Origin of the sequence: Leucobacter triazinivorans (assembly GCF_004208635.1) — a bacterium.
Taxonomy (GTDB): Bacteria; Actinomycetota; Actinomycetes; order Actinomycetales; family Microbacteriaceae; genus Leucobacter; species Leucobacter triazinivorans.
Map to the genome: position 1 here is coordinate 2,404,521 of NZ_CP035806.1, position 57,671 is coordinate 2,462,191.

A 57,671-nucleotide genomic window follows, 5' to 3' on the forward strand; every position below is an offset into this window, starting at 1 on the left:
TCGTCGCGCTGCAGCACGAGCCCCTGCCCGAGGGCACCGCGCTCGTGGTGCGCACCTCGGGATCCAGCGGCGTGCCCAAGGCGGTGGCGCTCGGCGCCGACGCGCTGCGTGCGAGCGCCGAGGCCACGCACGAGGCGTTCGGCGGGCCGGGGCAATGGCTCGTCGCGCTGCCGGCGCACCTCATTTCGGGGCTGCAGATGCTGGTGCGCAGCGAGGTCTCCGGCATCGCGCCGGTGTTCTTCGATGGGGGGAGCGGCGGGGGGAACGGCGGATTCGATCCCGAGCAGTTGCTCACCGCGTCCGAGGCGCTCGAGCACGAGCGCCGCTACGTCTCGCTGGTGCCCGTGCAGTTCGCGCGCCTGCTCGATCTTGCCGAGCGGGATCGCGATGCCGCCGACGCGCTGCGGCGCTTCGACGCCGTGCTGGTGGGCGGCCAGGGCGTGCCCCTGGCGATGCGCCGCCGCGCCCACGATCTGGGCGCGGCGCTCACGCGCAGCTACGGCATGACCGAGACCGCCGGGGGCTGCGTGTACGACGGCGTGGAGATCGGCGACACGCGAGTACGCATCCGCGAGGGCGAGGTGCAGCTGGCCGGGTCGGCCCTCGCGCTCGGCTACGTGGGTGAACCCGCGCTCACCGCGGCGCGCTTCGTCGAGGATCGCGGCCGCGACGGCGTGCCGGTGCGCTGGTATCGCACGGGGGATGCCGGTGAGCTGCTGGGCGGCATGCTCACGGTCACCGGGCGTCTCGACCGGGTGCTCATCTCGGGCGGCGTCAACGTCTCGCTCGACGAGGTGGAGCGCGTGGCGCGCGACTTCGCGGGCTGGGGCAGCGCGGTGGCGCTCGCGGTACCCCATCCGGAATGGGGGGAGCGCGTCGGCCTGGTTGTGGAGTCGGCGGCGCAGGGCGACGCGCGCGCGGCGGGTTTCGACGAGGTGCGCGCGGCGATCCGGGATCGCCTCGGCGCGGCCGCGGCACCCGAGTGGGTCACCGAGACCGAGGAGATCCCGCGTCTCGCGGGAGGCAAGCCCGACCTCGCCGCTCTCGACGCGTGGCTGACGCGTCTGCGCGCGAGCTTCCGAGAGGTGCGTGGATCGGCATCCCCGTCATCCTGCGCGACGGAGGAGTCGCAGGATCTGTCCTACGCGGATTCTGCGATTCGCGGGCTCCCGCAGAATGACGGGGACCAGCAGGATCGTGAGTGCAGCACGGAGGAGGGGCAGTGAGCGGCAGGGATCGGCGCAGGTCGGGCAACCCGGCGGTGCGGGCCGCAGCCGAGCGGCAGGTCGCGGCCGGGGAGCAACCCCGGATCACGTGGCGCACCTGGGTCGGCGGGGCGCGGCTGCGCACGCTGCCGCTCGCGATCGCGCCCGTCGCGGCGGGTGCGGGCGTGGCCTACATGCTGCAGGGCTTCTCGCTGACGCTCACGCTGCTCGCCCTCGCCGTCGCGGTGCTGCTGCAGATCGGCGTGAACTACGCGAACGACTACTCCGACGGCGTGCGAGGCACCGACGCCTACCGGGTGGGGCCGGCGCGGCTCACCGGATCCGGCCTCGTCGACCCGCGAAAGGTGCTGGTCACCGCCCTTGTGTTCTTCGGGCTCGCCGCGGCGGCCGGTGCGGCGGCGGTGATGCTGAGCGGGCGTTGGTGGTTCCTCGTGCTGGGGGTGCTCGCGATCCTCGCCGCATGGTTCTACACCGGCGGCAAGCGCCCCTACGGGTACGCGGGACTCGGAGAGGTGATGGTGTTCATCTTCTTCGGGCTGGTCGCGACCGTGGGCACCGTGTACCTGCAGACCGAGGTGCAGACGCAGGAGGCCTGGATCGCGGGCGCCGGGGTGGGCTTCTTCGCCGTCGCCGTGCTCGTCGTCAACAATCTGCGCGATATCCCGACCGATCGGCTCGCCGGCAAGCGCACACTGTCCGTGCGTATCGGCGACCGCGCTTCGCGGGTGCTCTACATCCTCTGCGTGCTGCTCCCCTTCGCCGTGCCGGCCGTCTTCGGCCTCGTGTACCCGGGCATGGTGCTGGTGTGGTTCGTGCTGCTGATCGTTGCGCCCTGCGTGCTGATCGTGCTCACGGCGAAGACCCCGCGCGAGCTGATCCTCGTGCTGCAGCTCACCAGCCTCGCCGCGCTCGCCTACGGCGTGCTGCTCGGCGTGGCGTTCGCGTTCTGAGCCCCCGCCCCCGCCCCCGCCCGCCCGCCCCCGCCCCCGCGCCCGTCCGCGCCGAGACCGAGCCGATTGTTCGAACCCGAGCGGTTTCTCAGCGCTGCACGGCTCAGTCTCGAGCATTCGGCTCGGTCTCGCGAGAGCCCCGGGGACAGCCCTTGCCCCCGCTCGCTCTGAGTCGGTAGGCTGACTCAGGAAACCCGATCGACCCGGAGGAGAGGAGCGGACCATGCGGCCCAACACCACCGTCACCGCGTCTGCTCGTCCGGGCAGCCCGCTGACCGGACACTAGTCCCCGGCCGCGATCGAGCGGCCCCTCCGATTCAGCCGTAGAGCTCCGGCCCGCCCGCCGTGAGCTCCCTTCCGATCAGGGATCATGACCACCCAGCACCCCGCTTCCACGCCCGCCGGCGCCGAGACGGCCGCCGCGCCGCCGCGCCCTCCCATGCTGCGCTCACTCGCGCGGCTCGTCCCCTACGCCCGTCCCGCGCTGCCCCGCCTCATCGGGGGTGCGCTGGTCGCGCTCGCCGCCACCGTGGTGAGCCTCATGGTGCCCCTGGTGATCCAGTGGGTGATCGACGGCCCCATCAGCGCGGGTTCGCGCGAGGCGGTGCTCTGGGGCGTGGGAGCCGTCTTCGCGCTCGGCCTGCTCGAGGCCCTGTTCATCTTCCTGCGGCGCGCGCTGGTGCTCGCTCCCGCGACCGAGGTGGACCGCCTCGTGCGGCAGGCGTTCTTCGAGCGGCTGCTGCGGCTGCCCGTCGCCTTCCACGATCGGTGGCCGGGCGGTCAGCTGCTCAGTCGCATGATGCAGGACATCGGCCGGGTGCGGCGATTCCTCTCGTTCGGGCTGATCATGCTGCTCGTGAACCTGCTGACCATTGTCATCGGGATCGGTCTGCTGTTCCGCTGGCACTGGGTGCTCGGCACGCTCTTTCTGGTCTGCACGGTGCCCCTGTGGCTCGCGAGCGTGCGCTTCAACTCGCGCTTCGACACGCTCTCCCGCTTGAGCCAGGACCAGGCGGGAGACCTCGCCACCTCGGTCGAGGAGAGCGTGCACGGGATCCGGGTGCTCAAGGCGTTCGGGCGCGGCGGGCACGCGCTCGATGCCTTCGCGCGGCGCGCGGAGTCGCTGCGCGGCACCGAGCTGCGCAAGGCGCGCGCGCTCGGCGAGATCTGGTTCTGGCACGAGATCGTTCCAGTCGCGGCGCAGGCCGTCTGCCTGCTCGCCGGCGTCTGGCTCGTCGTGCGCGGCGAGCTCTCCGTGGGCGAGCTCTTCGCCTTCTTCACCTTGGCGGCGGCGCTGAGCTGGCCGATCGGCTCACTGGGGTTCCTCTTCTCGATGCTGATCGACACCCGCACGTCGGTCGACCGCATCTTCGAGGTGTTCGGCGCCCCGATCACGGTGCGGGATCCCGAGCACGCCGTCGACCCCGGGCGCATCACCGGCCGGCTGCGCTTCGATCGCGTGACGTTCCGATATCCCGATATGCGCCCCGAGGAGCCGAACGTGATCGACGGCCTCGAGCTGGAGCTCGAGCCGGGCGAGACCCTGGCGCTCGTCGGCGCGACCGGGTGCGGCAAGACCACGCTCACCACGCTGCCCTTGCGCCTGTTCGACGTGACCGGAGGAGCCGTGCGGCTCGACGGCCACGACGTACGCGAGATGTCGCTCGAGACGCTGCGCTCGCACATCGGCATCGCGTTCGAGGATCCGGTGCTGTTCTCCGCCTCCGTGCGCGAGAACGTGCTGCTCGGGCGCGAGGATCTCGAGCCCGGTAGCGACAAGGCCGAGCGGGTGCTGCGCGAGGCCCTCGACGTGGCTCATGCCGGTTTCGCCTACGACCTGCCGCGCGGACTCGACACCGAAGTCGGCGAGGAGGGGCTCAGCCTCTCCGGCGGGCAGCGGCAGCGGCTCGCCCTCGCCCGAGTGGTGGCGGCGCAGCCCGCCGTGCTCGTGCTCGACGACCCCCTGTCGGCGCTCGATGTGGACACCGAGACGCGGGTGACCGCCGAACTGCGGCGCGTGCTCGCCGACACCACGGTGCTGGTGGTGGCCCACCGTCCCTCGACGGTCGCGCTCGCCGATCGTGTCGCGGTCATGTCGCGGGGCCGCATCGTCGCGGTGGGTCGGCACGCGGATCTGCTGCGCACGAGCGCGGAGTACCGCGCGCTGCTGTCCACCCTCGGAGATGAGGATCGGGGTGCCAGAAGCTCCCGGGGCCGGGATCCCGGTTCCGAGGGGGCGTCCGAGGATCGGCCGTCCGAGGGGGCGTCCGAGGATCGGCCGTCCGAGGGGGCGTCCGAGGATCGGCCGTCCGAGGGGCAGACGGGAGCGGGGGCCGTGGCATGAGCATCACCACCGTGCACGGCACCAGCGGCGAGGATCGCGGCGACTACACCCGCGCCGAGAGCCGGTCGATCCGGCGGCGCTCGCTGCGGCTCCTCGCCGATATCCTCCGCCCCCGCAGGCGGCTGCTCGTGCTCACCGTCGTGGTCGTCGTCGTGTCGACGATCCTGCGCGCCGTCGTGCCGAGCCTCATCGCCTACGGCATCGACGCCGCGCTGCCCGCGGCGCTCGACGGCGACTGGGCGCCGATCCTGTGGACCGCGTCCGCGATCCTCGTCGCCGGCGGCGTCGGCGGCCTGCTCGTCGGCTGGTACGTGGTGCTGATCGCTCGGCTCATGCAGGCGATCATGATCGAGCTGCGCACCCGCATCTTCCGGCACACGCAGCGGCTCAGCCTCGAGTTCCACGAGGGCTACACGTCGGGACGCATCATCTCGCGGCAGACGAGCGACCTGGAGTCGATCCAGGAACTGCTCGACGGCAGCCTGAACGAGCTCGTCGACGCCGTGCTGATCGGCGCGTTCACGCTGTGCGCCCTGCTGCTGCTCGACTGGCAGAGCGCGTTGATCCTGTGCGCCGCGATGATCCCGCTCGTGCTGCTCATGCGCTGGTTCGTGCGGGAGTCGCAGCGGGGTTTCCGCGCCACGAGCGTGGCCAGTGCGAAGCTCATCGTGCGCTTCGTCGAGACGATGACCGGCATCCGAGCGGTGCAGGCGTTCCGCAAGGAGCGGCGGCGCTCGCGGGAGTTCGCGGGTGCCGCGAAAGAGTACCTCGACGCCAATCTGCGCGTGGTGCGGCTGTACGGCGTGTTCGATCCGGCACTCATGCTGCTCGGCAGCACCACGATCGCGGTCGTGCTGCTCTGGGGCTCCCTGCGCGTCGTCGACGGGACGCTGGCCATCGGCGTGCTCCTGGCCGCGATCATGTACGTGCGCAACTTCTTCGGGCCGCTCGAGGAGGTCGCCACGTTCCTCAACTCGTATCAGTCTGCGGCCGCCGCGCTGGAGAAGGTCTCGGGTGTGCTCGAGGAGGAGCCGACGGTGGCGGATCCCGATCAGCCCGAGCGGCTGCCCGACCACGGGGGCACGATCCGCTTCGACGAGGTCGAGTTCGGCTACGGGGCGGGGCGGAGCGTGCTGCGGATCCCGGATCTCGCGATCCCGAGCGGCCAGACCGTCGCGCTCGTGGGGACGACGGGTGCGGGCAAGTCGACGCTGGCGAAGCTCGTGGCGCGGTTCTACGACCCGCGCCGCGGCGCGGTGCGGCTCGACGGCGTCGATCTGCGCTCCGTGACCTCTGCCGATCTGCGGCGGGCAGTCGTGATGGTGACGCAGGAGGCCTATCTGTTCAGCGGGTCGGTGGCCGACAACATCGCGCTCGGCAACCCCGATGCCTCGCTCGCCGAGATCCAGGCGGCCGCCCGCGCGGTCGGCGCCCACGAGTTCATCGAGGCGCTGCCCGACGGCTACGACACCGACGTGAACAAGCGCGGAGGGCGGGTCTCGGCCGGCCAGCGCCAGCTGATCTCATTCGCGCGCGCGTTCCTCGCCGATCCGGCCGTGCTGATCCTCGACGAGGCGACGGCCTCGCTCGATCTGCCGAGCGAGCGCCAGGTGCAGGCGGCGCTGCAGCGTCTGCTCGCGGATCGCACTGCGATCATCATCGCGCATCGCCTGTCGACGATCGAGATCGCCGATCGCGTGCTCGTCATGGAGCACGGCGGAGTGGTGGAGGACGGCAGCCCGGCGCAGCTGATCGCGCGCGACGGGCGCTACGCCCGGCTGCATCGGGAGTGGGCCGCCACTCAGGAGTGATGCGCCGGGCAGTGCGGCCGGTCTGCGCCGGTCGTGCGGTGCGGCCGGTCTGCGCCGATCGTGCGGTGCGTCGTGCGGCGTGCGTCCTGGCTCGTGCTTCCAGCGTCGTGCACTGCCTCGTGCGTCGCGCCTCGTACCTCGTGCGTCGTGCGTCGCGCCTCGTACCTCGTGCGTCGTGCGGCGTGCCTCCTGCCTCGTGCCTCGTGCGCTGTTCCGTCGGGGCCTTCCCCTCGCGCCGTTCCACACGTTACCCTCGCGCACCGATTCACCCTCGCGCCCCGAGAAGCCCGGAAACGAGGTGCTCGCAGGGAAAACAGTGCTGTTGGGTCAGGGGCGCCGGGGGATCCGCGCCGGGGGATCCGCGCCGGGCGATCCGCGCCGGGGGATCCGCGCCGGGGGATCCGCGCCAGAATGCGCCCGCGGCGCCGCGCAGTAGTGTGGTGACGACATGTCGAACTCCACGCGGGCGCTGCTGCGGCGCATGGCCCCGAGCATCTACGGGCCCACGATCCTCTTCACCCTGGGCGAGTTCGCCATGATGCCGCTGATCCCGGTGATCGCGGTCGACATGGGCGCCGGTCTCGGCCTGTCGGGCGTCATCGCGTCCGCCGTGGTCGTCGGGCAGCTCGTGGGCAACCTGCCGGCGAGCTGGGTGGTGGCCCGGGCGGGAGAGCGCGTGGCGATGCTCATCGCGTCCGCAGTCGCTCTGCTCGGCGTGATCGGGGTGGCGTTCGCTCCGAACGTCGCGGTGCTGGGCGCCGCGGTCTTCGTCGTCGGGTTCGCGGCGGCCACGTTCGGGCTCGCACGGCACTCCTTCATGACCACGCGCGTGCCGTTCGCGATCCGCGCCCGAGCGCTGTCGTTGATCGGGGGCTCTCATCGCCTCGGGCGTTTCGCCGGCCCGTTCCTGGCGGCCGGGCTCCTCACCGCGACCGGGAGCTCCGCCGCGCCCGTGTGGGCGTTCGCCGTCTGCCTGGTGCTCGCGGCGCTGCTGGTCGCGTTCGCCCCGGATCCGGAGCGCGTCATCGCGCCTCCGGCCGGTGGTGCCGATGCCGGAGGCGCCCGAGGCGGGGATTCGGCGGGGCCCGCATCGGCGCGGGCCGGCGGAATCGCCGCGGCGATCCGGGAGGGGCGCGGTCCGCTGCTCAGGATCGGCGGCTCGGCGGCAGTGCTGTCGGGGCTGCGTTCCGTGAAGGACGTGCTGCTCCCGCTGTGGGGAGTCTCGATCGGCATGGACGCGGCGGCGATCGCGCTCGTGGTGGGGGTGTCGGGGACCATCGACTTCGCACTGTTCTACACCAGCGGTCAGGTGATGGACCGCTTCGGGCGGCTCTGGGCGGCGCTGCCGGCGACGAGTGCGATGGCACTGAGCTTCCTCGTGCTCGCGTGCACGCACGATCTCCCGGGTGCCGAGGCGTGGCTGCTGGGCTGCGCGGTGGTGATCGGCATCGGCAACGGGCTCTCGAGCGGGATCCTGCTGACGCTCGGCGCCGACCTCGCCCCCGGGGACGACCCGGCCCCGTATCTCGCGGCATGGCGCACGCTCACCGATCTCGGCGGAGCCGTCGCACCGCTCGCCGTGTCGGCGATCGCGGCGGTCTCGCTGCCCCTCGCCGCCGCCGCCACCGGGGTGCTCGCGGTGCTCGGCAGCGCCGGATTCGCGCGCTGGATCCCGCGCTACATCCCGCGCGCGCGGGGCGGGCGGCGGGATCCCTGACCTCGGCGGCGCACCAGCCGTCGATGCTTCGCTCACAGATCGCGCTCCCACGCCGGGTCCACGCAACTTATCCACATTCTTCTTTTGCGCTTCCGATCAGCCGTTTCTTCCTGGAAAACTGGCTCCGAATCAGCCAGAATAGGAGTGTGATCACGATGAACGAACCGCAGATCTGGGCGGTCATCGGCGTGCTCGCCGCGACGCTCGTCGGGTTCGTCACGCTGGTCACCCAGTTGCTCACCCGCACGATCTCGGCTCAGTTCGACGGAGTCGCGGCCCGGTTCGAGAAGTTCGACGCCAAGTTCGAGGCCAAATTCGAAGCGGTCGACCGCCGGTTCGAAGCCGTAGACGCCCGCGTCGACGCCCTGCACGCCGAGATGGTGCTGCGCTTCGAGCACCAGGAGCGCGTGTTCGACGAGCGGTTCTCGCGCCTCGAGGCGAAGCTGGAGGGCCTCGACCGTGACGTGCAGGCCATCTCGAAGCGGGTGTTCCCGGAGTAGGTCCCGCGTGCCGAGAGCGACGCCTGGGCGAGGGGCGACACTGCGCCGACCTCGGGGTGCGAGCTCTTGCCGGTCTCGCGATGCGGGCTCCACCGGGGTGTCGGTGGCGATGCGGTCGCACGGGGCGAGGGTGCTGCGACCTGCGGGCACCCCGAAGACCCTCCGCGGCTTCCGGGTCGTCGTTGCCTAAACTAGACCCCGTCCGCCCACCGGCGCACATCTCCCGACCGAAGGACTCCCGCACACCGTGAGCACCACCGATCGCCAGAATCCTCTCCGCATCCTCATCGGCTGCGACACCTTCCTCCCCGATGTCAATGGGGCCGCCCGCTTCGCGGAGCGGCTGGCCGCGGGGCTCGTGCAGCGCGGTGAGGACGTGCACGTGGTCGCCCCGTCGGTGCGGCACAATCGCACCGGCAGCTTCGTGGAGACCATCGAGGGCGAGCGCATGACGGTGCACCGCTGGGCGAGCTGGCGCTGGTACCCGCACGACTGGCTGCGCTTCGTGCTGCCGTGGCGGGCTCGCGGATACGCCCGCAAGCTGCTCGACCGGGTGCGTCCCGATGTGATCCACATCCAGTCGCACATCGTGATCGGGCGCGCTCTCGCGATCGAGGGATCGAAGCGAGGGATCCGCATCGTCGCCACGAACCACGTCATGCCCGAGAACGTGCTCGACTTCACCCTGCTGCCCGAGAGGGCCAAGCGGATCTTCGTGCGCTGGGGGTGGAACGCGGCCGACCGCGTGCTGAAGCTGGCCGAGGCCATCACCACGCCCACTCGTCGAGCGGCCGACTTCCTCGAGCGCAGCACGCACCGCCGAGGGGTGCTCCCCGTGAGCTGCGGGCTCCGCGCATCCAACTACACGGCCGACCTCGAGCCGCGCTCCGAGAACACGCTGGTGTTCGTGGGCCGGGTGACGCTCGAGAAGGAGATCGACGTGATCCTCCGCGCGATCCCGCGCGTCGATCCCGCGCTCGACGTCAGCTTCACCGTCGTGGGCGACGGCGATCAGCGCAAGAATCTCGAGAAGCTCGCCGCGGAACTCGGCATCGCGGATCGCGTAGCCTTCACCGGGCGGGTCACCGACGAGCAGTTGCGCGCCCATCTCACCGGGGCGAGTGCGTTCGTGATCGCATCGATCGCCGAGCTGCAGTCGATCGCCACGATGGAGGCCATGGCCTCCGGCCTCCCCATCGTCGCCGCAGATGCGATGGCGCTGCCCCACCTGGTGCACCACGGAGAGAACGGATACCTCTTCCAGCCGGGCAACGACCGGGAGCTCGCCGAGCAGATCGAGAAGGTGCTGAAGAGCAGCCCCGAGCAGTTCGCGCACATGCAGCGAGCCTCGCTCGAGGCGGTGCAAGTGCACGACATCGACCGCACCCTCGACACCTTCGAGGCGCTCTACCGCGGCGAAGCGGTCGCCGGCTGATGCACATCCTGGTGGTCGCAGACCAGCACCCCGAGTCGCTCGGCGGGGTGCAGGTGGCGATCCGCCTGCAGCGCCGCTATCTCGAGCGCGCGGGGCACCGCGTGACGGTCGCGGCCCCCGCGCTGCACCGTCCCGGCTACGCCCCGGATCCCGCTTCCCGCGACGCCTACGTCGACCTGCCCTCGATGCCCATCACCCGGGATCGCGAGTACGGGCTGAGCTGGCCGGGGCGGCGCACCGATCGAGTGCTCGCCGCCGCGCTCGCCGAGCGCCCCCCGGTGGATCTCGTCCATGTGCAGGGCGACTTCTGGGGGGCGATGATCGGAGTGCGCGCGGCGCGAGGACTGCGCGTGCCGCTCGTGCTCACGATGCACAACCACGTCGACGAGGGCACGCGAGCCGTCACGCCGCTCGCCCCGCTCGCGTTCGGCGCGCTGCGGCTCTGGCGGGGACTGGCGCTGGGGCGGTGCCGGGGCGCGGTGTCTCCGAAGGCTCGCGGGGCCTGGAGGTACCTGGCCGAGCTGGCGGCGGAGGCGAGCGCGGTGACCGCGCCGTCTCAGCACTTCGCCGACGAGCTGCAACGGCACGGAGTCGCGGCCCGGGTACTCGTGACCCGCGGCGGGGTCGATGACGAGGCGGTCGAAGCGGTGCGGGCGCTGCCGCGCTCGCCGAGGCGCCGGCCGCGGCTCGTGTGGCTCGGCCGCATGAGTCACGAGAAGCGCGTGCTGGAGTTCGTGGATGCCGTGGGGGAGTCGGGAATCGATGCCGATGTCGTGCTGCACGGCGGCGGTCTGCTCCTGCCGCGGGTGCGCGACCGGATCGCGAAGCTGGGTCTCGGCGATCGGGTGACGCTGGCGGGTGCGGTGCCGTACCGCGACGCGCTCGCCGCGATGCGCGATGCCGACGCGCTCGTGCAGACGTCGATGGGCTTCGAGACGCAGGGGCTCACGCCGTTCGAAGCGGCCGTGCTCGGCACGCCGACCATCTTCTGCGACCCGGAGATCGCCGACGACGTCGCGGTGTCGGCCGGGTGGCGGGTGCCCGACGGTAGCGTGGCCGCGCTGGCCCGCACGCTGGGCGAGGCGGTCGCGGAACTCGCGGTGGATCCCGCTAAGAGTTCCGCGGTGGATCCCGGCGCGGAACCCGCTGCGGAACTCCCGGTGGATCCCGCCGCGGAACTCGCGGTGGATCCCGGCATCCACCGCGTGCCCGAGGCGGAGTCCAGGCGATTCCTGCAGTCGGCGCAGACCGAGGTGCTGCTCGGCGTCTACGGGGGCGTGCTCGCGGATCACCATCGCTGATTCGGTCGGACTTCCCGTCGACCCCGCCGGCCTGCGGCCTGCGGCCTGTGGCCTGTGGCTTGCGGCTTGCGGCGCGCCGAGATCCCGATTTCTGTCGCTCCGTCACGGGAGAGACGGCAGAAATCGGGATCTCGGCGCATAGGTCGGGCTGGGGGCGCGCTCGGCGCACAGGTCGGGCTGGGGCACTCCCGGTGCACAGTCGAGGCCCGGGCCCAGAGCCCAGGACCCGGGCCAAGACCCCGCGCCCAGAGCCCAGAGCCCAGAGCCCAGAGCCCAGAGCCCAAGCCCGGGCCCAGAGCTTCCGGCTCAGAGCACTTTCGACAGGAACTGCCGCGTGCGCTCGTTCTCGGGGCTGGTGAACACGAGCTCGGGATCCCCCTGCTCGATGATGGCTCCGGCATCCATCACGATCACTCGGTCGGCCACCTCCCGGGTGAAGCCCATCTCGTGGCTCACGACAATCATCGTCATGCCCGCTGCGGCGAGGTCCTTCATCACCTGCAGCACCTCGCCGACCATCTCGGGATCGAGGGCCGAGGTCGGCTCGTCAAACAGCATGAGAGCAGGCCGCATGGCCAGAGCCCGCGCGATCGCGACCCGCTGCTGCTGCCCGCCCGAGAGCGATCGCGGCCGCGCATCCGCCTTGTCGGAGAGGCCGACCCGCGCGAGGAGCTCCTCGGCGTAGGCGATCGCGTCAGACTTCCGTTCCCCCTTGACACGCACCGGGGAGTGCCAGATGTTCTCGAGCACCGTCATGTGAGGGAAGAGATTGAAGTGCTGGAAGACAAAGCCGATGTCCGCCCGTTGCTTCGCGAGAGCCTTCGCGGAGATCTCGACCGACCTGCCATTCATCAGCGATCGCTCACCGATTCGTTGCCCGTTGACATGGATCTCTCCGCTGTCGATCGGTTCGAGGCGGTTCAGCGTCCGCAGGAAGGTCGTCTTGCCCGCGCCCGAAGGGCCGACGAGCACCACGACCTCACCTCGCTCGATCTCGAGCGAGACATCGGTGAGGATATGCCGGTCGCCGAACCACTTGTTGATGTCGATCGTGCGCACGATCGGTCCCTCCGACGTCGAGACCGGTGCTGTGTACTCCGTAGCACTCATGCTGCGGCTCCTTCCATTGCCGCGAGCGGGGTCTTGGGGGCGACCCGGTCGCGCTTGCTGCGCATACCGAAGAGCCGCTTCCAGACCGATTCGGCCTTGGGGAGGCCGGCCTTTGCATTCAGCCAGTTCTCGATCTGCGTCTGGATGACCGTCCAGATCGTGGTGAGTGCGAGGTAGTAGAGCGCAATCACGATGAAGATCTCGAACGCCTTGAACGTCGACGCAGCCATCGTGCTGCCGACCTGGTACATCTCGGATACCCCGATGATCGAGAGGATCGAGGTGCTCTTCATGAGCCCATTGAAGGAGTTGCCGAGCGGGGGGACCATGACGCGGATCGCCTGGGGGACGACGATCCAGCGCATTGATCCGAGTGGCGTCATGCCGAGCGAGAGCGCTGCTTCTGTCTGCCCCTTCTCGATCGACTCGAGCCCCCCGCGAACGATTTCCGAGATGTAGGCGCTCTCGTTCAGCATGAGGCCGATGATCGCCGCTTGGACCGCGCCCTTGATGAGGATCCCCAGCGTGACGTCTTCGAACCGGAAGATGTTGGCAGCTGCGAATCCGGTGTAGAGGATCACGAGCTGCACCAGCAGAGGCGTGCCTCGGATGATCCAGATGTACAGACTCGCGACGATGCGGAGCGGGAGGAAGCGGCTGCGCCCCATCAGTGCGATGAGGAGGCCGAGAATCAGGGCCAGGAACATCGCGACCACCGAGATGCCGATGGTCACCCAGAGCCCGTCGAGGAATTTCTGATTCGGTTGGAGGAGTGAACTCCAGAAGTAGGTCCAGTCGAAGGTCATCGTGCGGGGTCCTTCCGGGGTCGGGGCGGGGCGGATCCTTCACCGCTGCCCATCGAGCTAGTCGGCCTGGGTGATGTCGTTGCCTGCCACATCCCACTCCTCGAGGATCGCGTGGTAGGTGCCGTCGTCCACCATCGTTTCGAAGGCCGTTGCGAGCGCCTCGTTCAGCTCGGTGTTCTCCTTGAGCGTCGCGGCCCCGATCCGGACCTTGTCGGAGACATCGCCGACGAGCACGATCGCTCCGTCGCTCTGCTGTCCGTAGAAGCCCATGATCTCCGAGGTGTCGATGAAGGCGTCCTGCTGGCCGGTGAGCACCTGTTGGACCGCGGTCGCGCCCTCATCGATCAGCGTGATGTTGAGCGGATCCTTGCCGGCCTCTTCGCAGGCTTCCGAGCGGGCCTCGGCTGCCGACGCCCCGGTGGCGCCGGTGATCGCGACGATCTTGAGCCCGCAGAGGCTGTCGTCATTGCCGGTGATGTTCCTGGGGTTCTCCTTCGCGACGCCGACACCGGTTCCCGAGTAGAGATACGGCACGAAGTTCGCGATCTCTTCGCGTTCGGGTTTGATGTAGAGCGAGCCCATGATCACGTCGCACTGCTTCGCCTGAAGCGCAGGGATGAGGCCTGAGAAGGCGTACTCGGCGAGCGTCGTGTCCAGGCCGAGGTTGTCGGCGAGCGCGTTCGCCAAGTCGATCTCGACTCCGATGAGTTCGTTGTTCTCGTCGTAATAGATGTTCGGCGGCGAATCTCCGGTGCAGACCGTCAGTGCGCCCTCCTTGATGATGGTCGGCGGCGCGATCGATGCGGAGCCGTTGCTGTCGTTGGCCGCCGGCTCGGGAGCCGCCTGGCTGCAGCCGGCGAGTGTCAGCGCTGCGCTCGCGACGAGCGTGGTGAACGCTCCGGTGAGAAGTCTGGATGTGTTGCGAGAGGAAGCCACGGCGGTCTCTCCATTCGATAGTGGTTTCGGGTTGCCCTTCTTCGGTGAAGGAGTATGCTGTCGTCTGTGGCTGATGGTCTGACCAACCGACTAAGCTGTGATGGACGATACCCGGCCTCGCCGGTATCGTCAACTGCGTAACTGAACTGAAACACAGGGGATCGAGCCGCGAAATGGCGGGGCTGCTGCTGTTCCGATCGGGACAGGCAGAATGGGATTGCGGTGTGCGAGCCGGTCGAAAGGAGCCGATATGGACTGGGAAGCAGTGGGGCGTGCGACGACTCTCTCGGTGCCCGACCGCCTGTCCGTCGATCTCGAGCGATTGATCCTTGAGGGGAAGCTCGCTCCAGGCGAAAAGGTGCCGCCCGAGCGCGAGCTTGCGGAGTACTTCGGGGTGTCGCGACCGTCCATCCGGGACGCGTTGCGCGAACTCGAGAACCGCGGCCTGGTCGATCGGAAGCCGGGGCGAGGGACGATCGTGCTCGCCCCGGGCGAGCGCGCGAAGGTGCCGGAGAACACCCTGGGGATCGTTGACGCGCTGCGCCCCGAGCTGCACGACATCATGGAGCTGCGCGCGATCATCGAGCCTCCGATCGCGAGGATCACGGCGTCCCGGGCGACCTCGCGCGATCTCGCTCAGCTGCGCGAGCTGGTGGAGGCGATGGAGAAGGACGTCACGAAGGATCGGTACGCCGAACTCGATCGCGCCTTCCACCAGGCCATCGCGCAGTATGCGCACAACCCGCTGCTCGCGCTCATCAACGAGCAGATCGCGCAGCAGATCGCGCCGAGTCGTGCCAGCAGATACCAGACGAAAGCACGTCGCAACGCCTCGAGCGCCGCCCACCGGCGCATCTTCGAGGCGATCGCGGCCGGCGACGGAGAACTGGCCGAGCAGGAGGCTCGCGCGCACGTGCTCGACATCGGCAAGCAGATCGCCCTCGCAGCCACCGGCGCCGTGCCGCAGGACCCCGGCGCGGCGCCTCACGAATCCGGCGCCGCGCGTCACGACGAAGGAGCGAAGTGACCTCCACCTCCACCTCCACCCATCGCGGTGCGATCTCGACGTCGCACCACCTCGCCACCGAGGCCGGCGCGGCCGCGCTCGAGGCGGGCGGCACCGCCGTCGACGCCGCGCTCGCCGCCGCGGCCGCGCTGTGCGTCGTCTACCCGAACAACGTGGCGCTCGGCGGCGATCTCGTCGCGCTCGTGCGCAGCCCGCACGGCGAGGTGCGCTTCCTCAACGCCACGGGCCCAGCTCCGGCGGCGCAGACACTCGAGGCCCTGCGCGAGAAGCACGGCGAGCAGCTGCCCCTGCGCGGCATCGACACCGTAACCGTGCCGGGCGGTGTGTGCGGCTGGAATGCGCTGCACGAGTACGGAGCGAAGCTGAGCTGGGCCGAGCACTTCGAGGCCGCGATCCGGCACGCCGAGCAGGGGTTCCCCAACTCGCGCTCCGTGGCCGCTGCGCTCGTCGAGGATCGGGACTCCCTCTCGCGGGATCCCGGCGCGAGCGCCGTCTTCTATCCGGGCGGCGAGCCGCTCGCCGAGGGCGCTCCGCTCGTGCAGCCCGCGCTCGCGGCCACACTGCGCCGGATCGCCGCGGGCGGCTCGGCCGAGTTCTACGAGGGCGAGACGGCCGCCCGCTGGATCGCGGGGCTGCAGCGCCTCGGGTCGAAGATCGGGCCGCGCGACGCCGTCGACTACTCGGCGTTCTGGGGTGAGCCGCTCGAGGGCTCCTTCGCGGGCCTGCGCGTGCTCACCGGGCCGCCCAACACCTCCGGGTTCATGCTGCTGCGCGCGCTGAACGCGGTGGCCGGGGGAATCGAGGATCCGCTCGGCGTCGGGGCCGGCGAGCTCGCCCGCGCCTTCCACGAGAGCAACGAGGTGCGCGCGGCCGCGCTCGCAGATCCCGGCTTCGGCGGCGCCTCGGGCGCGGATCTCGTGGCGATGGCCGCCCCCGATCGCCCGATCGGCGGTGCCGCAACGGCGAGCGGCGACACCGTCGGGCTCAGCGCCATCAGCGCCGACGGCTGGGCCGTCTCGCTCATCAACTCCGTGTACTGGGGCTTCGGCGCGCACATCCTCGAGCCCGAGACGGGCATCGTGTTCCAGAACCGCGGCACCTCCTTCTCGCTCGATCCGGCGTCGCCCAACGCCTTCGCGCCGGGCAAGCGCCCGCGCCACACGCTCATGCCCGTGCTCATCCTGCGTGGCGACGAGCTCGCGTGGGTGCCGGCGACGATGGGCGGTGCGGCGCAGCCGCAGATCCACGCCCAGCTGCTGCTGCGCTCCCTGGCGGGAGCGTCGCCGCACGAGGCCACGCACGCGCCGCGCTGGATCGTCGACGAGGCGCGAGGCGACGGGGCCGTCTCGGTCACGATCGAGGAGGACGTTCCGGCGTCGGTGCGCGCCGCGCTCGGGGAGGCCGGTTTCGAACTCTCCACGGTGCCCGCGTACACTGAGGATCTCGGCCACTCGAACCTGATCCGGGTCACTCCCGAGGGGTACGAAGCCGCGAGCGATCCCCGTTCCGACGGCTCGGCGATCGTGGTCGCCGGCCCGGGCTGAACGCCGCTCGCGCCGCGCCCCGATCACCCACGACCTGCAGAATCGATCGCCTGATGACCAGCACCCCCCGTCCCAGTATTCTCGTCCTCTCCCTGCTCGGCGCCACCACGGGCATGCTCTCCGGGCTCTTCGGCATCGGCGGCGGCGTGGTGCTCGTCCCGATGCTCGTCATGATCCTCGGATTCCAGCAGCGGCTCGCCGCAGGCACCTCCGTGGCGGCGATCCTGCCCGCCGCGGTGGTCGGCGGCATCGGATACGCGGTGCAGGGCAACGTCGACTGGATCGCTGCCGCGCTGCTCGCCGCGGGCATCATCGTGGGAGCCCAGATCGGCAGCTTCCTGCTCTCCCGAGTGCCCACCGGCTTCCTGCGCTGGATGTTCATGGCGTTCCTGCTGGGAGTCGTGATCAGTCTGTGGTTCGTCGTTCCGCAGCGCGATGCCTCGATCGAGATCACGGTGCTCTCGGGCGCGCTGCTCGTGGTCACCGGCCTCATCACCGGCGTGCTCTCGGGGCTGCTCGGAGTGGGCGGCGGGGTCGTGGTCGTGCCGATCCTCATGTTCTTCTTCGGCGCGAGCGATCTCGTGGCGAAGGGCACCTCGCTGATCATGCTCATCCCGGGTTCGCTCTCGGGCACCATCGGCAACGCGCGCCGGCGAAACGTGGATCTCCGTGCCGCCGTGGCGCTCGGGATCTCCGCCGCGGTGCTCTCGCCCCTCGGCTCGGTCATCGCGACGCACATCCCGCCGTTCTGGTCGAACGTCGCGTTCTCGCTGCTGCTGGCGTTCATCCTGGGGCAGATGTTCTTCAAGGAGCTACGCAAGAAGCGCTAGGCGCTCGCTCGCCCGATCAGCGGGACGGAGGATGCGCTCGGATATGCCTTAAGCATCGTCCATGCGCACCCCGCTGCGTTTGATCGCTTGGATCACGATTGACGTGTCGACCTCCACGGCGTCCTCGGTCCAGTCGGCCCGGGTCAGGAAATCAGCTAGTGCGGAGTGGTCGACACAGGCGATGTCGACGAAGAGTTGATGTCGGCCGGTGGTGAACGCGAGGTACCGCACTTCTGGGACCCCGGCGAGCTGCATGGCGACCGACTCTGTGCGGCCTGGAAATGTGCGGATACGCAGAATGGCCTCCACCGGGAAGCCGAGGGCCGCCGGCTCCACGACAGCACGATCAAATACGCGGCCGCTCGCCTGGAGATGTGCGAGCCTGCGGCGGGCAGATGCGGGGGAGAGCGCTGTGGCTCGGGCGAGTTCTTCGATCGTCGCACGTCCGTCGGCCGCGAGCACCCGCGCGATCGCCTGCTCCTCGCGGCTGAGTGGCGCCAGCTCGACTGCGCCGGTCGGCTCCCATCTCTGCTCCAGATCCGTGAGGGCGGCGACTTGGGCTTCCTCGAGGATGCCAGGAAGCCACTGGTGGGTGCCTTTGTAGAGCTTGAGGATCGTGGCGGTGTCGATAGCTGCCGCACCCGGCATGCCCGGGATCTCATCGAGCAGCATGGCGAGCGACTGCGCGCGTTCGTTCATGAGTTCGAACACGCAGTCGGCCTCGCCGGTTGTGAGATAGGTGAACACCGAGTTGTTCCGGGAAGCGGCCGCGGTCGCGGTCACTCGGTTCATGCCCGAGATGCATCGCACGCTGGCGATTGCACCGTCGAGCACACCGCCCTGTGGCAGCACGGTGAAATACGTGGGTCGCACCCGCCGGCTCCGCACGAGCTCGGTACCATGCGCAGCCACTGTGCGTTCGGGTGCATCGAGCACGGCGGCGATTCGGCGCCAGCCTGCACGGGCATTTACCTGCAGCGCGGCAACGATCTTGCGATCGAGCGGCTCGAGTAGCGATCTGGTGATCATGGCAGGATTATCCGCTGATTTCTTCAGAATGGCAATACTCATGTACGACACCCGTCGCATCTGCGTAGAGTCAAGGCTAATTCGATCATCGCTGACGGCATACCAGATTTCTGGTGCGGGCGATGGGAAATCGAGTTGCCCCTCAACCCCGAAGTGAAAGTTGTGTCAATGAAGATTCGCAATTTGGGACTCTTGGGTCTCGCCGCCGCAGCGGTCGTCTCGCTCGTAGCCTGCTCGTCCGATGCCCCCTCGGGTGGCAGTAGCGCTGCCGGAGCTGATGGGCCCATCAAGATCCGGGTGCAGTCGCAGGCCTCCATCGCCGCTGAGCCTCTGTACCTGGGCGTCGAACAGGGCTTCTTCGAGGAGGAAGGGCTCGACGTCGAGATAGTCGACCTGCCCGATCTTTCCTCCGCCATCGCGGCACTGCAGGCCGGCAAGCTCGAGCTCGCCTTCACCCCTACCATCGGCGCGCTGCAGATGGCGCGTCAGAACGTGCCGGTCACGCTGATCGCGCCGTCCGACGGGATCAACCCTGTCGCTGCCGAAGCCCCGCTCGAGGAGCAGCGAAACTATACCTCGGTAGGCGTCTACACCAGCGCAGCGAGCGGTATCGACAACATCGAAGGACTGGCGGGTGCGAGCATTGCCGTCCCCGAGTTGAAAGCGCAGGCCGACGCGACCATCACATCCGTACTTCAGGAAGCCGACGTTGAGACTGATGAGATCGAGTGGCTCAACCTCGGTTTCGTGCCCGCCCTTGAGGCACTCAAGAACGACCAAGTCGATGCAGCGTTCTTGGTCAGTCCGTACTCGATCGAGGCAGATGCGGCCGGCCTCAAGCGCATCATGAACCCGAGCGCCGTTTTCTTCCCGCAGGGTTCCGCCACCAGCGCGTGGGCCGCATCCCAGTCGTGGGCGCAGGAGAACCCTGAGGCCGTTGCGCGATTCCAGCGCGCGATTGCGAAGTCAGCGGAGTGGGCGAACGAGAACCTCGAAGCGACACAGCAGCACGCGATCGACCGCTCGGGTCTCAAGCTCACCCCGGAGCAGATGCCGCAGTCGTACTGGCCTCATGCCATCGATCAGGCGCAGCTCGAGGAGGTCGACGACAAGCTCGTCGCCATCGGGTTCTTCGACGATGCCATCGACGTCAGCACGATCCTGACGCCGGTAGCGAAGTAGTCCAGAGGCGGAAGCGGAGGAGGACGAATATGCAGTCATCAATCCGCGCGAGTCGCGCTGCGATCGCGCCCATCCTCTACGGAATGCTCGGCATCGTCGTCCTCCTCGCCGTCTGGCAGTGGGGCTCGATCCAGGTCGCCTCGGAGACCGTGCTGCCGTCGGTACCCTCAGTGGTTGGCGCGCTCGGCAACCTGCTGCTCACCGTAGGGTTCTGGATCGAGGTGCTCGAGACGCTGGGGATCGCGCTCTTCGGCTGGGGGCTCGCCGCGGTGCTGGGCGTGGCCGTTGGCGTTGTGGTCGGCACATCGGACGTCGCGAACGCCGCCATCCGGTTCTCATTCGAATTCCTGCGCCCCATCCCTGCGATCGTGATCCTGCCGCTCGTCATGCTGATTCTCGGCCCGACCGCCGAGATGGGTGTGTTCCTCATCGTGTTCGGTGTCACCCTGCCGATCGCTGCGCAGACCGCAGCCGGTGTGGAATCGGTGGATCCGGTGATGCTCAACACCGCGAGGTCGTTCGGCATGACGCGCGGCGAAGTGCTCTGGCGGGTCATCTTGCCGGGGGCCTCCCCATTCGTCGGCACCGCGATGCGCGTCGCCGCCCCGATCACCCTGATCCTGACGGTGGTCGCGGGAATGCTCGGCGGCGCACCCGGTATCGGCAATTCCCTCGCAATCGCTCAGCTGGCAGGCCGCAACGAGGACATCTTCGCCTACGTGCTGGTGCTCGGCCTGATGGGTCTCCTGTTGCAGACCGTCGCAATTCGTACCGAGCGTCGCCTGCTCCACTGGCACGCCTCCTACCGGAAGGGGCACTGAGATGGCCATCGCGCCGAGTCCCACCACACGCACCACCGTCATCCGCGCGGCGGCGAAGGCGAAGCGCGTGCGCAGCCGTCGTCCATTCCTTCTGGGGCTCGAGATCGGTGTGCCGGTCCTGCTGATCCTCGCCTGGTGGTTCGGCTCCCTGAACTCCGCCAACCCCTTCTTCCCGCCGCTGCGCGACATCCTTCTCGAGTTCCAGAACCTCTGGCTCTTCGACAAGTTCGCGAGCGACGTGCTGCCGAGTGTCGGCAACTTCATCCTGGCGTATGTGATCGCCTGCGCGGTCGGCATCGCCTTCGGTATCCTGCTCGGTCTCGTCAAGCCGCTGTTCTGGATCCTCGACCCCATCGTGCAGCTCGTGCGCTCGATCCCGGCGGTCGCCCTGCTGCCCATCATCCTGGCGACAATGGGGTTCGGCAACGAGGCGCGCATCTTCGCGATCGTGCTCGCCGCCCTGTTCCCCGTGCTCATCTCGACGATCGACGGCGTGCGCTCCACCGAGCCGCTGCTCCTCGAAACGGCGCAGGTCTACCGGCTCACCAGATGGGAGCAGCTGCGCAGCATCTACATCCCCGCGGCCTCGCCGCAGATCTTCGCGGGAGCGCTCGTGAGCCTGCAGGTCGCCTTCATCGTGATGATCACCAGCGAGATGATGGGGGCCGCGCGAGGGATCGGTGCCCTGACGCTCCTCGCCCAGAAGAGCTTCGACGTGAAGGGGATGTGGGCCGGCATCGTGCTGCTCGGCATCCTCGGCTATCTCGCGAACCTCGTCTTCACCATGGTGCGCCGCCGCGCCCTCGCCTGGTACCTCGGTGCGCAGAAGGCCGCCTCGGCCGACTGACCCCTCACCGTCATTCTGCGCGAGGAACGAGTCGCAGAATCCACCGAACTTCCGCACAGATCCCGCGATTCACCCGCGCGGGACGACGCTTACACCGAACCACGGAGACCACACCATGACCAACACCCAGCTCGTCGTCGAGCACCTGTCCAAGTCCTACGCCGTCGGCGGCGCCGACGTACAGATCATCGCCGACCTCACCTTCGACGTGACGGCCGGCGAGATCGTCTCGATCGTTGGCCCGTCAGGGATCGGGAAGACCACGCTGCTGAAGTGCCTGACGGGTTTGCAATCGATCACGTCGGGTTCGGCGAGCATCGACGGGCAAGTCATCGACGGGCCGCCGGAGGAGATGGCGCTCGTGTTCCAGGAGTACACGCGGTCGTTGATGCCGTGGCTCACGGTCGAGAAGAACGTGCGCCTGCCTCTGAAACACCTCCGCCTGCCGAAGGCCGAGATTGACGGGCGCGTGCGCTCTGCGCTCACCTCGGTGGGACTCTCCCACGCTCTTGATCGCTTCCCGTGGCAGCTCTCCGGCGGCATGCAGCAGCGCGTCGCCATCGCCCGCGCTCTGGCCTACCGCCCCGAGGTGCTCGTGATGGACGAGCCCTTCGCCTCGGTCGACGCGCAGACCCGGTTCGAGCTCGAGGATCTCTGCCTCAAGATCCGCGACGAGTTCGGCATGACGATCCTGCTCGTGACCCACGACATCGATGAGTCGGTCTACCTCTCCGACCGGGTGGTCGTGCTCGGCCACCGGCCGGCGATCGTGACCCGCATCGTCGACATCGACCTGCCCGCGCCCCGTGACCAGATCTCGACTCGGGCACTGCACGACTTCGCAGAGCTGCGCACCGAGATCTTCGAGCTCATCCGGGCCGGCGCGATCCCCGCGCAGACCGGGCAAAGCGTGCAGACCGGGCAAAGCGTGCAGGCCGCGCAGAGCGTGCAGACCGCGCAGAGCGCCTGAGACCGGCATGGAGAACGACGAGCTGAAGTGGATGTCCGCGGCTGAACTGGCGAGCCGCATCCGCGCGGGAGAGCTCTCGGCGCGCGATGCGCTGCAGGCGCACTGGGACCGCATCGATGCGGTGAACCCGGCGATCAACGCCGTGATCTACGAGGATCGCGAGGGGGCATGGGCCGCGGCCGAGAGCGCCGATGCGCGCCAGGCAGCCGGTGAGCGACTGGGGCCGCTGCATGGTGTGCCTCTGACAAACAAGGACACGAATGAGACAGCCGGGATGCCCAACACCTGGGGCTCGCCTCTGTTGCAGCACGTGGTGGCGCCGCACGACAGCCTCATCGTGGGCCGTATGCGCGCCGCGGGTGCGATCATGACCGGCAAGAACAACGTGCCCGAGTTCGCGGCGGGCGCGCACACCTTCAATGAGGTGTTCGGCACCACGCGGAACCCGTACGACACCGGGCTCAGCGCCGGCGGCTCGAGCGGCGGTGCCGCCGCCGCGATCGCCGCGGGCATCCAGGCGATTGGCGACGGTTCGGACATGGGCGGTTCGCTGCGCATCCCGGCGGCCTTCTGCAACGTGTTCGGCCTGCGCCCCTCGCTCGGGCGCATCCCGCTCCCCGGCGCCAACTCCTGGATGTGGCTCGGTCGCACCGGCCCGATGGCGCGGGAGGCGACAGATCTGGCACTCATGATGACGGTGCTCTCCGGCCCGGATCCCGCCACGCCCACCTCGATCCAGGAGTCGGGGGTCGACTTCCAGGTGGGGCTCCGCTCCGGGATCGCCGGGCTGCGCATCGGCTGGTCGCCCGACATGGGGCTCGACATGCCGGTCGATCCCGAAGTCGTGGCGGTGGTGGAGCGCTCGCTCGCCGTGTTCGCAGAGGCCGGTGCCGTGGTGGAGGAGGCATCGCCCGACCTCGCCGACGCCGACTACGTCTTCCGCCAGACCCGTGCCTTCGACTACGAGTTCGGCTGGGGCGAGCTGGTGCGCGCCCACCCCGACCGGGTGAAACCGGAGGTCGTCGAGAACGTCGCCGCGGGCGCCCGCCAGAGCGCTGCCGATCTGCACGAGCTTGCCCGTGCCCGCACCCGCCTCGAACAGCGCACTCGCGAGTACTTCGCGCGCTACGACCTGTGGATCACCCCCACGGCACAGGTGCTGCCGTTTCCTGCTGAGCAGCGCTGGCCCGCCGAGGTCGCGGGCCGGCCGATGGGCGACTACCTCGACTGGATGCGCTCGGTCTGCGTGGTATCGGGCATGAGCGTGCCCGCGCTCTCCGCGCCCGCCGGCTTCTCGAAGTCGGGGTTGCCCGTCGGCATCCAGCTGGTCGCCCCGCAGGGGGCTGACGCGCTGCTGCTGCGCGCCGCCTACGCCTACGAGGAGCGCACGCGGTGGTCGCGGATGCACCCGCGGCTCGGGATCGCCGTCGGTGCCTAAGTCGGCCGTTCGCACATGCACGGAGATGGAAGGAGTTGACATGCCGAATCAGGGATCGCTCGAGGGTGTGCTGGTGGTGGACCTGTCGCGTGCGCTGGCGGGCCCGCATGCGGGGCAGATGCTGGGGGACCTCGGGGCTCGGGTCGTCAAGGTCGAGGCCCCCGTGATGGGGGACGACACCCGCTCGTGGGGGCCGCCGTTCGTGCAAGGCTCGGGCGGGGAGGCGTTCTCGACGTACTTCCTGTCGTGCAACCGCAATAAGGAGTCGATCGCGCTCGACCTGAAGAGCGACGACGGCCGCCGCGTGCTCACCGAGCTGCTGCGACGCGCCGACGTGCTCATCGAGAACTTCCGCACCGGGGTGATGGATCGCCTCGGCTTCGGCACCGCCGCGCTCGCCGAGCTCAATCCCCGGCTGGTGCAACTCTCGATCACGGGATTCGGACACGACGGTCCGGAGGGCGGGCGGGCCGGGTACGACCAGATCGTGCAGGGCGAGGCCGGGCTGATGTCGCTCACCGGATCCGGCCCCGACGACCCCCAGCGGGTCGGCACGCCGATCGCGGACCTGCTGGGCGGCATCCACGGCGTCGTCGGCGTGCTCGCGGCGCTCTACGAGCGGGAGCGCACGGGCCGGGGCCGCGTCGTGCGCACCTCGCTGCTCTCGTCGATCGTGGGGGTGCACGCGTTCCAGGGGACCCGCGTGACGGTGGCGGGCGAGGTGCCGGCCGCACAGGGGAACCACCACCCCTCGATCGCTCCCTACGGTTTGTTCCGGTGCCGGGATGGGGCGGTGCAGATCAGCGTGGGCAACGAACGCCTGTGGCGGGCGTTCTGCACAGAGTTCGATGTGGATCCCGAGACGCCGGGGCTCGCCGCGAACCCCGATCGGGTCGCGCATCGTGATGAGACGATCGCGTTCGTCGAGGCGGCGTTCGCGGATCACGATGCGGCGTCTCTGCTTCAGCGGCTCGCCGCGGCCGGGGTGCCGGCGGGCAAGGTGCGGGATCTCGCCGAGGTGTACGCGTGGGATCAGCTGCACTCGCAGGGGCTGGTGGTCGACGTGGATCACGCCGCGCTGGGCGGGATCTCGCTGCCGGGCCCGGCGATCCGCTTCTTCGACGTCGACGGCTCGGGGGAGTCGGAGCGCGCGCGCACTGCGCACACGGCGCCGCCCGTGCTCGACCAGCACGGCGCCGCGATCCGCGCGTGGCTGGGGCTCGACCGCGTCGCGACCGCGTCCGCAGGGGCGACCGCGCCCCCAGGGGCGACCGCGTCCGCAGGGGCGACCGCGCCCGCAGGGGTGACCGCGACCGCGTCCGCGACCGCCGGCGCGGGTGCGAACAGAACCGCCGGGGCGGGCGCGTGAACGCGGCGACCACCCTCGCGCGGCCGCGCAGACTGTCGGCGCGGGAGCTGATCGAGCTGATCTCGGATCCCGCGACCTATCAGTCCTGGGACGTGCCGCCCGCGGAGCCCGACCTCGGCGACGCCTATCGCGACGAGCTCGCGGCGGCGGCCGCGAAGAGCGGGGTGGACGAGTCGATCATCACGGGCGAGGCGCTGGTCGAGGGGCGCCGAGTCGTGCTCATCGCGTGCGAGTTCCAGTTCCTCGCGGGATCCATCGGCGTCGCCGCGGCGGAGCGCTTCGTGCGGGCGATGGAGCGGGCCACTGCCGAGCGGCTGCCCGTGCTCGCCTCGACGGCGTCGGGCGGCACGCGCATGCAGGAGGGGACCGTCGCCTTCGTCGCGATGGTGAAGATCGCCGCGGCCGTCGCCGCGCACCAGGCCGAGGGCCTCCCGTACCTCACGTATCTCAGGCACCCCTCCACGGGCGGCGCGCTCGCGTCGTTCGGGTCGCTCGGGCAGGTGACCGTGGCCGAGCCCGGCGCGCTCGTCGGCTTCCTCGGCCCGCGCGTCTACGAGGCGCTCTACGGCGAGCGATTCCCCGACGGCGTGCAGTCGGCCGAGAACCTCGCGCGGCACGGCATCATCGACGGAGTGCTGCCGCCCGAGGGGCTGCGCGAGGTGATCGCCCGCACCCTGCGCCTGCTGCAGCACCCGACGCACGGCGAGCTGGCCGCCCGTGCCGAAGACCCCGGATCCGCTGTCGACGACCCGGTCGGCTCGAGCGACACCTGGGCCTCGGTCACCCGTACCCGTGATCGGCGCCGACCCGGTCTGCGCGAGCTGCTGCGCCACGCGGCGACCGACGTCGTGCCGCTGTCGGGCACTGGTCAGGGCGAGAGGGATCCCGGCCTCGCGCTGTGCCTGGCCCGCTTCGGAGGCGTGCCGGCGGTGGTCGTGGGACAGGACCGACGCGCGCAGCGATCCCACGCCCCGCTGGGTCCCGGCGCGCTGCGCGCCGCGCGCCGGGCCATGCATCTCTCGGAAGAGCTGCGCCTGCCGCTGGTCACCGTGATCGATACGCCGGGGGCCGCCCTGTCCCGGGCCGCGGAGGAGGGCGGCCTCGCCTCGGAGATCGCGCACTGCCTCGCCGACCTCGCCACGCATCGCGGCCCGACGCTGTCGATCCTGCTCGGCGAGGGCACCGGCGGCGGTGCCCTGGCGATTCTTCCGGCCGATCGCACGATCGCGGCGCTCCACGCCTGGCTCTCGCCCCTCCCTCCGGAGGGCGCCTCGGCGATCGTGCACCGCGACACGGCGCACGCGCCCGAGCTCGCCGAACAGCAGGGTGTCGCCTCGGCCCGGCTGCTCCAGAACCGCATCGTGGACCGCATCGTCGCAGAGCACCCCGACGCCGCAGAGGAGGCGGTGGCCTTCTGCCGGCGCATGGGCGACGCGATCGCGCAGGAGATCGCCGCGCTGCAGCTCATGCAGCCCGACCGTCGCCGGGTGGGGCGCCACGACCGCTATCGCAGTCTGGGGTGGTGATCCCGGCCCGCCCCGCCGCGGACCGAGCTGCGCTCCGGTGGCCCAGCGCAGCGCGGCGGCGTCGACACCCGGCGCCAGGCCTCGGATCTCGACTCACCCCGCTCGCGCAATCGGCGGAGCGGGCCCGTGGCCCCGCGAACGGAGCGAGTCGAAAGCAGCCCTTCGGCCCGTGCGGCTACTCGAGCAGGTCGGCGACCGATCCGAGCACCTCGTCGGGCCGGAAGGGGAAGCGCTCGATCTCGGCGCGATCCGAGATCCCGGTCATCACGAGCACCGTGTGCAGCCCGGCCTCCATGCCCGCGACCACGTCGGTGTCCATGCGATCCCCGATCATGCCCGTGTTGTGGGAGTGCGCGCCGATCCGGTTGAGCGCCGAGCGGAACATCATGGGGTTGGGCTTGCCCACGATGTAGGGCGTCTTTCCCGTCGCCTCGGTGATGAGCGCGTTGATGGCGCCGGTGGCGGGCAGCGGCCCCTCGGCGCTCGGCCCGGTCGCGTCGGGGTTGGTCGAGATGAACCGGGCGCCGCCGATGATGAGCCGGATCGCCTTGGTGATCGCCTCGAACGAGTAGTTGCGGGTCTCGCCGACCACGACGAAATCGGGGTTCGACTCCGTCATCACGTATCCGGCATCGTGGAGGGCAGTCAGGATCCCGGCCTCGCCGATCACGAAGGCCGAGCCGCCCGGCTGCTGCTGCTTGAGGAACGCCGCGGTGGCGAGCGCGCTCGTCCAGATGCGGTCCTCCGGCACCTCGATGCCCGAGGCGGCGAGGCGCGCGCTGAGGTCGCGGGCCGTGAAGATCGAGTTGTTGGTGAGCACCAGGTACGGCACCTCCTGGTCCCGCCAGAGCTGGAGCAGCTCGGCGGCACCGGGGATCGCACGGTTCTCGTGCACCAGCACGCCGTCCATGTCCGTGAGCCAGCACTCGATCTCTCGACGGCGCTGCGGGATCTCGATCTCGGTCATGCCCCCAGCGTAGTGCCGCCGTGTGAACGCGCGGTTTCGCGGGCGCCGCTCCTGCACCTCCGCCGTCGATCCGAAGTGGGAGTCGCGTTCTGCCGCTTCCTCATGAGGGATGCGGCAGAACGAGACTCCCACTTCTGGTGTGGGGTGCGGCGCCCGGGGGGGCGAGGCCAAACCGGTCATCCTGCGCGAGCGGAGCGAGTCGCAGGATCCACGCTCTGGTGGATCCAGCGACTGCTGCGCTCGCTCCGAGCGGGATGACGGGACGATCGACGAGGTCTCGGGCGCGGGGATGAGCCGGCGGGGAACGGGCACTGGAGCGTGTCGGAGGGTGCTGGCACACTGGAGGCATGCACGAGAGAGCGGGACGGCCGGCACAGCAGCAAGACCTCATCGACGTCGACGCGCTGCTCGCGGCGTACACCGAGGTGGTGCCGGATCCCGCGGATCCCGCGCAGCGCGTCGTGTTCGGCACCTCCGGCCACCGGGGCTCCTCGCTGCGGGGCTCCTTCAACGAGGCGCACATCGTCGCGATCAGCGCGGCCATCGCCGAGTACCGCGCGGCTCAGGGGATCCGCGGCCCGCTGTTCATCGGTGCCGACACGCACGCCCTCTCCTCTCCGGCCGAGCACACGGCCCGTGAGGTGCTCTCGGGGGCCGGGGTGCACGTGCTCGCGAAGTCGGGCAGCGGGGACGAGCTCTTCGTGCCGACCCCGGCAGTGAGCCACGCGATCCTCACCCACAACCGCGACCGCGCCGCCGACGATCCCGAGCGCGCCGACGGCATCGTCGTCACTCCCAGCCACAACCCGCCCGCCGACGGCGGATTCAAGTACAACCCGCCGCACGGCGGGCCGGCCGGCTCCGAGGCCACCGATCGGATCGCGGCGCGCGCCAACGAGCTGCTGGCGAGCGGCGTCGACGCGATTCCGCGCGCCTCGGAGGACGGAATCGGAGGCGTGCCGGTGGGTCGCTACGACTTCCTCGGCGAGTATGTCGAGTCGCTCGGCGAGGTCATCGACCTCGCGGCGATCCGGCAGGCCGGGGTGCGCATCGCGGCGCACCCGCTCGGAGGCGCGAGCGCGGCCTACTGGGCCGCGATCCGGGATCGCCACGGGCTCGATCTCACGGTGCTGGGCCCCGGCGTGGATCCGCAGTGGGGATTCATGCACCTCGACTGGGACGGCAGCATCCGCATGGACCCCTCCTCGCGGCACGTCATGGCGACCGTCGAGGAGTACCAGCGCCTCTACCCGCTCGTCACCGGCAACGACGCCGACGCCGACCGGCACGGCATCGTCACCTCCGACGGCGGGCTCATGAACCCCAACCACTACCTCGCGGTGGCGATCGACTATTTGCTCGGGCACCGCCCCGACTGGCCCGCGGCCGCCGGAGTGGGCAAGACCCTCGTCTCATCCGTGCTCATCGATCGCGTGGTCGCCGCGCACGGACGCGAGCTGCTCGAGGTGCCCGTGGGCTTCAAGTGGTTCGTGCCGGGTCTCTCGGACGGAAGCCTCGTCTTCGGCGGGGAGGAGAGCGCGGGTGCGTCGTTCCAGCGCTTCGACGGCTCTGCCTGGAGCACCGATAAGGACGGGATCCTGCTCGCGCTGCTCGCTGCGGAGATCCTTGCCGTCACCGGTCAGTCGCCGTCCGAGCGATACCGCGAACTGACCGAGCGCTTCGGCGCACCCGCTTACGCCCGCCTCGACTCGGCGGCGACGCCGGAGCAGAAGGCGCGGCTCGGGGCTCTCTCGCCCGATGACGTGACCGACACCGAGCTCGCCGGTGATCCGATCACCGCGATCCTCACCGCGGCGCCGGGCAACGGCGCACCCATCGGAGGGCTGAAGGTGCAGACCGAGCACGCCTGGTTCGCGGCGCGCCCCTCGGGCACCGAGGACGTGCTGAAGATCTACGCCGAGTCGCTCCGCGGGCAGGAGCACCTGGCCGAGGTGCAGGAGGCGGCGCAGGCGCTCGTCGCGCGGGTGCTCGCCCCCTGAGCCCCTTGTGCCTGCTCGAGGGGCCGACTCAACGAGGTCGGGGCGTCGGGGACCTGAGGCGGCACGTTCGCGGAGGAGAGTTGTGCGACGCGCATGCACATCTCGATGACGCGATGTCGTGCTGCAGCAGCTCCCCGACGCCCCGACCGGGCGCACGAACGAGTACGCTGGTGCCCATGCCCGAGACGCCCGCCGCCACCCGCCGCTACTCCTACCTGGGGCCGGCGGGGACGTTTACCGAGGCCGCCCTCAAACAGGTACCCGAGGCCGTGGGGCAGGAGTGGAACCCCGTCACGAATCTCGGCGAGGCGCTCGGCGACGTGATCTCCGGCTTCAGCGATGCTGCGATGATCGCGATCGAGAACTCGATCGACGGCGGCGTCACCGTGGCGCAGGACGCGCTGGCCACGATTCCGGGGCTGCGGATCGTCGGCGAGTACCTCGTGCCGGTGCGCTTCGTGCTCGTGGCGCGACCCGGCACGAGGCTGGAGGACATCGCGGTGGTGACGGGCCACCCCGTCGCATACGGCCAGTGCCGTGCCTGGCTCGACGATCAGGTGCCGCGGCACCGCCACCTCCCGGCCACCTCCAACGTGCAGGCGGCGGCGGATCTCTTCGACCCCGAGAAGCGTATCGACGCGGCCATCGCGCCCCCCGGCATCGAGGCGCACTACGACGTCGAAGTGCTCGCCGAGGGGATCGCCGAGAATCCGGATGCCGTCACCCGCTTCGTGCTCGTCAGCCGCACCGCGCCGGTGGGCGAGCCCACGGGTGCCGACAAGACTTCGCTCATCGTGGAGCTTCCCGAGGATCGTGCGGGCGCGCTGCTCGAGCTGCTCGAGCAGTTCGCGACCCGCGGCGTCAACCTCACCCTGCTCGCCTCGCGCCCCATCGGCGACCGCATGGGGCGCTACCGCTTCGTCATCGACGCCGAGGGGCACATCAAGGACGAACGCGTGGCCGACGCCCTGCTCGGCGTGAAGCGCTTCAGCCCCGGGGTCGTCTTCCTCGGTTCGTACCCGCGCGCCGACCGGGTAGCCGCGACGATCCGGGACGCCCATGACGACGACACCTTCCGGGACGCCCGAGACTGGCTGCGCGGGGTCATCACCGGAGTCGATCACTCGGAGTGACCCGACCGGCCCCGAACGGGGGCTGGTCCGGGCCCCGCGTCTCCAGCCGGCGCGGGCCGGCGGCGCGGGCCGGTGGCGCGGGCCGGCGGCTCAGGCAGGTGGAGTGGCCCGGTTGCTCAGGCAGGTGGAGCGGCGCTGTTGAGCGGCCCGACAGCAGGGGACCACGGCTCACACGCGGGGCGACCACTCGGGCAGCACCCGCACGGTGAGCGCCCCCGGATCCACCTCGCCCCGAGCCGCCACGGCGAGACCGAAGTCGTCGCCGTCGAGTTGGATCGGCTCGGGCCGGGGCACCGCGAGCGCATACCTGGTGGCGCGCGTGTAGCTGACGCTCTTCGTGTCGTTGACGAGGTCGATGATGCGGCGCCCGGCCTTCGACTTGCGCAGCACCCCGTTCTCCCAGCCGATCTTGTTCCAGATGCGCAGCCACGAGAACGCGCCGAGCGGCCGCAGCGCCACCACGTCGAGCTTGCCGTCGTCGATCTCCGCATCCGGGATCAGCAGCACGCCGCCGGGCATCAGCCCGCAGTTGCCGATCATCACCGTGTAGACGGAGAGCGGCTTCACCGGTGCGCCGTCGACCGAGTAGTGGATCTGCAGCGGGCGGTCGGTGAGCATGGTGCGCACTCCCGCATCGACGTAGGCCAGCCACCCCAGGCGCTTCTTGAGCGTGGCCTTCGTCGCCGAGATGGTGCGAGCGTCGAGGCCCATGCCCGCCAGCACCAGGAAGACGTGCTCGCTCTCCGACGCGTCCTCGCGCACGATCTTCAGCACGCCGAGGTCGATCCGGCGATTGGCGCCGACGAAGGCCGCCCGAACGCTCTCGTCGAAGCGCCCGAGCGGCACGCCGAGGTTGCGGGCGAGCAGGTTGCCGGTGCCCTGCGGCACGATCGCGAGCGGCGTGCGGCTGCCCCGCAGCACCTCGGAGACGGCGCGGACCGTTCCGTCCCCGCCGCTCGCGAGAACGACGCTCGCGCCGTCGGCGATCGCGCTGCGGGCGGCCGCGATCCCCGCGTCGTCGGCCGACGTCTCGTACCATCGCGTCGGAGCCCAGCCGGACTGGCGCTCGCGGAACGCCACCGCGGTGCGCAGCGCCGGGAGATCCGTCTTGAGCGGGTGGTAGACCACGGCAGCGCTCGGCAGGTGTCGCGCGGGAGTGCTGGGCATGGGATCCAGCGTAGCGGCCGACGTTCGTGCAGGAGATGCGCGTTCATGCAGGACGAGAGCGGCGAAACGCTCCTGCGCGATCGGTTTTGTCCTGCGTGAGCGGCGGCTCTCGCCGGCGCGAGCGGCGGTTCGCCGCCCGGGCGCGGTACAGACGGGCACCGCTAAGCTGGGAGCCGTGATCGATCCAGTACTGCTCCGCACCGATCCCGAGGCCGTCAAGCGCTCCCAGCGAGCGCGTGGAAACGATGAGGCCGTGGTGGACGAGGCGCTCGCCGCCGACACCGCCCGTCGTTCGGCGCTGACGGAGTTCGAGACGCTGCGCGCCGAGCAGAAGGAGTTCGGCGCGCGCGTGAAGGCCGCGCCCAAGGACGAGAAGCCGGCGCTCATCGCCCAGGCGCAGCAGCTCGCCGCCTCGGTGAAGGCTGCCGAGGCCCGCGCCAAGGAGGCCGAGGCCGCGCTCGAGGCCGTCGCGATGCGCATCGAGAACATCGTCGTCGCGGGGGTGCCCTCGGGCGGCGAGGAGAACTTCGTCACGCTGCGCGAGGTCGGCTCGAAGCCGGAGTTCGACTTCGAGGCGCGGGATCACCTGGAGCTGGGCGAGATGCTCGGCGCCATCGACATGGAGCGCGGCGCGAAGGTGTCGGGAGCGCGGTTCTACTTCCTGCGCGGCGTGGGCGCGCGGCTCGAGCTGGCACTCATGAACCTGGCGCTGGATCGGGCGCTCGCGCACGGCTTCACCCCGCTCATCACGCCCACGCTCGTGAAGCCGGAGATCATGCAGGGCACGGGCTTCCTGGGAGAGCACGCCGACGAGGTCTACCATCTGCCGGCTCAGGATCTGTTCCTCACCGGCACGAGCGAGGTGGCCCTTGCGGGCTACCACGCCGACGAGATCCTCGACCTGTCGCGCGGGCCGGTGCGCTACGCGGGCTGGTCCACGTGCTATCGCAGCGAGGCCGGTTCGCACGGCAAGGACACGCGAGGGATCCTGCGCGTGCACCAGTTCAACAAGCTCGAGATGTTCGTCTACACCACGCCTGAGGAAGCCGAGGCCGAGCACGACCGTCTGGTCGCATGGCAGGAGGAGATGCTGCAGGCGCTGGGGCTGCACTATCGCGTGATCGACGTGGCCGCGGGGGATCTGGGATCGAGCGCGGCGCGCAAGTTCGACATCGAGGCCTGGGTGCCCACCCAGGGCGCCTACCGCGAGCTCACCTCCACGTCCAACTGCACCACGTACCAGTCCCGCCGTCTCGCGACGCGCTTCCGCACGGAGTCGGGCAAGACCGCGCCGGTCGCGACGCTGAACGGCACACTCGCGACCACGAGGTGGCTGGTGGCGATCCTCGAGACCCATCAGCGCGCCGACGGCAGCGTCGTGGTGCCCGAGGCGCTGCGTCCGTACCTGGGCGGGCTCGAGACCCTGACTCCGGAGGCCTGAGCGCATGGCGAATACCGTCTCCGCCGCAGAGCGGCACCTCATCGCGCTCGACCTCGACGGCACCGTGCTGCACCACGGGTTCGCCGGCGCCGGCGACGATCCCGAATCGGGGCACATCGACCCCGAGCTCGGCGACGCGATCCGCGCGCTGCACGATGCCGGCCACGAGGTCGTCATCGCGACGGGCCGCTCCGTCGACGCGACGCTGCCGATCGTCGAGCAGCTGCGGATCCGCCCCGAGTGGATCGTTGCGGCCAACGGCGCGGTGACGCTGCGCCGGGATCCGCTCGCGCATCGCGCCTACCGGCGCGAGTACGTCGAGGCCTTCGACCCGAGCGACGCGCTCGTCAAGATCCGCACGCAGCTCGTCACCGCCCGCTTCGCGGTCGAGCTGGCCGACGGCGGCTTCCTGTACACCGACACGATTCCCACGGGCACGCTGCCGTCGCGGCAGCGCCGCGTGCGCTTCGAGGAGCTGCTGGGCGTGCAGGCCTCGCGCGTGGTCGTGGTGTCGCCCGATCACCGGCTCGAGGAGTTCCTGGACGCGGTCGAGACCCTCGGGCTCACGCACGTCTCGTACGCCGTGGGCAGCACGTCGTGGCTCGACATCGCACCCGACGGCGTGACGAAGGCGAGTGCGCTCGAGGTGATCGCGGAGAAGGTCGGCATCGACGACTCCCGGATCTTCGCGGCGGGCGACGGGCGCAACGACATCGACATGCTGCGCTGGGCGGCGCGTCGCGGCGACGCGGTGGCGATGGGGCAGGCCGTGCCTGAGGTGCAGGCCGCGGCGGGCCGCGTCACCGGCACGATCGAGGAGGTCGGCCTGCTCACCGCGCTGCGCGAGCGCTTCGCCTGGTTGTGATCCCGCGCGAACCTCTGAGTATGGAGCGCCGTGGTCACCCGTGCGGCTCCCGGGCCCCGCGTCGCGCGCCAGTTGTTGTGACCTCAACCGGCGCGAGGTGACAACAACTGACGCGCGAAACCCTTGGGCAGCCGTGGGGCCGACAGCGGCGCGGGTCGGGTGGCGTGGGATCGCGCCACCGCCGCTTTGCTAAGCTCGACGGCGGAGGGTTGTCCGAGCGGCCGAAGGAACTTGTCTTGAAAACAAGCATGCAGTAACCCTGCATCAGGGGTTCAAATCCCCTACCCTCCGCCAAAACCCCACCGCTGAGCGGTGGGGTTTTCGTGTTGCGCCTCGCCCCACCGACCCTCGACAGGCGAGAAACGGGGGCGAAACGGGGGAATCTCCCTCGTTTTCCGCCACTCGGCCGAGGCTGTGGGGCCTGAGGGAACCATCGCGGTGGGCAGGTTGAGACCGCATCGTGGTCGAGCGGGCGGAGTCCGTGTTGCGGTGCAACGGCTGAGCCCTTCCCGGGTGCAGACAGCCGGGAAGGGCTCAGGAGGTGGGGCGGTCTCGCCCGGTGCCTCAGGCGCTCGCGAGCTGCGGCGCGGCGGATCCGGATCCCGCGCTGGAGCCGGATCCCGCGCCGGAGCCGGATCCCGCGGCGGATCCGGCTCCCGCACTGGAGCCGGCCGCTCCGGCGGCTCCTGACGAATCCGCAGCCGATCCGGCCCGAGCCGGCAGGCCGCCCGCGGGAATCGAGTCGCCGTCGTAGGCGAGATACCCGCGCTGGATCTCGATCTTGTCGGCGATGAATTTGGCGTCGTGCCACACGCCCCAGATGAAGGTGGAGCCGCGGTGCGACTGCCAGGGCAGGCCGAGGAAGTACACGCCGGGCTCGGTCGAGACGCCGCGTTCGTGCTGCGGGCGGCCGTGCTCGTCGAGGGCGTCGACCTGCAGCCAGCCGTAGTCGACGCGGAAGCCGGTGGCCCAGACGATCGAGGTGATGCCCGCCGCGGCGAGATCGAGTTCGAGGATCGGATCCGCGGCACACGCGGGGAGCGGGCCGAGGTCGCGTGCTTCCGGTTCCTCGGGCAGGTCGATGCCCATGCGCGCGACGTAGGCGTCGGCCTCGTCGAGGATCGAGAGGTAGTTCTCGTCGCCCCGACGCAGGTTCTGCTCCAGGTCAGAGCCGAAGCGCATCACGCCGTCGGCGTAGGCGTTGGCGCGGCCCACAAGGGTAATGCCGTCCGCCGCGAGATCGCGGAAGTCGATGGTTTGGCCGCCGTTCGCGCCGCTCACCGCGATCGTGACATGCTCGGCCCCCTCGGCCGGCGTGGACTTCTCCCACAGCCCGAGCGTGCCGAGCCACCACACGAAGCTGCGGTTGCGGTAACGCTGCGGCGGGCGATCGTGCGGGCCGACCGCGAGAAAGACCTCCCGCCCCGCTTGGCGCAGCTCGTCGGCGATCTGCACCCCCGAGGATCCCGCGCCGACGACGAGTACGGCTCCCTCAGGCAGCTGCTGCGGATTGCGGTAGTGGCTGGAGTGGATCTGCTGCACATCGGCGCCCGCGGGCACGATCGGCGGCACCGACGGCAGCTGGAAGGCGCCGGTCGCCGCGACGACGTACCGGGCCTCGACGGGACCCGCGCTGGTCTGCGCCACGAAGCCGCCGCGGCCCTCGTTGCGGCGCACCGAGGCCACCTCGACACCGGTGCGGATCGGCAGTCCGAACGTCTCGGCGTAGGCCTCGAAGTAGGCCGCGACGCGCTCCTTCGGAGCGAACTCGTCGGGGTCGACGTCGTCGAACTCGAGTCCCGGGAAGCGATCGTGCCAGGCAGGGCCGTTGGCGACCAGCGAGTCCCAGCGCTCGGAGCGCCAGCGCTCCGCGATGCGGTTGCGCTCGAGGACGACGTGGGGGATGCCGCGTGCGGTCAGGTGCTCGCTCATGGCGACCCCGGCCTGGCCGGCGCCGACGACGAGGACCTCGGTGACCTCGGCTTCTGGGCTGGACATAGTTCTTCTCCACTCGGATGGCTCGATGGCGAGGAGCGGTCCGGCGTGCCCGCCGGGATCCGCGCCGGGGATGAGAACCACCTCATCCCGCTGCCCCCAGCAAACCCCAGGAAGTGCCGGCAAGGCCAATATGGATTCGCGGTCCACTGCATCTACTGGAAAGATGCAGCCATCGAACTGGATCGCTTTCATGCATGTATGTGGAGCTCATCAGCTCGCGCGTGTGGATCCTGACTGCGTTCGCTGCGCTCTCTGCGCGCAGGATGACGCGTGGGGCTGCCCGGTCATCCTGCGTGAGCGGAGCGAATCGCAGGATCCACTCGACGGGCGGTTCGCGCGGGCGGCGCCGCCCCGTCATCCTGCGCGAGCGGAGCGAATCGCAGGATCCACTCGACGGGCGGTTCGCGCGGGCGGCGCCGCCCCGTCATCCTGCGTGAGCGGAGCGAATCGCAGGATCCACTCGACGGGTGCGGGCGGCGCTGCAGGCGCGGGTGCGGGCGGCGGGGGCGGCGCTGCGGGCGCGGGCGCGGGCGCGTGAGGGGGCCCGCGCTCAGGGCAGCGGGTCGGCGAGCAGCTCGCGCACCGCGGCCTCGACCGCCCGCGCCCGCGCAGAGCGCCGAGACTGCGCGAGCGACGAGACCGCGACGCTGAGGCTCGGCACGGAGTCGGTGATCTCGATCGCGACGGTGCGCGCGCCGGTGTATGTCTGCTCGATGCGGGGCCGCTGATTGAGGATCGAGTAGCCTAGCCCGGCGGCGACCATCGAGCGCACCGTCTCGTAGCTCGAGCTGCGGTATTTGATCCGCGGGGTGATGCCCGCCTGCAGCAGGATCCCCTGGAAATAGGCGCTGCTGCTCGGCAGGTCGAGCAGCACGAACGGGTCCTCGGCGACGTCGGCCAGGGCGATCCGCTTGCGCGATGCGAGTCGGTGCTCGGTGTGGACGATGACGTGCGGGCGGAACTCGCCCACGATCTCCCGGTCGATGCCGTCGGCCTCGGTGAGGTCGTAGGTGATTGCGAGTTCGGCGCGACCGCCCCGCAGTGCGGCGATGCTCTCCTCGTGGTCGCCCTCGGTGACCGCGACCTCGAGTTCGGGGTGCCGTTGCTGCAGCGTGCTGATGAGCTGGGGGAGCAGGAAGGGTGCGAGCGTGTTGAAGCAGGCGACCGTGATCGAACCTCGCACGTCGCGCTGCTCGGCGCGGATCGTCTCGATCGTGTCGTTCAGGTGGTCGAAGAGCTGGTGCGAGTGCCGCAGCAGCGTCTCGCCGGCGGGGGTGAGCACGAGGCCCTTGGAGTGCTGCCGAATGAACAGGGGTGCGCCGAGGGCGCGCTCGAGCTGCGTGATCGCCGTCGACACCGCCGACTGCGCGACGTGGAGCTCCTGGCTGGCCGCGGTCATGTTGAGCGTCTTCGCGCACTCGGCGAAGTAGACCAGCTGAGTGAGTGTGATCGGGAATCGCTGCGGCACGGTCGTTCTCCCTGCGTCCGGTCCCGCTGCGGCGCCGCGCGCCGCGCCGCGCCGCAGGTGATCTGTTCAATAGATCGACTGGGTAACTTTTCTCTATTTTACAGATGCTGCTACCGCTCCCGAGAATGGTGCCACGAGAACACGATCATTCACCACTCGACGAGGAGGACCCCGTGGCCGAGACGACCCACGTGCGCCTGAGGAAGTTCAATACGCAGGAGACCTATCCCGAGCAGAACCTCGACAACGACCTCTGCCAGGCGGTCGTGGCGAACGGCGTCGTGTACCTCCGCGGGCAGATCGGGCAGGATCTCGACACCCGCGAGTCGGTGGGGATCGGCGACGTGACCGCTCAGACCGAGCAGGCCATGGCGAACATCAAGATGCTCCTCGAGGAGGCGGGCAGCCGTATCGAGGATATCGTCAAGGTGACCATCTACATCATCGACCCCCGATACCGCGAGGACGTGTATCGCACCGTCGGCAAGTGGCTGAAGGGCGTCTACCCGGTCTCGACCGGCATCGTGGTGCAGGCGCTCGCACGCCCCGAGTGGCTCGTCGAGATCGACGCCACGGCCGTCATCAGCGAGCGATAGGGATCGCGCCATGACCTTCTCCCTGATCCTGCGCGACCCGGAGACCGGCGAGTTCGGCTCGGCGATCTCCTCCTCCTCGCCCGCGGTCGCCGCGCGCTGCCTCAACCTCGCAGACGGCGTCGGCGGCGCCAACTCGCAGAACGTCACCGATCCGCGCCTAGGGCCGCAGCTGCTCGAGCGGCTGCGATCCGGAGCCACCGCCCAGCAGGCGATCGACGCCGTCGTGGCCGCGGCCGATCCCACCACCATCGACTACCGGCAGTTGCTGGTGCTCGACGGCTCCGGACGAGCCGCGGTCTACTCTGGCGGACGCGCGCTCGGCGTCTTCGGGTCGGCGACCCGGGAGAACGCGGTCGCGGGCGGCAACATGCTCGCGAGCCTCGACGTGCTCGACGCGCTCGTGGACACCGCGCTGTCGGCGAAGGGCCGTATCGAGGAGCGTCTGTACGCCGCGCTGCAGGCGGCGATGGTCGCGGGCGGCGAGGAGGGCCCCGTGCACTCGGCCGGCATCTCCGTGGTGGCCGACGCCGGCTGGCGGGTCACCGACCTGCGCGTCGACTGGGTCGACGAGGATCCGATCGGCGCCCTCGGCCGGGTGCTGGAGGCGTGGCTGCCCCAGCGCGACGACTACGTCGACCGCGGCATCGATCCCTCGGCCGCCCCGTCATACGGGGTGCCCGGCGATGAGTGACGCGCTGAAGCGCCGCATCGCCGAGCGCAGGGAGCAGGTGGATCGCGAACTCGTGGCGCTGTCGAACCGGCTGCACGCCGATCCCGAGCTCGGCTGGCAGGAGCATCGCTCGTCAGCCGCGGTCGCGGAGCTGCTCACCGCGCACGGATTCGCGGTCGAGCAGCCCTACCTGGGGCTCGAGACCGCGTTCCGAGCGGTGGCAGGCGCGGGATCCGGATCCGCCGGTCCCCGGTTCACCGTCGGGTTCCTCGCCGAGTACGACGCTCTGCCGGGGCTCGGCCACGCCTGCGGGCACAACCTCATCTCCGCGATGTCCGCGGGCGGCGCCATCGCGCTCGCCGTCGTCGCCGACGAGCTCGGCATCGCCGTCGAGGTGATCGGCACCCCGGCGGAGGAGGGCGGCGGCGGCAAGATCGAGCTGCTCGAGCGCGGGGCGTTCCAGGATCTCGACTTCGCCCTCATGGCGCACCCGGCTCCGGTCGACGTGGCCGAGGCGCGGCCCTTCGCGGTGGCGCACTGGCACGTGCGGTACGACGGCCGTGCGGCTCACGCGGCGGCCTATCCCGAGCGCGGGATCAACGCCAACGACGCCTTCCTCGTCGCGCAGCTCGCGATCTCGCTGATGCGGCAGCAGCTGCCGGCGGGCGTGCGCGTGCACGGCGTGCAGACGCGCGGCGGCGAGGCTCCGAACGCGATCCCGGAGCGCACCGAGGGGCGCTGGTACGTGCGCGCCGAGACCACCGAGCAGCTGATCGAGCTCGAGGAGCGCGTGCTCAGGTGCTTCGAGGCGGGCGCGCTCGCGACGGGGGCGCGGCTGACCGTGACCCCCGAGAGCAAGCGCTACGCCGAGATGCGCACCGACGAGCACGCGCTCGCGTGCTACCGCGCGAACGCGATCGCGCTCGGCCGCGACTTCGACGTGGATCCGCAGGCCGCGACCATGAACCGCGCGTCCACCGACATGGGCAACGTCTCGCTCGTCGTCGACGCGATCCACCCCTACATCGGTGTCGGCGGCGAGGCGAGCAACCATCAGCCGGGCTTCGCCGCGGCCTGCGTCGGCCCCGTCGCCGAGCAGACGCTGCGCGACGGCGCGACCGCGCTGGCCTGGACGGCGCTCGATGTGGCGCTGCGCCGCACCGGCGGCGACGAGATCCCGAACCCCACGAAGAGAGGATAGGCATGTCCCGCAGTACAGAGGAGTGGAGGGCCGCCGCGGCGGCCCTCGAGTTCGACGGCCGCCCGGTGATCGGCGGCGCGCGCGTGGATGCGCGCTCCGGCGAGACCATCGAGAAGACGAACCCCGCGACGGGCGAGGTCATCTCCCGCATCCACGCCTGCGACGCGAGCGACGTCGACGCCGCCGTCGCCGCGGCGCGCGCGGCCTATGCATCGGGCGCCTGGTCGCGCGCCGGCGCCGGCTTCCGCCGCGAGCGGCTGCTCGAGTTCGCGCGGCTCATCGAGCAGCGCGCCGACGACTTCGCCCTCTACGACAGCCTCGACATGGGCAAACCGGTGCGCGAGTCGTCGACCATCGATGCGCCCGGATCCGCCGCCCTCTACCGCTTCTACGCCGAGGCGATCGAGAAGCGGGAGGACCTCATCCCCGTGACCCCGCCGGGGTCTACGGCGCTCGTGACCCGCGAGCCCCTCGGCGTCATCGGCGTGATCGTGGCCTGGAACTACCCGCTCGAGATCGCCACCTGGAAGCTCGCGCCGGCGCTGGCCGCCGGCAACACGGTCGTGGTGAAGCCGCCCGTCGAGGCCTCGCACTCGACGCTGCTGCTCGCCGAGCTGGCGATCGAGGCGGGCATTCCGGCCGGCGTGCTCAACGTGGTGACGGGCCGCGGATCGACGGTGGGCCGGGCCCTCGGCCTGCACGAGGACGTCGACATGCTGGCCTTCACCGGGTCGACGGAGGTGGCGAAGCAGCTGCAGCAGTACGCGGGGCAGTCGAACATGAAGCGCCTCGCGCTCGAGGCCGGCGGCAAGAGCGCGAACCTGGTCTTCGCCGACTGCGACGACCTGCGGCTCGCCGCCGAGAAAGCGGCGTTCGGCAGCTTCTACAATCAGGGCGAGGTCTGCTCGGCCAACTCGCGCATCTTCGTCGAGCGCGAGGTCTACGAGGAGTTCCTGCGCCTCTACGCGGAGGCGGCGCAGGCGTATGCGCCGGGGGATCCGCTCGATCCCGAGTGCGGGATCGGCGCGCTCGTCTCCGAGGCCCACGCCGATACAGTGTGGGCGACGATCGAGAACGCGCGCCGCGACGGCACGATCTACGCCGGGGGATCCCGTCCCGACATCGGGGGATCCCGGGCCTTCATCGAGCCCACGATCGTCACCGACGTGCCGGCCGACCACGAGGTGCACACCCGCGAGATCTTCGGCCCGGTGGCCGTCGTGACGCCCTTCGACACCGAGGACGAGGCGATCGCGCGTGCGAACGAGACCCCGTTCGGCCTGGCGGCTTCGCTGTGGACCGGCAGCCTATCGCGGGCGCACCGGGTCTCTTCGCGGCTGGTGGCGGGCACGGTGTCGGTGAACACGGTCGACGCGCTGGGCTTCACCACGCCGTTCGGCGGGTTCAAGCAGTCGGGCTTCGGGCGGGATCTCTCGGTGCACGCGCTCGAGAACTACACCGACTACAAGACCACCTGGATGCAGTGGGGCTGAGCGCTCCTCGGTGAGGCGGCTTTCGCTCCGGGGGCGCCGTTCGCTGATTGAGCGAGCCCCGGCGGGTCGCCCCGCGCCCCTCTTCGCGCGTCAGTAGGTGTCACTAAACCTCGGTTTTGCCGACACCTACTGACGCGCGAAGAGGGGTGGGTTCGCTCGGCCGGCAGGGTGGGTTCGCTCGACCGGCAGGGTGGGTTCGCTCGACCGGCGGGGTGGGTTCGCTCGACCGGCGGGGTGCGTTCGCTCGACCGGCGGGGCGTGCTCGCAGCGCAGGTCCGAGGCCGTTCTCGCACACCCATCTCGATCTGATTTCCAGATGAACAAGACAGATTTTCACTATTTTACAGATATTTCGACCGGTGTGACGATGAATGGACAACGGCTCCGTCGCCCAGTCAGAGCCGACTGAGAGGACACGAAGGAATCATGACTCTGCAGCAAGACACCATCGACCTGGCCGACGTGGCAGTTGCGGCTCCGAGCGGTCTCGCGGAGATCGCAAAGCGTCACCTGGTGATGAATTTCACCCCCGCGAGCAAGTACCGCGACGACGAGCTCCCGGTGTTCGTGCGCGGCGAGCACTGCTCGGTGTTCGACGAGAACGGCCGCCGCTTCTTCGACGGCCTCGCCGGGCTGTTCTGCGTGCAGCTCGGGTACACCCACGGCGCCGAGGTGGGCGACGCGGTGCGCGAGCAGCTCGCCGCCCTGCCCTATCAGACCACGTGGAGCGTCACGCATCCGCCGGCGGCGCTGCTCGCCCAGAAGATCGCGCAGCTCGCTCCCGGCGACCTCAACCGCGTCTTCTTCGCCTCGGGCGGCGGGGAGTCGAACGAGGCGGCGATCAAGCTCGCCCGCCAGTACCAGCAGACCATCGGCCAGGGCAGCCGCCACAAGTTCATCGCCCGCCGCGTCGCCTACCACGGCACCAGCTTCGGCGCGATGTCGCTCAACGGCATGACGGCGGTGCGCTCCATGTTCGAGCCGCTCATGTCGGGCGTGCGCCACACGCACAACACGAAGCGCTACCGCCGCCCGGAGGGCGAGACGCCCGAGCAGACGACCGCGTTTCTGCTCGGCGAGCTCGAGTCCCTCATCGTGCAGGAGGGCCCGGATACGATCGCGGCGATCATCATGGAGCCGCTGCAGAACGCGGGCGGCAGCCTCACGCCCCCGACGCCCGAGTACTTCGCCGGCGTGCGCGCCCTCTGCGACACGTATGGGATCCTCATGATCGCCGATGAGGTCATCACCGGTTTCGGGCGACTGGGCAGCTGGTTCGGTTCGCAGCACTACGGCTTCCAGCCCGACATGATCGTGTTCGCGAAGGGCATCGCCTCGGCGTACATGCCGCTCGGCGGCGTGATCGCGAGCGACCGGATCATCGAGACGGTGCTCGACGGCCCGGTCGGCATGTTCAACCACGCGCTCACCTACGGCGGCCACCCGGTCGCCTGCGCGGCGGCGCTCAAGAACCTCGAGATCATGGAGCGCGAGGGCGTCGTCGAGAACGTCGCCGAGCTGAGCCCGTACCTCGAGCAGCAGCTCGCCGCGGTCGCGCAGAAGCACGCGGGGATCGTCGGCGACTTCCGCGGAGACGGCTTCCACCGCAGCTTCGAGCTCGTGACGGACCATGCGGCGAAGCGCTGGCAGGCCGAGCCGATCAGCGCCGGCGACTTCGTGGGCGAGCATCTCTCCCCGGCGCTCGCCGAGGTAGGCCTCATCTGCCGCGTCGCCATCGACGCCGAGGGCAACCCGCTCGTGCAGGTCTCGCCGCCGCTCGTCATGACGCGCGCCGACATCGACGAGCTGGCAGATCTGCTGGACCGCGCGTTCACCATCGCGACGGAGCGCGCGGGCCTCTAGATCCCGTGCCGGAGACGTGGGGTGAGCCGACGTCTCCGGCGCACCGGCATCCCGCGCGGATGCTCAACCCCTCAATGGAGAGAGAACCATGTCACACGAACCCCCCGTCGTCACGAAGAGCTTCCTGCAGTTCGAGCAAGAGCACATCATGCCGATCCCCGAGAACAAGCGGACCGGCACCAACTGGTCGATCTTCGCCATCTGGGTGAGTCTGAACATGATGCCGCTCGCCGTCGTCACCGGGGCCGTCGCCAGCGGCTCCTACGGCCTCCCGGTCGGGTGGAGCATCCTCGCCATCGTGGCGGGCAACGTGATCGGCGCGTTCGGCGCCGCGCTGCACGCCGCGCAGGGCCCGCACCTCGGCGTGCCGCAGATGCTGCAGGCCAGGGCCCAGTTCGGCTACCTGGGTGCCAGCCTCTTCGCGCTCATCGCGTTCATCATGTTCATGGGCTTCTTCGCGAGCATCCTCATCGTCGCCAAGGACTCCCTGCTCGTGGTGCTGCCCGAGTTCGACGGCACGCTGGCGATCGTGCTCTTCGCGGTGATCGGGATCGTGCTCTGCGTCTTCGGCTACGATCTGCTGCGCAAGACCATGGTCTGGCTGTCGATCTTCATCGGCATCGCGGTCGCGGTCTCGATGGTCATGTTCTGGATGCAGCCCGAGATCGTCACCTCGCGCGACGACGCCGCCTTCAACCCCGAGGGCTTCTTCGCCATGCTCGCGATCGGCGTCGTGTGGCAGCTGGCGTACGCCCCCTACGTCTCCGACTACACCCGCTACCTGCCGAAGAAGACCGGTCCGAAGACCGCGTTCTGGAGCACCTACCTGGGGCTCATGCTGAGCTCGGTCTTCGTGATGTCCCTCGGCGTGCTGCTCGGCGCGGCCAATCCTGAGAACCCGCTCGCCGCGCTCGGCGACCACCTCGGTGCGATCGGCCTGATCGTGCTGCTCGTATTCGCCGTGAGCTCAGCACTCATCAATGGGGTGGAGCTCTACTCGGCGGTGATGAACGGGCTGACGGTGCTGCAGTCGAACTTCAGGGTGACCATCACCTCTCGGGTGCGGGTGTGGACGACCATCGCCTCGGGCACGCTCGCCACGGTGATCGCCGTGCTCGGCCAGGGCGACTTCATGCTGAACTTCGAGGCCTTCCTCACCCTGCTGCTCTACGTGCTCATCCCGTGGTCGGCGATCAACCTCGTGGACTACTTCATCGTGCACAAGGGCGAATACTCGATCGCCGACATGTTCATGCCCGACGGCGGCAGGTACGGCAAGTGGAACGCGGTCGGCCTGTGGAGCTACGCCATCGGTCTCGCGGCCCAGATCCCGTTCATGATCACGCCGCTCTTCACCGGCCCGTTCGCCGAGCCGCTGCAGTACATCGACATCGCCTGGCTCGTCGGATTCGCGGTCACGGCCGTCGTGTACCTCGCGCTCGTGCGGTCTTCCGCGAAGCGCAAGGTGCTGCAGGCGTAGCCCCGGGCTGAACCCGCTGCGCCCTCTCGATCCCTCACGGATCGAGAGGGCGCAGCCGTTTTCGGCGGCGACAACCGCGCCCCCCGCGACGCGCGTCAGTAGGTGCGGCCTCACCGCCGTTTTGGGGACATCTACTGACGCGCGAACAGGGGGGGGAGAGGATCGAGCGCCACTACTTCGCGTCGCCCGCGGCCGAGGCCTTCTGGGAGAAGTAGACCGGGATCAGGGACAGCAGGATCATCACGGTCGCGACGACGTTCACCTGATTCACCTCATTCGGCCGTGCCATCTGGTTCATGATCCACAGCGGCAGCGTCTCGACGCCGGGCGGGGCGGTGAAGATCGTGACGACGATCTCGTCGAAGGAGAGGGCGAAGGCCAGCAGACCGCCGGCGATGAACGCGCTGCGGAACTGCGGGAAGGTGACGAGCCGGAACGTTTGACCGATCCCGGCCCCGAGGTCCATCGACGCCTCCTCGAGATTCGGGTTCATGCGACGCAGACGCGCGATGACGTTGTTGAACACCATGACCACGCAGAACGTGGCGTGCGCGATGATCATGCCCCAGTAGCCCACGCTGATGCCCATGGGCTTCAGCACCTGATGGAAGGTGTTCGACAGCGCCACACCGGTGACGATTCCTGGCAGGGTGATGGGGAGCACGATGAGCAGGTTGACCGTGTGCTGTCCGAAGAACCTGAACCGCTGCAGGGCGAACGCTGCAAGGGTTCCCAGCAGCAGCGCGAACGCCGTGGCGACCAAGGCGACGATCACCGAGTTGAGCAGCGCCGCGTGCACCGCCGGGTTGACCAGCGCTTTGCCCCACCACTCGAGTGAGAACCCGGGGATCGGCCAGCCGGCGACCCGGCCCGAGTTGAACGAGTTCATGATGATCACGAACAGCGGGATGTACATGAACCCCAGCACGACGAGCGTGACGACGGCCAGCGCGATCCTGGTGCCTCGATTCAGACGAAGCATGTCGATCCTCCTATTGATTCTTGGAACTGCTGCAGCGGGCGCCGGGGCGGGTCTACAGGTTGTTCAGTGCGCCGGTGCGGCGCACCGCGGCGAGGTAGATGACCACCAGCACGATCGGCACGACCGAGAACGCGGCGGCGAGCGGCGGGTTGAGGTTGATGTTCTGCGCGATGATGCTGCCGATCATCTGCGTGGATCCGCCGACGTACATGGCCGCGATGTAGTCGCCGAGGCTGAGCGAGAAGGTGAACACCGAGCCGGCGATGAGCGAGGGCAGCAGCAACGGCGCGACCACCGTGCGGATGGTGCGGAAACCGCTGGCGCCGAGGTCGGAGGAGGCGTCGAAGAGGTTGGCAGGGATCTGGGACACCGCAGCATATACCGGGATCGCCATATACGGGAACCAGAGGTAGACGAGCGTGAGGATGACGGCGACGACGCCGAAGCCGGGCCCTTCGACCCCGACGGGCGAGAGCGACCAGTTGAAGAAGCCGTTCTCTGTCCAGACGAGCCGCATCGCGATGATCTTCACGAGATAACCGGCCCAGAGCGGGAGCGTGACGAGCACCGCGAGCAGCGCGCGCAGTCTGGGGCCCGCGATCTTCACCATGAAGACGGCCAGGGGAACGGAGAACACGGCGCAGATCACGGTCACGGCCAGCGCGATGCCGAGCGTGCGCATGGCGGTCGCGAAGTACGCGGGCACGCTGAAGAGCTGCTGGAAGTTCTCGAGGGTGAATCCGGGCTTGACCCGAGAGGTGAACGGGTCGGTCGTCCAGAAGGCCGTGATGAGCAGCAGCGCGAGCGACAGGATGTAGACGCCGACGAGCCAGGTCATGGGCAGCGTCAGCAGGGACGCCAGTCGGCCCTTCGGATGCCGGTAGAGCGCGGTGGAGAGCGGTTTGGGGCGGCGTTCGAGAACGGTCTGGGTGTTCACGGTGGGTCCTCGCTGACGGGTGATGCTGGTGCAGTGGGGTGGTGGGGGTGGCGGGGGTGGCGGGTGCGGGGGATCGGGGATGCGTTTCGGGTCATCCTGCGCGGAGTCGCAGGATCCATGCGGGTGGGGGGTGGCGGGTGCGGGGGATCGGGGATGCGTTTCGGGTCATCCTGCGCGAAGTCGCAGGATCCATGCGGGTGGGGGATCCTGCGACTCCGCGCTTCGCGCAGGATGACCTCTGAGCGCTCAACCGGCGGAGGGGGTTCTAGCCCTTCACCGTCGCCCAGGCGTTGGTCCAGTCCTGGTAGTTGGTGCACTGGACATCCGTGCGGCCGTCGAGGCACTGATCGATGGGGGTGGTCCAGAACCACACCTTCTCGAAGTACTCCTCGTTGGTCGCGTTGTAGTAGTCGCAGTGTTCGCGTGCCTCGTCGCTCGTCTCGCAGAACGCGCCGTTGGCCGGGGCCATGCCGAAGTTCATGGCGATCTGACCGTTCACCTCGGGCGAGCTGGTGTAGTCCATCCATGCGTACGCGCAGTTCGGGTGCTGCGCGTCGGCCGCGAGCATCCAGGCGTCCGACCAGCCCGTGGAGCCCTCCTCGGGCAGCACGCTCTTGAACTTCTCATCGCCGGTGGCCTTGCGCAGCACCTCCCACGAGGTGCCGACGACCGAGTTGCCGCCGGTGAACGAGGTGATGTTGGTGGCGGGGTTCCAGTACTCCGAGACCATGCCGTTCTGCTGCTTGAGCAGCTCGGTGGCCGCGGCGAGCTGCTCCTCGTCGAGCGCGTACGGGTTCTCGATCCCGAGCTCGGGCTGCGTTGCCATGAGGTAGATCGCGGCGTCGGCGATGTAGATCGGGCTGTCGTAGGCGGCGATCTTGCCGGCGTAGGGACTGTCGGCTTCCCAGACCACGTCCCAGCTGGTCGGCTCCTCGGTTACCTCGTCGCCGTTGTACTGCAGAATGTTGGCGCCGCGGCCGATGGGGATTCCGTAGACGTTGCCGTTGAGGGTGTCGTACAGCTGACCCTTCATGCCCTCGACGATGTCATCGCTGAAGTTCGGGATCAGCTCGGTGTTGAGCGGCTGGACGTTGCCGTCGACGATGAGGCGCAGGCTGGCGTCGCCCGAGGCGGAGACGAGATCGTATTCCCCGGTGCGCATGAGCTGGACGGCCTCGTCGCTGGTGGCGAATATCTTGCGGTTCACCGCGCAGCCGGTGTCGGCGGTGAACTGATCGGTCCACGCGGGCTCGACGAAGCCCGACCAGGCGAGGATGTTGACCTCGTCCTCGGTGTCGCCGAGCGCATCCAGCTGCGGCACATCGGGTACGTCGATCTGGAGCTCGCCCGGTGCGGCGTCGCCGCCGCTGGCGCAGCCGGAGAGCGCGAGCCCGAGCGCGGCCGCGAGCGCTGCGGGCGCGAGCAGGTACTTCTTGTTCATCATTACTCCTTCGTAGTGCGGGATAGCGGGTTCGAGTCGAAGCGCCGGGGTCAACCGGCCGCAGCCGGAACCGCGACCACGTGGTCGCGGGCGAAGCGCAGGCTCACTGCGTCGCCGCGCTGCACGCTCGGCGCGGTGTGCGGAGTGTGCGCGTTCTGCTGCTCGGAGATGAAGCGCACCCCGATCTCGGTCTCGACGAGGTAGCGGGTGTGGGCGCCGGCGTACACCGTCTCGAGCACACGGCCGGCGAGAGAGACGGCGCCGTCCGCGCTCGGGGCGCCGGGGGCGGCCAGCTGCACCCGCTCAGGGCGCACGCTGTGCGGGGCGGCATCGCCGAGCAGCGCGCGGGCGGTTTCGCCCGAGAGCAGATTGGTGATCCCGAGGAATCGTGCCACGAACTCGGTGCGGGGAAATTCGTACACCTCGCGCGGGCTGCCCACCTGCTCGATTCTGCCGTCGTTGAACACGGCCACGCGGTCCGAGAGCGTCAGCGCCTCCTCCTGGTCGTGCGTCACGAAGACGAACGTGATGCCCACGTCGCGCTGGATCTGCTTGAGCTCGAACTGCATCTGCTCGCGCAGCTGCTTGTCGAGCGCGCCGAGCGGCTCGTCGAGCAGCAGCACCTGGGGGCGGAGGATCAGGGCCCGTGCCAGCGCGATGCGCTGCCGCTGGCCGCCGGAGAGCTGGGACGGTCTGCGCTCGGCGACGTGCCCCAACCGCACCTGCTCGAGGGCCTCGGAGACGAGCCGAGCCCGCTCCGTCTTCGAGACGCCGCGTACCTTGAGTCCGTAGGCGACGTTCTCGGCGATGCTCAGATGCGGGAACAGCGCGTAGTCCTGGAAGACCGTGTTGACCGGGCGATCGAACGGGGCCGAGCGGGTCACGTCCTCCCCGTGCAGCAGGATCCTGCCGGCCGTGGGTTCCTCGAATCCGGCGATCATGCGGAGCACGGTCGTCTTGCCGGATCCCGAGGGGCCGAGCATGGAGAAGAACTCGCCGGCCCGGATGTCGATGTCGAGATCCTTCACCGCGACGAGGTCGCCGAACTGCTTGTGCACCCCCTGCACCGAGACTGCGATGTCGCCGTCGGTGCCGGCGGCGCGCTCCCCGGCGGGTGCGGCGGATGTGGTGTGAGGCATGGTGTCGATGCTCCTCAACGTCGTTGTCGGGCCAGTTCTTGAACTATAACATGCGGTTTTATAGGTTTAGGCGACGGTGGTGGATCGATCGTGTTACGTTTCGGTCACGGCGAGTTCCGGGGAATCCTCATGCGGCTCGTGTCAGACTCGAGCCACACCACAGAGGGGAGGAGCCGGTGAGCACGACCGTCGAACAGGCGCCTCCGAGCCGTCTGCGCGTCGCCGCTTTCTCTCCGATCGGGGAGGAGGGGCGCACCGAGCAGGTGGAGTCGCGGCTGATCCAAGCCATCTCGGTGGGGGCGTTCATCGAGGGGGAGCGGCTGCCCAGCGAGACCGAGCTCTCGGGTCTGCTCGGAGTCGCGGTGGTGACCGTGCGCGAGGCGCTCGGCACGCTGCGTCACCGAGGACTCATCGAGACGCGCCGCGGCCGCAACGGCGGCAGCTTCGTGCGCACGAGCCGCGGCGCGGTGGAGGAGGTGAACGCGCGGGCGCTCATGGCCATGCCGCGTGTGGCCCTCGCCGATCTCGGCGTGCACTACGAGGTGATCGCGAGCGCCTGCGCCGAGTACGCCTGCCTGCGCGCGACCCCTGAGGAGCTGGCGGTGGTGCAGCGACTGCTCGAGGAATCCCGGGATCTGGCGCCCGACGTCTGGCGACGCCGCGTCACCGAGGTGCAGCTCGAACTGGCCGCGCTCAGCCAGTCGGTGCGTCTCACCACCGAGCACGTGAGCGTGCAGACCGAGTTCACCCCGCTGCTCGCGCTGCAGGATCTGGACGAACGCGCGCGCATGGCCACCCACGATGCGCTCGTCGCTCAGACCGTCGCCACACGGGCCGGCGACATCCCTGCAGCGCGCTCCTCGGTGCGCGAGAGCATCCGCTCCTCGGTGCGCTGGCTGGTGGCCTTCCGCCGCGAGCTGCTCGCCGACCCTCGGGACGAGACGATTCGTGACACACTGGTGTCACGCCGGGCGGGCGGTGGACCCCGCGCCGGTCTCGACGAGGAGGGACGCGGGTGAGCACACGGGCGCTGCACGAGCTCGACACCGCGATGGACGCGGTCGACGAGTTCTTCGACGGCGTCTTCGCGCCCCTCGACGCGTGGCTGCCCGAGCTCACCGAGCGATTGGTGCGCGAGCTGCGGCAGGGCAGGCTCACGGGCGCGCAGCTCGCGGCGCTCGTCGAGCCCGATGCCCACCGCATCCTCGATGCGGTCGACCGGCCGCTCTACGGCGCCGGGTACTGCGCCAGCGAGCTCGTGGTCTCCGAGGGCAACCCGCTGGCGTGGTGGCAGGGGCCCGAGCGCAGCCTGCTGGCGTCCTCCACGTTCGGGCCCGGACAGGCCGCGATCGATCTCGTGCGCCTCGAGTGGTATCGGGTGCCGGAGGCCACCGGAGAGCGCCACATCGCCGGGCCCTTCGTCGACTACCTCTGTTCGAACGAGATCACGATCACCTCATCGATCCCGGTGATGCACGACGGGCGGTTCCTGGGGGTGATCTGCGCGGACGTGCTCGTGGCGTCGCTGGAGAATGCGCTGCTGCCGCGGCTATCCGGCGGCGCCGACGTCACCCTGGTCAACGCGGGCGGGCGGGTGGTCGTGTCGAGCGACGCCGGCTACGAGACGGGGGACCGGCTGCCGGCAGCGGATCGGCGCGCCGAGGGATCGGCGCGCTCGGTGAGTTCGCGGCGGTATCCGTTCTCGCTCATCGCCCGGGCCTGAGGCCGCGACGCCCATCTTCGGCGTCACGTGGGGCCGGCCTTGTGCGGTCATCCTGCGCGGCCGGAGGGAGTCGCAGGATCCATGGCACGCAGCGGTGGATCCTGCGACTTCGCGCAGGATGACCGGGTGGCGCGCAGGATGACCGGGTGGCGCTCAGGATGGCCGGGTGGCGTGCAGGATGGCCGGGTGGCGTGCAGGATGACCGGGTGGCGCGCAGGATGACCGGGTGGCGCGCAGGATGACCGGGTGGCGCCGGTCCCGGCTCAGAGCAGGTGGCCGCCCCCGGTCACCTTCATCCGGTTCACGAGGTTCTTGACGTCCTGGGCCCGGCTCTTGGACGTGACGAGCAGCACGTCGGCCGTGTCGACCACCACCACGTCCTCCACCCCCACGAGCGCCACGAGGCGGTCGCTCTCGGAGACCACGATGCCGCTCGACGCGTCCGAGAGCACCTGGGCCCCGTCGCCGAGCACGGCGAGGTCGCTGCCCCGGCCGCGCGTGAGCAGGTTGGCGACGGACGCGAAGTCGCCCACGTCGTCCCAGTCGAAGTGCGCGGCGACGCAGACCATCTTGCCCGCCGCCGCCGCGGGCTCGGCGACCGTGTAGTCGATCGCGATCTTCGGCAGCGCGGGCCACAGGCGCTCCCGCACCTCGGCGCCGCGCTCCGTGTTCCAGGTCGCAGCGATCTCGCGCAGCGAGCGGACCAGCTCGGGCTCGGCGAGTGCCATCTGGTCGAGCAGCACTGTCGCGCGGGCGATGAACATGCCCGCGTTCCAGAGGTAGCCGCCGTGCGCCAGGTACTCGCCCGCCTGCGCGGCGTCGGGCTTCTCGACGAACTCGGTCACGTCGTAGACGTCGAACGGGGCGAGGTCGCCGCGCGCGCGGCCGCAGGAGATGTAGCCGAAGCCGGTGGCCGGATGCGACGGGTGGATGCCGATGGTCGCGATGTACCCCTGGTCGGCGGCCTGCACCGCCGTCGTCACCGCGCGCTGGAAGAGCACGTCGCCGCGGATCACGTGATCGGCGGCGAAGGAGCCGAGGATCGCGTCGGGATCGCGCAGCTCCAGCAGAGCGGCGGCGAGACCGATCGCTGCGGAGGAGTCCTTCGGCTCGCTCTCGGTGATGAGGTTCTCGGACCGGAGCTCGGGCAGCTGGTCGACCACCGAGTCGCGGTGGGTCACCCCGGTCACCACCAGCACGCGCTCGGGAGGCGCGATGGGGGCGAGGCGATCCCACGTGGCCCGCAGCAGCGAGTCTCCCGAGCCGGTGAGATCGAGCAGGAACTTCGGGGCGTTGGCCCGCGACAGCGGCCACAGGCGGGAACCGACGCCGCCGGCCGGGATCACGCACGTGAAGCTCTCGAGTGCTGGGGTGCTGCTGCTCGCCTCGGTCATGCGATACAGACTACCTCCGCTGCGCGGGCCGGCGGGGTGGCGCCTGAGACGGAGGGCCGTTCCGCGCGCCCGCCGCGGCGCGGCCGGAGGTCATCAGAGGAATGAGTGCCGCGTGCGAACGCCGAGCGTGCCGAGGGCCTATCGGAATGGTGCCATAATGGGATGCGGCGGATTCTCAGCAACGCCCTGTGCGGAGTGCACTCGAGCGCGCTGGGTCCGCGTTGTCAGCCGGGGAGCAGGGCTCCTCGAAGCAGGACTAAGGAGGAAGCCCGTGTCAGCCCAAACGGCAGAGGTCGCACCCGCGGCGAAGCAGAAGAGCCGCCCGGGCGGTACGCTCTATCGCGGCAACGAGGGCATGTGGTCGTGGGTGCTGCACCGCATCACGGGCGTCGCCATCTTCTTCTTCCTCCTCGTGCACGTGCTCGATACCGCGCTCATCCGGGTCAGCCCCGAGGCGTACAACGCGGTGATGCACACCTACAAGACCCCGATCATGGGTCTCGGCGAGGCGGCGCTGGTCGCGGCGATCGTGTTCCACGCCTACAACGGCATCCGCATCATCCTCGTCGACTACTGGCGTAAGGGCGCGCAGTACCAGCGCGCGATGTTCTGGATCGTGATCGCGGCCTGGGCGATCACGATGGCCGGCTTCCTGCCGCGTCACCTGATGAACGTGTTCGGGCACTCGGCCTAGGGAGATCAAGACATGACGATGACGATTGAGGCTCCGCGCTCGAGCACCCCCGCGAAGAAGCGCACCAACTGGGAGAAGTGGGGCTGGATCTACATGCGCGTCTCCGGCGTGCTGCTCCTGGTGCTCGTCTTCGGGCACCTCGCATCCAACCTGCTGTTCACCGAGGGCGGCGTGCACGCCATCAACTTCGGCTTCGTGGCCGGCAAGCTGGCGAGCCCGTTCTGGCAGATCTGGGACACGCTGCTGCTGTGGCTCGCCCTCATCCACGGCGCCAACGGCATGCGCACGATCGTGAACGACTACGTCGAGCGCCCCGGTCTCGCGAAGACCTTCAAGGTGCTGCTGTTCCTCTCCGCGGCACTGCTGATCCTGCTCGGCACATTCGTGATCTACACGCTCGATCCGTGCCCCGCCGGCGCCGACCCCGCGCTCGTCGCCTCCTTCTGCACGGCCTCGTAGTCGGCGATCCGCGCGCATCGCAGGTTGTTTCGAATCGAAGAATAGGACTCTCGTGACCACAGACACCCATCAGGGCGAGGAAGTGACCGTCAAGGACGGCGTCATCTACCACCAGTTCGACGTCGTGATCGTCGGCGCGGGCGGCGCGGGCATGCGCGCGGCGATCGAGGCAGCGCCCAAGGCGAAGACCGCGGTCATCACCAAGCTCTACCCCACCCGTTCGCACACCGGCGCAGCGCAGGGCGGCATGGCCGCGGCGCTCGCCAATGTCGAAGAGGACAACTGGGAGTGGCACACCTTCGACACCGTCAAGGGCGGTGACTACCTCGTCGACCAGGACGCTGCCGAGATCCTCGCCCGGGAGGCGATCGACGCGGTCATCGACCTCGAGAACATGGGCCTCCCCTTCAACCGCACGCCCGAGGGCAAGATCGACCAGCGCCGCTTCGGCGGCCACACCCGCGATCACGGCAAGGCCGCGGTGCGCCGCGCGTGCTACGCGGCCGATCGCACGGGGCACATGATCCTGCAGACGCTCTTCCAGAACTGCGTGAAGCTGGGCGTCAACTTCTTCAACGAGTACTACGTGCTCGACCTCGTGATGACCGAGACCGACGGCGTGAAGCGCCCCTCGGGCGTGGTCGCCTACGAGCTCGCAACGGGCGATCTGCACGTCTTCCAGGCCAAGTCCATCGTGTTCGCCACGGGCGGCTTCGGCAAGATCTTCAAGACCACCTCGAATGCGCACACCCTCACGGGCGACGGCGTCGGCATCGTCTGGCGCAAGGGGCTGCCGCTCGAGGACATGGAGTTCTACCAGTTCCACCCGACCGGGCTGGCCGGGCTCGGGATCCTGCTCACCGAGGGCGCCCGTGGCGAGGGCGCGATCCTGCGCAACGCATCGGGCGAGCGCTTCATGGAGCGCTACGCCCCCACCATCAAGGACCTGGCGCCCCGCGATATCGTGGCCCGCTCGATGGTGCAGGAGGTGCTCGACGGCCGCGGCGCCGGCCCGCACAAGGACTACGTGTACCTCGACTGCACCCACCTGGGCGCAGAGGTGCTCGAGACCAAGCTGCCCGACATCACCGAGTTCGCGCGCACCTACCTGGGCGTCGACCCCGTCACCGAGCCCGTGCCCGTGTTCCCCACGGCGCACTACGCGATGGGCGGCATCCCTACGAACAACGACGCCGAGGTGCTGAGCGACAACACCACCGTGGTGCCCGGACTCTACGCCGCCGGCGAGTGCGCCTGCGTGTCGGTGCACGGGTCGAATCGCCTCGGCACCAACTCGCTGCTCGACATCAACGTGTTCGGCAAGCGCAGCGGCAACAACGCAGCGGACTACGCCAGTCGCGCCGACTTCGTGCCGCTGCCCGAGGACCCCGCGAAGGAGGTGCGTGAGCTGGTCGAGGGCTTCCGCACCGGCAGCGGCACCGAGCGCATCGCCGATCTGCGCCGGGAGCTGCAGGAGGCCATGGACCGCGGTGCGCAGGTGTTCCGCACCGAGGAGTCGCTCACCGAGGTGCTCCGCGTGATCCACGATCTGCGCGTGCGCTACCTGAACGTGGGGGTGCAGGACCGCGGCAAGCGCTACAACACCGACCTGCTCGAGGCCATCGAGCTCGGCTTCCTGCTCGACCTGGCCGAGGTGCTCACCTACACGGCGCGCAATCGGCGCGAGAGCCGCGGCGGGCACATGCGCGACGACTACCCCAACCGCGACGACGAGCAGTACATGCAGCACACCATGGCGTACCTCGCGGGCGACCCGCACTCGGCGAACCCCGAGGACCACATCCGCCTCGACTGGAAGCCGGTGGTCGTGACGAGGAACGAGCAGGGCGAGTTGAGGTACCCGCCCCTGGAGAGGAAGTACTAGGCGATGAGCACTGCAACCGCTGAGGCGACGGTCACGGACGCCCCCGAGGCGCCGAAGCCGTTCACGGTCACCCTCCTCGTCCGGCGCTACGACCCCGAGTCGGAGCGCGAGGCCTACTGGGAGGACTTCGACGTCGAGATGTATCCGACGGATCGCATCCTCGACGCCCTGCACCGCATCAAGTGGGATCAGGACGGCTCGCTGTCGTTCCGCCGCTCCTGCGCGCACGGCATCTGCGGCTCCGACGCGATGCGCATCAATGGGCGCAACCGCCTGGCCTGCAAGACGCTGATCAAGGATCTCGACATCTCGAAGCCGATCTACGTCGAAGCCATCAAGGGCCTGCCCCTCGAGAAGGACCTGATCGTCGACATGGAGCCGTTCTTCGCGGCGTACCGCGAGGTGCAGCCGTTCCTCGTGTCGAACACGGCACCGGCGCCGGGCAAGGAGCGCGTGCAGTCGATCGACGATCGCGAGCGGTTCGACGACACGACCAAGTGCATCCTGTGCGCGGCCTGCACTACCTCCTGCCCGGTGTTCTGGACCGACGGGCAGTACTTCGGCCCCGCGGCGATCGTCAACGCGCACCGCTTCATCTTCGACTCGCGCGATGAGAATGCCCAGGTGCGTCTCGACATCCTCAACGACACCGAGGGCGTCTGGCGCTGCCGCACCACCTTCAACTGCACCGACGCGTGCCCGCGCGGCATCCAGGTCACGAAGGCGATCGCCGAGGTCAAGGCCGCGATCCGCACCGGCAAGACCGCCTGACGCGCGAACCCGCCGGGCGGTCGCCCGCTAGCATGGCCCCATGACGACGCCCCGAACTTCTTCGCCGCCCAGCGCGGACGAGGAGTCCGGGGCGTCGCGTGTGTCCGAACTGGTCGCCGAGGGTCGCCAGCGGTGGGCCTGGGCGCAGCGGCTGCGGCCCTGGCGCGCCTTCTCGCACTTCACCGACGTGGGCGGCAGCGTGCTCTCCGGCGGCATGAGCTACCAGGCGCTCTTCGCCGTCTTCGCGGGCCTGTGGGTGGGATTCGGCATCCTCGGCATCATGCTGCGGGACCGGCCCGAACTGCTGGACTCGCTCGTCACGCAGATCAACGCCTTCGTTCCCGGCCTGCTCGCCGAGGACGGTCGCGACGGCGCGGTGGAGCTCGACACCCTGCTGCAGGCCCGGGCGCTCAACTGGACCAGTCTGGTCGCCGGCGCATCGCTGCTGTGGGTGGCGCTCAACTGGTTCACCGGCACGCGACGGTCGATCCGCATCATCTTCGGCCTCGAGGTCAAACGGTACCGCAACGCGCTGCTGCTCAAGCTGCGCGACTTCGTGCTGGCGATCTGCTTCTTCGCGGCGATCATCGTCTCCGCGGGCTTGACGGTGCTCAGCTCGAACCTCACGGATCTCGTCTTCTCCTGGCTCGGCGCCGACCCCGACACCTGGTTCCTCGGCTGGCTCGGCACGCTGGTGCGCTACGGCGCGATGCTCGTCTTCGACATCCTCGTGCTCATCGCGATGCATCGCTTCCTGGCGGAGGTGCGCATGCCGTGGTGGAAGCTGATCAGAGGCTGCGCGCTGGGCGGGCTCGCGATGCTCGGCCTGAAGGTGCTCGGCAACGCGTTGCTGGGCGGCGCGTCGAGCAATCCGCTCCTCGCATCGTTCGCGGTGATCATCGGTCTGCTGCTGTGGTTCAACCTCATCTGCCGCACGCTCTTGCTCACCTCGGCCTGGATCGCGACGGGCCTCGACCGCGAACTGGGGCGCCCCGAGCCGGAGGCCGCGGGGTAGCGCGCTCGGCGTCTCCGGGCGAGGGCGGTGCACACGCGAGACGCGGCGGGCCGCTCAGACGAGCGCGACCGCTCAGACGAGCGCGCGCCAGGCGGCAGGGATCGCCTGCGCGACATCGCCCGCGGTGATCGGCCGACCCGCGGCGGTAGCGGCGGGATCGCCCGAGGCGG

At 69.7% G+C, this 57,671-nt stretch carries 49 protein-coding genes and 1 tRNA gene (2 of these 50 cut by a window edge); 36 read left to right on the forward strand and 14 right to left on the reverse strand.

What is annotated here, in order from left to right:
- From EVS81_RS10935 to EVS81_RS10970, 8 genes are all read left to right on the forward strand, one after another.
- Window positions 1-1,226 carry the 3' portion of an AMP-binding protein gene (locus tag EVS81_RS10935; RefSeq protein ID WP_276319062.1) on the forward strand. The gene continues 130 nt to the left of window position 1, outside the view, so 1,226 of the gene's 1,356 nt are visible here — the last part of the coding sequence; its start codon lies beyond the left edge, outside the window; the stop codon is at window positions 1,224-1,226.
- Window positions 1,223-2,176 carry a 1,4-dihydroxy-2-naphthoate polyprenyltransferase gene (locus EVS81_RS10940; RefSeq protein ID WP_240739818.1) on the forward strand — a complete coding sequence of 318 codons (954 nt, stop codon included), beginning with the start codon at window positions 1,223-1,225 and terminating at the stop codon, window positions 2,174-2,176. The genes EVS81_RS10935 and EVS81_RS10940 overlap by 4 nt, the downstream gene beginning before the upstream one ends.
- Before the next feature lie 370 nt (window positions 2,177-2,546).
- Window positions 2,547-4,520 carry an ABC transporter ATP-binding protein gene (locus EVS81_RS10945; RefSeq protein WP_130110415.1) on the forward strand — a complete coding sequence of 658 codons (1,974 nt, stop codon included), beginning with the start codon at window positions 2,547-2,549 and terminating at the stop codon, window positions 4,518-4,520.
- A complete protein-coding gene (locus EVS81_RS10950; RefSeq protein ID WP_130110416.1) occupies window positions 4,517-6,331 on the forward strand; it encodes an ABC transporter ATP-binding protein in 1,815 nt (604 codons plus the stop codon). Before EVS81_RS10945 ends, EVS81_RS10950 begins: the two co-directional genes overlap by 4 nt.
- A gap of 448 nt (window positions 6,332-6,779) precedes the next feature.
- Window positions 6,780-8,048 carry an MFS transporter gene (locus EVS81_RS10955; protein WP_130110417.1) on the forward strand — a complete coding sequence of 423 codons (1,269 nt, stop codon included), beginning with the start codon at window positions 6,780-6,782 and terminating at the stop codon, window positions 8,046-8,048.
- Window positions 8,049-8,203: 155 nt separating this feature from the next.
- A complete protein-coding gene (locus EVS81_RS10960) occupies window positions 8,204-8,548 on the forward strand; it encodes a hypothetical protein (protein ID WP_130110418.1) in 345 nt (114 codons plus the stop codon).
- 247 nt (window positions 8,549-8,795) lie between these two features.
- Window positions 8,796-9,983: a glycosyltransferase gene (locus EVS81_RS10965; RefSeq protein ID WP_130110419.1), complete on the forward strand. Its 1,188-nt coding sequence runs from the start codon at window positions 8,796-8,798 to the stop codon at window positions 9,981-9,983.
- Complete coding sequence (locus EVS81_RS10970; protein WP_130110420.1) at window positions 9,983-11,284, forward strand: glycosyltransferase; 1,302 nt, start codon at window positions 9,983-9,985, stop codon at window positions 11,282-11,284. Before EVS81_RS10965 ends, EVS81_RS10970 begins: the two co-directional genes overlap by 1 nt.
- 306 nt (window positions 11,285-11,590) lie before the next feature.
- On the opposite strand, the gene EVS81_RS10975 is transcribed toward EVS81_RS10970, so the two are convergent.
- From EVS81_RS10975 to EVS81_RS10985, 3 genes are read right to left on the reverse strand one after another with little or no spacing between them, the layout of a single operon-like run.
- Entirely contained in the window at window positions 11,591-12,394 is an 804-nt protein-coding gene (locus EVS81_RS10975; RefSeq protein WP_130110421.1) for an amino acid ABC transporter ATP-binding protein, read from the reverse strand.
- Window positions 12,391-13,200: an amino acid ABC transporter permease gene (locus EVS81_RS10980; RefSeq protein WP_130110422.1), complete on the reverse strand. Its 810-nt coding sequence runs from the start codon at window positions 13,198-13,200 to the stop codon at window positions 12,391-12,393. Before EVS81_RS10980 ends, EVS81_RS10975 begins: the two co-directional genes overlap by 4 nt.
- 57 nt (window positions 13,201-13,257) lie before the next feature.
- On the reverse strand, window positions 13,258-14,136 hold the full coding sequence (locus EVS81_RS10985) for an ABC transporter substrate-binding protein (RefSeq protein ID WP_165384252.1): 879 nt from the start codon (window positions 14,134-14,136) through the stop codon (window positions 13,258-13,260).
- Between the two features lie 250 nt (window positions 14,137-14,386).
- Between EVS81_RS10985 and EVS81_RS10990 the strand changes: the two genes are divergently transcribed.
- Genes EVS81_RS10990 through EVS81_RS11000 form a run of 3 tightly spaced genes read left to right on the forward strand, consistent with a single transcriptional unit; the run spans window position 14,387 to window position 17,537 of the window.
- Window positions 14,387-15,163: a FadR/GntR family transcriptional regulator gene (locus tag EVS81_RS10990; protein WP_130110424.1), complete on the forward strand. Its 777-nt coding sequence runs from the start codon at window positions 14,387-14,389 to the stop codon at window positions 15,161-15,163.
- A complete protein-coding gene (locus EVS81_RS10995) occupies window positions 15,160-16,707 on the forward strand; it encodes a gamma-glutamyltransferase family protein (protein ID WP_130110425.1) in 1,548 nt (515 codons plus the stop codon). The genes EVS81_RS10990 and EVS81_RS10995 overlap by 4 nt, the downstream gene beginning before the upstream one ends.
- Before the next feature lie 53 nt (window positions 16,708-16,760).
- Window positions 16,761-17,537 (forward strand): sulfite exporter TauE/SafE family protein, encoded by a 777-nt coding sequence (locus EVS81_RS11000; protein ID WP_130110426.1) that lies wholly within the window; start codon window positions 16,761-16,763, stop codon window positions 17,535-17,537.
- Window positions 17,538-17,585: 48 nt separating this feature from the next.
- Here EVS81_RS11000 and EVS81_RS11005 read toward each other — a convergent pair whose 3' ends face one another.
- Window positions 17,586-18,626: an Lrp/AsnC family transcriptional regulator gene (locus tag EVS81_RS11005; RefSeq protein WP_130110427.1), complete on the reverse strand. Its 1,041-nt coding sequence runs from the start codon at window positions 18,624-18,626 to the stop codon at window positions 17,586-17,588.
- 75 nt (window positions 18,627-18,701) lie between these two features.
- Between EVS81_RS11005 and EVS81_RS11010 the strand changes: the two genes are divergently transcribed.
- The 7 genes from EVS81_RS11010 to EVS81_RS11040 all read left to right on the forward strand — a co-directional run bounded on the left by EVS81_RS11010 (window position 18,702) and on the right by EVS81_RS11040 (window position 26,719).
- A complete protein-coding gene (locus tag EVS81_RS11010) occupies window positions 18,702-19,748 on the forward strand; it encodes an ABC transporter substrate-binding protein (RefSeq protein ID WP_130110428.1) in 1,047 nt (348 codons plus the stop codon).
- A gap of 29 nt (window positions 19,749-19,777) precedes the next feature.
- Window positions 19,778-20,569 carry an ABC transporter permease gene (locus EVS81_RS11015; protein WP_130110429.1) on the forward strand — a complete coding sequence of 264 codons (792 nt, stop codon included), beginning with the start codon at window positions 19,778-19,780 and terminating at the stop codon, window positions 20,567-20,569.
- Between the two features lies 1 nt (window position 20,570).
- On the forward strand, window positions 20,571-21,416 hold the full coding sequence (locus EVS81_RS11020) for an ABC transporter permease (RefSeq protein ID WP_130110430.1): 846 nt from the start codon (window positions 20,571-20,573) through the stop codon (window positions 21,414-21,416).
- A 115-nt stretch (window positions 21,417-21,531) separates the two neighbouring features.
- Entirely contained in the window at window positions 21,532-22,386 is an 855-nt protein-coding gene (locus EVS81_RS11025; RefSeq protein ID WP_130110431.1) for an ABC transporter ATP-binding protein, read from the forward strand.
- 7 nt (window positions 22,387-22,393) lie between these two features.
- Window positions 22,394-23,824 carry an amidase gene (locus EVS81_RS11030; RefSeq protein ID WP_130110432.1) on the forward strand — a complete coding sequence of 477 codons (1,431 nt, stop codon included), beginning with the start codon at window positions 22,394-22,396 and terminating at the stop codon, window positions 23,822-23,824.
- 40 nt (window positions 23,825-23,864) lie between these two features.
- Window positions 23,865-25,193, forward strand: coding sequence for a CaiB/BaiF CoA transferase family protein (locus EVS81_RS11035; RefSeq protein WP_130110433.1), 1,329 nt, complete (start codon window positions 23,865-23,867; stop codon window positions 25,191-25,193).
- Window positions 25,190-26,719, forward strand: a complete 1,530-nt coding sequence (locus tag EVS81_RS11040; protein WP_130110434.1) for a carboxyl transferase domain-containing protein — start codon at window positions 25,190-25,192, stop codon at window positions 26,717-26,719. Before EVS81_RS11035 ends, EVS81_RS11040 begins: the two co-directional genes overlap by 4 nt.
- A gap of 175 nt (window positions 26,720-26,894) precedes the next feature.
- On the opposite strand, the gene EVS81_RS11045 is transcribed toward EVS81_RS11040, so the two are convergent.
- Window positions 26,895-27,686, reverse strand: a complete 792-nt coding sequence (locus EVS81_RS11045) for an HAD-IIA family hydrolase (protein WP_130110435.1) — start codon at window positions 27,684-27,686, stop codon at window positions 26,895-26,897.
- A gap of 347 nt (window positions 27,687-28,033) precedes the next feature.
- On the opposite strand from EVS81_RS11045, the gene pgm reads away from it, so the two are divergent.
- Entirely contained in the window at window positions 28,034-29,686 is a 1,653-nt protein-coding gene (gene pgm, locus EVS81_RS11050; protein WP_130110436.1) for a phosphoglucomutase (alpha-D-glucose-1,6-bisphosphate-dependent), read from the forward strand.
- 176 nt (window positions 29,687-29,862) lie between these two features.
- Entirely contained in the window at window positions 29,863-30,819 is a 957-nt protein-coding gene (pheA, locus tag EVS81_RS11055; protein ID WP_130110437.1) for a prephenate dehydratase, read from the forward strand.
- Between the two features lie 168 nt (window positions 30,820-30,987).
- Here the strand turns inward: pheA and EVS81_RS11060 are convergent, their stop codons facing one another.
- Window positions 30,988-31,986: a diacylglycerol/lipid kinase family protein gene (locus EVS81_RS11060; RefSeq protein WP_130110438.1), complete on the reverse strand. Its 999-nt coding sequence runs from the start codon at window positions 31,984-31,986 to the stop codon at window positions 30,988-30,990.
- A gap of 175 nt (window positions 31,987-32,161) precedes the next feature.
- On the opposite strand from EVS81_RS11060, the gene serS reads away from it, so the two are divergent.
- The 3 genes from serS to EVS81_RS11075 all read left to right on the forward strand — a co-directional run bounded on the left by serS (window position 32,162) and on the right by EVS81_RS11075 (window position 34,586).
- Complete coding sequence (gene serS, locus EVS81_RS11065) at window positions 32,162-33,427, forward strand: serine--tRNA ligase (RefSeq protein ID WP_130110439.1); 1,266 nt, start codon at window positions 32,162-32,164, stop codon at window positions 33,425-33,427.
- Between the two features lie 4 nt (window positions 33,428-33,431).
- Complete coding sequence (locus EVS81_RS11070; RefSeq protein WP_130110440.1) at window positions 33,432-34,292, forward strand: HAD family hydrolase; 861 nt, start codon at window positions 33,432-33,434, stop codon at window positions 34,290-34,292.
- Window positions 34,293-34,495: 203 nt separating this feature from the next.
- Window positions 34,496-34,586, forward strand: a tRNA-Ser gene (locus EVS81_RS11075).
- Window positions 34,587-34,856: 270 nt separating this feature from the next.
- On the opposite strand, the gene EVS81_RS11085 is transcribed toward EVS81_RS11075, so the two are convergent.
- Window positions 34,857-36,290, reverse strand: a complete 1,434-nt coding sequence (locus EVS81_RS11085) for a flavin-containing monooxygenase (protein ID WP_205879324.1) — start codon at window positions 36,288-36,290, stop codon at window positions 34,857-34,859.
- Window positions 36,291-36,840: 550 nt separating this feature from the next.
- Window positions 36,841-37,758: a LysR family transcriptional regulator gene (locus tag EVS81_RS11095; RefSeq protein WP_130110441.1), complete on the reverse strand. Its 918-nt coding sequence runs from the start codon at window positions 37,756-37,758 to the stop codon at window positions 36,841-36,843.
- Window positions 37,759-37,931: 173 nt separating this feature from the next.
- On the opposite strand from EVS81_RS11095, the gene EVS81_RS11100 reads away from it, so the two are divergent.
- The 6 genes from EVS81_RS11100 to EVS81_RS11125 all read left to right on the forward strand — a co-directional run bounded on the left by EVS81_RS11100 (window position 37,932) and on the right by EVS81_RS11125 (window position 45,061).
- On the forward strand, window positions 37,932-38,354 hold the full coding sequence (locus EVS81_RS11100) for a RidA family protein (RefSeq protein WP_205879325.1): 423 nt from the start codon (window positions 37,932-37,934) through the stop codon (window positions 38,352-38,354).
- Window positions 38,355-38,364: 10 nt separating this feature from the next.
- The gene (locus EVS81_RS11105) at window positions 38,365-39,045 is read left to right on the forward strand and encodes a DUF1028 domain-containing protein (RefSeq protein ID WP_130110443.1); all 681 of its coding nucleotides are present in this window, start codon (window positions 38,365-38,367) and stop codon (window positions 39,043-39,045) included.
- On the forward strand, window positions 39,038-40,225 hold the full coding sequence (locus tag EVS81_RS11110) for a M20 family metallopeptidase (protein WP_130110444.1): 1,188 nt from the start codon (window positions 39,038-39,040) through the stop codon (window positions 40,223-40,225). Before EVS81_RS11105 ends, EVS81_RS11110 begins: the two co-directional genes overlap by 8 nt.
- A gap of 2 nt (window positions 40,226-40,227) precedes the next feature.
- Entirely contained in the window at window positions 40,228-41,718 is a 1,491-nt protein-coding gene (locus EVS81_RS11115) for an aldehyde dehydrogenase family protein (RefSeq protein ID WP_130110445.1), read from the forward strand.
- 426 nt (window positions 41,719-42,144) lie between these two features.
- Window positions 42,145-43,581, forward strand: coding sequence for an aspartate aminotransferase family protein (locus tag EVS81_RS11120; protein WP_130110446.1), 1,437 nt, complete (start codon window positions 42,145-42,147; stop codon window positions 43,579-43,581).
- Window positions 43,582-43,669: 88 nt separating this feature from the next.
- A complete protein-coding gene (locus EVS81_RS11125) occupies window positions 43,670-45,061 on the forward strand; it encodes a purine-cytosine permease family protein (protein WP_130110447.1) in 1,392 nt (463 codons plus the stop codon).
- Between the two features lie 172 nt (window positions 45,062-45,233).
- Here EVS81_RS11125 and EVS81_RS11130 read toward each other — a convergent pair whose 3' ends face one another.
- From EVS81_RS11130 to EVS81_RS11145, 4 genes are all read right to left on the reverse strand, one after another.
- Window positions 45,234-46,043: an ABC transporter permease gene (locus tag EVS81_RS11130; RefSeq protein WP_130110448.1), complete on the reverse strand. Its 810-nt coding sequence runs from the start codon at window positions 46,041-46,043 to the stop codon at window positions 45,234-45,236.
- 52 nt (window positions 46,044-46,095) lie between these two features.
- Window positions 46,096-46,980: an ABC transporter permease gene (locus EVS81_RS11135; protein ID WP_130110449.1), complete on the reverse strand. Its 885-nt coding sequence runs from the start codon at window positions 46,978-46,980 to the stop codon at window positions 46,096-46,098.
- 265 nt (window positions 46,981-47,245) lie between these two features.
- The gene (locus EVS81_RS11140; RefSeq protein WP_130110450.1) at window positions 47,246-48,421 is read right to left on the reverse strand and encodes an extracellular solute-binding protein; all 1,176 of its coding nucleotides are present in this window, start codon (window positions 48,419-48,421) and stop codon (window positions 47,246-47,248) included.
- Between the two features lie 50 nt (window positions 48,422-48,471).
- Window positions 48,472-49,560, reverse strand: a complete 1,089-nt coding sequence (locus EVS81_RS11145) for an ABC transporter ATP-binding protein (RefSeq protein WP_130110451.1) — start codon at window positions 49,558-49,560, stop codon at window positions 48,472-48,474.
- A 176-nt stretch (window positions 49,561-49,736) separates the two neighbouring features.
- On the opposite strand from EVS81_RS11145, the gene EVS81_RS11150 reads away from it, so the two are divergent.
- Both EVS81_RS11150 and EVS81_RS11155 read left to right on the forward strand, forming a co-directional pair.
- Entirely contained in the window at window positions 49,737-50,579 is an 843-nt protein-coding gene (locus EVS81_RS11150; RefSeq protein ID WP_130110452.1) for a FadR/GntR family transcriptional regulator, read from the forward strand.
- Window positions 50,576-51,283 (forward strand): PDC sensor domain-containing protein, encoded by a 708-nt coding sequence (locus tag EVS81_RS11155; protein ID WP_240739819.1) that lies wholly within the window; start codon window positions 50,576-50,578, stop codon window positions 51,281-51,283. The genes EVS81_RS11150 and EVS81_RS11155 overlap by 4 nt, the downstream gene beginning before the upstream one ends.
- Before the next feature lie 263 nt (window positions 51,284-51,546).
- On the opposite strand, the gene EVS81_RS11160 is transcribed toward EVS81_RS11155, so the two are convergent.
- Window positions 51,547-52,677: a mannose-1-phosphate guanylyltransferase gene (locus tag EVS81_RS11160; RefSeq protein WP_130110453.1), complete on the reverse strand. Its 1,131-nt coding sequence runs from the start codon at window positions 52,675-52,677 to the stop codon at window positions 51,547-51,549.
- Window positions 52,678-52,948: 271 nt separating this feature from the next.
- Between EVS81_RS11160 and sdhC the strand changes: the two genes are divergently transcribed.
- Genes sdhC through EVS81_RS11185 form a run of 5 tightly spaced genes read left to right on the forward strand, consistent with a single transcriptional unit; the run spans window position 52,949 to window position 57,501 of the window.
- Window positions 52,949-53,371 carry a succinate dehydrogenase, cytochrome b556 subunit gene (sdhC, locus tag EVS81_RS11165; RefSeq protein ID WP_130110454.1) on the forward strand — a complete coding sequence of 141 codons (423 nt, stop codon included), beginning with the start codon at window positions 52,949-52,951 and terminating at the stop codon, window positions 53,369-53,371.
- A gap of 12 nt (window positions 53,372-53,383) precedes the next feature.
- Window positions 53,384-53,830: a succinate dehydrogenase hydrophobic membrane anchor subunit gene (locus tag EVS81_RS11170; protein WP_130110455.1), complete on the forward strand. Its 447-nt coding sequence runs from the start codon at window positions 53,384-53,386 to the stop codon at window positions 53,828-53,830.
- Between the two features lie 52 nt (window positions 53,831-53,882).
- Complete coding sequence (gene sdhA / locus EVS81_RS11175; protein ID WP_130110456.1) at window positions 53,883-55,715, forward strand: succinate dehydrogenase flavoprotein subunit; 1,833 nt, start codon at window positions 53,883-53,885, stop codon at window positions 55,713-55,715.
- Between the two features lie 3 nt (window positions 55,716-55,718).
- Complete coding sequence (locus tag EVS81_RS11180; RefSeq protein ID WP_130110457.1) at window positions 55,719-56,486, forward strand: succinate dehydrogenase iron-sulfur subunit; 768 nt, start codon at window positions 55,719-55,721, stop codon at window positions 56,484-56,486.
- A gap of 40 nt (window positions 56,487-56,526) precedes the next feature.
- Complete coding sequence (locus EVS81_RS11185; RefSeq protein ID WP_130110458.1) at window positions 56,527-57,501, forward strand: YihY/virulence factor BrkB family protein; 975 nt, start codon at window positions 56,527-56,529, stop codon at window positions 57,499-57,501.
- 72 nt (window positions 57,502-57,573) lie between these two features.
- On the opposite strand, the gene EVS81_RS11190 is transcribed toward EVS81_RS11185, so the two are convergent.
- Window positions 57,574-57,671, reverse strand: partial view of an ADP-dependent NAD(P)H-hydrate dehydratase gene (locus tag EVS81_RS11190; protein WP_130110459.1) — the end only. Its footprint extends 826 nt past the window's final position; only the last 98 of its 924 coding nucleotides appear in the window; its start codon lies off the right edge, out of view; it ends in the stop codon at window positions 57,574-57,576.

Bases quoted from the DNA above. Each gene is read 5' to 3' on its own strand.
- EVS81_RS11070 (WP_130110440.1), top strand. From the start codon at position 33,432: ATGGCGAATACCGTCTCCGCCGCAGAGCGGCACCTCATCGCGCTCGAC.
- pgm (WP_130110436.1), top strand. From the start codon at position 28,034: ATGCACGAGAGAGCGGGACGGCCGGCACAGCAGCAAGACCTCATCGAC.
- EVS81_RS11020 (WP_130110430.1), top strand. From the start codon at position 20,571: ATGGCCATCGCGCCGAGTCCCACCACACGCACCACCGTCATCCGCGCG.
- EVS81_RS11130 (WP_130110448.1), bottom strand. From the start codon at position 46,043: ATGCTTCGTCTGAATCGAGGCACCAGGATCGCGCTGGCCGTCGTCACG.
- EVS81_RS11085 (WP_205879324.1), bottom strand. From the start codon at position 36,290: ATGTCCAGCCCAGAAGCCGAGGTCACCGAGGTCCTCGTCGTCGGCGCC.
- EVS81_RS10960 (WP_130110418.1), top strand. From the start codon at position 8,204: ATGAACGAACCGCAGATCTGGGCGGTCATCGGCGTGCTCGCCGCGACG.
- EVS81_RS10975 (WP_130110421.1), bottom strand. From the start codon at position 12,394: ATGAGTGCTACGGAGTACACAGCACCGGTCTCGACGTCGGAGGGACCG.
- EVS81_RS11170 (WP_130110455.1), top strand. From the start codon at position 53,384: ATGACGATGACGATTGAGGCTCCGCGCTCGAGCACCCCCGCGAAGAAG.
- EVS81_RS11005 (WP_130110427.1), bottom strand. From the start codon at position 18,626: ATGCGACGGGTGTCGTACATGAGTATTGCCATTCTGAAGAAATCAGCG.
- EVS81_RS10955 (WP_130110417.1), top strand. From the start codon at position 6,780: ATGTCGAACTCCACGCGGGCGCTGCTGCGGCGCATGGCCCCGAGCATC.
- EVS81_RS11115 (WP_130110445.1), top strand. From the start codon at position 40,228: ATGTCCCGCAGTACAGAGGAGTGGAGGGCCGCCGCGGCGGCCCTCGAG.
- EVS81_RS11120 (WP_130110446.1), top strand. From the start codon at position 42,145: ATGACTCTGCAGCAAGACACCATCGACCTGGCCGACGTGGCAGTTGCG.
- EVS81_RS11060 (WP_130110438.1), bottom strand. From the start codon at position 31,986: ATGCCCAGCACTCCCGCGCGACACCTGCCGAGCGCTGCCGTGGTCTAC.
- EVS81_RS11140 (WP_130110450.1), bottom strand. From the start codon at position 48,421: ATGAACAAGAAGTACCTGCTCGCGCCCGCAGCGCTCGCGGCCGCGCTC.
- EVS81_RS11145 (WP_130110451.1), bottom strand. From the start codon at position 49,560: ATGCCTCACACCACATCCGCCGCACCCGCCGGGGAGCGCGCCGCCGGC.
- EVS81_RS11000 (WP_130110426.1), top strand. From the start codon at position 16,761: ATGACCAGCACCCCCCGTCCCAGTATTCTCGTCCTCTCCCTGCTCGGC.
- EVS81_RS10950 (WP_130110416.1), top strand. From the start codon at position 4,517: ATGAGCATCACCACCGTGCACGGCACCAGCGGCGAGGATCGCGGCGAC.
- EVS81_RS11180 (WP_130110457.1), top strand. From the start codon at position 55,719: ATGAGCACTGCAACCGCTGAGGCGACGGTCACGGACGCCCCCGAGGCG.
- EVS81_RS11110 (WP_130110444.1), top strand. From the start codon at position 39,038: ATGAGTGACGCGCTGAAGCGCCGCATCGCCGAGCGCAGGGAGCAGGTG.
- EVS81_RS11125 (WP_130110447.1), top strand. From the start codon at position 43,670: ATGTCACACGAACCCCCCGTCGTCACGAAGAGCTTCCTGCAGTTCGAG.
- EVS81_RS11030 (WP_130110432.1), top strand. From the start codon at position 22,394: ATGGAGAACGACGAGCTGAAGTGGATGTCCGCGGCTGAACTGGCGAGC.
- EVS81_RS11015 (WP_130110429.1), top strand. From the start codon at position 19,778: ATGCAGTCATCAATCCGCGCGAGTCGCGCTGCGATCGCGCCCATCCTC.
- EVS81_RS10980 (WP_130110422.1), bottom strand. From the start codon at position 13,200: ATGACCTTCGACTGGACCTACTTCTGGAGTTCACTCCTCCAACCGAAT.
- EVS81_RS11035 (WP_130110433.1), top strand. From the start codon at position 23,865: ATGCCGAATCAGGGATCGCTCGAGGGTGTGCTGGTGGTGGACCTGTCG.
- pheA (WP_130110437.1), top strand. From the start codon at position 29,863: ATGCCCGAGACGCCCGCCGCCACCCGCCGCTACTCCTACCTGGGGCCG.
- EVS81_RS10970 (WP_130110420.1), top strand. From the start codon at position 9,983: ATGCACATCCTGGTGGTCGCAGACCAGCACCCCGAGTCGCTCGGCGGG.
- EVS81_RS11185 (WP_130110458.1), top strand. From the start codon at position 56,527: ATGACGACGCCCCGAACTTCTTCGCCGCCCAGCGCGGACGAGGAGTCC.
- EVS81_RS10990 (WP_130110424.1), top strand. From the start codon at position 14,387: ATGGACTGGGAAGCAGTGGGGCGTGCGACGACTCTCTCGGTGCCCGAC.
- EVS81_RS11025 (WP_130110431.1), top strand. From the start codon at position 21,532: ATGACCAACACCCAGCTCGTCGTCGAGCACCTGTCCAAGTCCTACGCC.
- EVS81_RS10945 (WP_130110415.1), top strand. From the start codon at position 2,547: ATGACCACCCAGCACCCCGCTTCCACGCCCGCCGGCGCCGAGACGGCC.
- EVS81_RS11045 (WP_130110435.1), bottom strand. From the start codon at position 27,686: ATGACCGAGATCGAGATCCCGCAGCGCCGTCGAGAGATCGAGTGCTGG.
- EVS81_RS11160 (WP_130110453.1), bottom strand. From the start codon at position 52,677: ATGACCGAGGCGAGCAGCAGCACCCCAGCACTCGAGAGCTTCACGTGC.
- EVS81_RS11105 (WP_130110443.1), top strand. From the start codon at position 38,365: ATGACCTTCTCCCTGATCCTGCGCGACCCGGAGACCGGCGAGTTCGGC.